Genomic DNA, 51,305 nt, shown 5'->3' with positions numbered 1-51,305 from the left:
GGGAAAACTCACGCCCATCGAATATGAAACAATCAACCGGACCGCGCTCACAGCGGCCTAAGACCCCGAGTCAACAAAAGCCGGGGCAGTCCCATCCAGCCTTAATGGCCATAGGGGGCGCGAAGCGGTCCGTGCCCATTCCGGCGAATGGCGACAGTGGTGCTACCCTAAGCCTCGATCACGAGCCATCACTATTGCGCCAGAACTCCGCCACAGTGCCATCATTCCGAGCAGAACACCCTCAACCGAATCCCGCACTGCTGGGCGGCGCTCCATGCTGCGGTTAGAAGCGCGTGCACCTGCAGCGCTACGGGTTTGGGATTTTCCTTCGCGAGTTCGTCACTAAGGGCTGACTTAGACAGGCATGCTCCCAACACGAGCCAAACTTCGCGTTCGGCTGCGTGCGACTGGATGATCGCGTCGACTTGGTCCCAGTACGCTTCACCTGTCGTCTGGGCCGCCCCACGGCGCAGACGCTTCGCTGGCCCCAAGGGTGTAGCTTTGGACCCCGACCTTGGCTGGATGCTCCAATCATCCGCCCAATACTTTGTTGCCGGGCGGTCTTGGTTTCCAATGGTCAGGAACCGCAAGCTCTTTGTCGCCTGCGAGACCACGTCGTGCAGCGCCGCACCCGAAATCCTTGAAGGTTTCATCTCCTTCTTGCTTTTGGCATGGGCAAAAACTACCTTCGCTTCATTGAATCCTACGAAGTCAGCTATTTCGGATCCCAAGTCGGTACACAAGACGGTTGATTCCGTGCCCAAAGCCTGTGGCAGGAGCACGTCATCAATTTGTCCGAACACAGTGTCAGATGGCCAAGGCCCTGCGCCGTCCGCATGTCCCTTCTCCCCCACCACATTCGAAAGCTCCTCTCTCGTCTCCAGGATCGACAACAAACCGTCAGGTGAACTCGAGTTACGACGCTTCATGGACCAGAAGTTTCGGTTCGAGTAGACAAGCCCCCCCAGCCGTTGCCACCTTCACCAACTGTTCACGAGTTACAAACTGCCAGAACGTCGAGCGTGGATCGATAGTGGATCTGTACGGCACGCTACGAGCGGAAAAGAGTTCAAACCTATTGAGAGCGCTGTCCCAGCGGATTGAGACATCGATCGGGCTTCCGTTGATTTCCACCTCGAACTGCCCGTGCTCTACGACACCACCGGAGCAATCGATCACGAGGGGGTCACCACCCTCTTCTAGCGGTTCGAATGTGTGCTGGGCAAGGTCGAGGAGCACGTGTGCAGCAATCGGAGGATCGGAAATAGTGACAGGGAGTCCATAGCGTGCGATCGCCGACGCGGGGGGATCCTCCCTTTGCAGTGCAACGGACAATTCGTCGAACCATGCTCGTAACTCGGGATAGTGCCCCTTCGAGCTACGGGAGTCACTCACACGCCCATTCTTGACACCTGTGTATCGACCAACTCTGTTGCCCTCAATGACGAGAGTGCCGGATGCCGTCGAGTACCCAAAGGTCGAATCCCCAACCTCAGCTGCCACTAAAGCAACGTCCCGGGCACTCAGTGAGCGTGAACGCACCGACCAATCGCTTAGATCATTGTTGGTGAGCGACATGGAAGTGACTGTGGAATCGCTAGGCAACAGTCCCACTAGCGCGCCGGCACCTACCGAAATTGTGTGGGAGCGGACCGACTCCGGGAGGCCATCCGAGTCGGACACAAAAAGATGTTCTCCGTTCCAGTGAAGCACTGTATATCCGAGTGCCATCTCTACAAAAGCCGCTTCGCGCAGGATGGGCGAGTTGCGTACAGAAAGGTGGAGGAAGACCCGCGTATCCTCATCGGGGCTCCCCGTGCTGAGAATTTGACGATCGTTGCAAGCGAGATCGTCCTCAACTTGTTTTACCAATGAATCCAGCCCGAAGGCTCCGATGGGTCGGCGGATGGACGTGCTGAGTCGAAACTTGATCTCCTTCCATGCTTCGTCCGCGCGCAGATCTGCCTGTTCGCGAAAGAGCCGATCCCAGTAAAAGATCTCTGGTTGCGCATCCAGTAGCTCGGCGACGCCTGCTGGGTCGGTGGCGACTGACTTTGGGTCATCGCCGGCATCAAATTTCCGGTAACGCTCCCAGGCTTCCTGCATCGTTGCGTCCGCGGAGAGAACAAAAGCTGAAGTATCCTCGGCTCGTGTCGGGTTACGAAGGATCCGGCCAACTTGTTGGATGCGCGACCGGTCATTCCCGAAGCCTTCGTAAACCGCGAGAACCTTGACCGACGGATCATCGAATCCTTCGGTCAACTTGTGCTGATGTACTAGAAACTGCGCGTCAGGACGACCGGAGGGAGCAGGAACTGATCGTCTGAGATAGGGAGCCGCTTCATCGTGGACGAACGCTTCATGCACAGCGACCACTGTGCGGCCCTTCGCGCTAAGCGTGCGGGCGACTGCCTCCACACTTGCCCGGTTTCCGCACCGGACAATAACCCGCTCCCCTTCAGTCACCTTTTCGGCAATGTGTCCAAGGAGGTCATCAACATAGTCACTGACAGACGCAGTTTCCCTGGTAATCAAAAAAGTTGGTTCCCTAAGGACTCTGTCTTTCACAGCCTGGAGGTGGCTGTACCGATAATGCGCATCTTCATCGAGCACGAACATGCGGTTATCGTTTCGAAAGGGCGTCGCTGTAAACAGGCAGATGGGAAGCCCCGTGGCGCGCACCGCCCGGGACCATCCAGGGGCTGGTTCGTAGTGGCACTCATCAACCACGACGGTCGCGAAACCTTGAAATAAGGACGCCATCTGAATGCTGTCGTTGCCAACAGTTTTATAGATCTGGAGGACCATTGCCAGAGTGGTGACGTAAACCTTCGGCTCTCTGGAGTTCCTGCGATTGCATCTCGGCGATGAAGGCAGCGGCACTGCGTACGGCTTCCACTTTCGCCAGATTCTCGGGGCGTTTCTGCTCTAGGCGCTGCCAGACGCGATCATCAATGTCCTCCAAAATCTGCCTAGTCAACCCATACCAAGGGGTAACGATCAAAGCACTTTGCTTCTTTCCGCCCACTTCCGTTGCCGCAACAAGTGAAGCGATCACGGCCGATTTGCCGCTGCCCGTCGGCATAGATATCAGTGCAGCACCCGCCGCCGAACCCTCACGAAGGTACCTGCGCAGTGTCGTAAGTGCAGCATCCTGATGATTCCAAAGTGGCACGTGCCAACATCCTTCCGCGCGCCGTCTACACGCTTTCAACTCATGAACGAGCTGACAGCCCTGAACAATCTGGTCTAATTTTGCCTTCTGTGAAGACTCCTGTGGTTATCCGCAGTGTTTGGATGACTTGCCAGGGATCGCGCCAACCTAGCTGGCCCAGCGATTCCATCGGTGAAACTCAAAAACACTAGATCACGCACCAAGATGCTGCACGGAAAAGTAAGTCTGCGCCGTGGGCCTTACCTCTTACTGCGCGTTCGATCTCTACCAGCAGGCTCGCCTGCGTCCATGAGCGTAAGTTCCCTGCTGAGGCGGATGACCAACCGCTCATCTGCTCCAGAGCTTGCAAGATCCGCGCGACGATCCTGCGCTTCTCGCCGCGATCTGGGATCGGCACCTCCTACGCTGCCATGCCTGCCGCCGCGCCGACATGAGGTGGACGACCAGCACGCCGTCTTTGAACTCGCGTACCAGCCGCTCCGACCGGAAACGTACCGGCCACTACTCGTTCAACAGGAAACAGCAAGTGCCCCGCCAGGCCGAGGCCTGGCGGGGCACTTGTGCGAGACTCTAATGCGACCGCCGGCAAAGCGGTCAGCGACCAGTTCCTCTGGTATTCGAGCCGATCAGCTCAGCTACCGCTAATTTGGCGCAAAACGTACTGCAGGATGCCGCCGTTGCGGTAGTAGTCCGCTTCGCCCGGGGTATCGATGCGCAACACGGCATCGAAGGACTTGGTGCTGCCGTCCTCGGCCGTTGCCGTGACCTTGAGCGTCCTCGGCGTCGTGCCGTTGTTCAGCTCGGTGACGCCCTCGACGGAGAACGTTTCCGTACCCACCAGGCCCAGCGACGCAGCGGATTCGCCGGCCGGGTACTGCAGCGGGAGGACGCCCATGCCGATGAGGTTGGAGCGGTGGATCCGCTCGTAGCTTTCGGCGATGACAGCCTTCACGCCCAGAAGCGCGGTTCCCTTGGCAGCCCAGTCGCGGGAAGAGCCGGAGCCGTACTCCTTGCCGGCCAGGACCACCAGCGGCGTGCCGGCTGCCTGGTAGTTCTGCGCAGCGTCGTAGACGTAGGCCTGCGGGCCGTCCGGCTGGGTGAAGTCGCGGGTGAAGCCACCCTCGACGCCCGCGCCGTCGTTGAAGTCAGCGAGCAGCTGGTTCTTGATGCGGATGTTCGCGAAGGTTCCGCGGATCATGACCTCGTGGTTGCCACGGCGTGAACCGTAGGAGTTGAAGTCCTTGCGCTCCACACCGTTGGCCAGAAGGTACTGGCCGGCCGGGGTGTCCGACTTGAAGGAGCCGGCCGGGGAGATGTGGTCAGTGGTGACCGAATCCCCGAGCTTCAGCAGCACGCGGGCGCCGGCGATGTCCGTTACGGGATCCGGCTGGGCCTTCATGCCTTCAAAGTACGGGGGCTTCCGCACGTACGTGGACTTGGCGTCCCAGGCGAAGGTGTCGCCTGCCGGGGTTTCGAGTGCCTTCCAGCGCTCGTCGCCATCGAAGACGCCTTCGTAACCGCGGGCGAACATTTCTTTGTCAATCGAGGAATCGATGACCTTCTGGACCTCGACAGGGTTCGGCCAGATGTCCGTCAAGAAGACATCGTTGCCGTCCTGGTCCTGGCCCAGCGGATCGGCGTCGAAGTCGAAGTCCATGGTTCCGGCCAGGGCGTAGGCGATGACCAGCGGCGGGGAAGCCAGGTAGTTCATCTTGACGTCCGGGTTGATCCGGCCTTCGAAGTTGCGGTTGCCGGAGAGGACAGCGGTGACGGAAAGGTCGTTGGCCTGGATGGCCTCGGAGATTTCGGCGTCGAGCGGTCCGGAGTTGCCGATGCAGGTGGCGCAGCCATATCCCACGATGTAGAAGCCGAGCTTCTCCAGGTAGGGAGTCAGGCCGGACTTCTCGTAGTAGTCGGTGACAACCTTGGAGCCGGGAGCGACCGAAGTCTTGACCCACGGCTTGGACGTGAGGCCCTTGTCAACGGCGTTGCGGGCGAGCAGCGCGGCGGCCAGCATCACGGAGGGGTTGGACGTGTTGGTGCAGGACGTGATGGAAGCGATCGAAACGGCACCGTGGTCCAGTTCGAATTCGCGGCCGTCAGCTGTTGTGACGCTCACCTTGTTCGACGGACGACCGTTGGACTTCGGGCCGTGTGCGTGCGGCGCGATGTCGGCCAGGTGGGTCGCAGTGGCGGTGAACGACGGCGAATCGGAGGCCGGGAAGCTTTCGTCGATCGCTTCGTCCAGGCTTCCGCCTACCAGGTCTTCCTTCACGTAGTTGCGCAGGTCCTCGCGGAACTGGGCCTTGGCCTCCGTGAGGATGATGCGGTCCTGGGGACGCTTCGGGCCCGAGATGGAGGGAACAACCGTGGACAGGTCGAGCTCAAGGTACTCGGAAAACTTGATCTCGTGCGAGGGATCGTGCCAGAGGCCCTGTTCCTTCGCGTAGGCCTCGACCAGGGCGACGTTCTGCTCGGAGCGGCCGGTGAGGCGCAGGTAATCGAGCGTGACGTCGTCGATCGGGAACATCGCTGCCGTGGAGCCGAACTCCGGGCTCATGTTGCCGATGGTGGCGCGGTTGGCCAGCGGCACAGCCGCAACGCCTTCGCCGTAGAACTCCACGAACTTGCCGACCACACCGTGGTTGCGCAGCTGCTCGGTGATGGTCAGGACGACGTCCGTGGCGGTAGCGCCCGCGGGGATGGAGCCCGTGAGCTTGAAGCCGACAACGCGCGGGATCAGCATGGAGACGGGCTGGCCCAGCATGGCAGCCTCGGCTTCGATGCCGCCTACGCCCCAGCCCAGCACGCCCAGGCCGTTGACCATGGTGGTGTGCGAGTCCGTGCCGACGCAGGTGTCGGGGTAGGCGCGGAGGACGCCGTCAACTTCGCGGGTCATGACGGTGCGTGCGAGGTATTCGATGTTGACCTGGTGGACGATGCCTGTTCCAGGGGGAACAACCTTGAAGTCGTCAAAAGCAGTCTGGCCCCAGCGCAGGAACTGGTAACGCTCGCCGTTGCGCTGGTATTCGATCTCCATGTTGCGCTCAAGGGCGCCGGAGTTGCCGAAGGCGTCGATCTGCACGGAGTGGTCGATGACCATCTCAGCCGGAGCCAGCGGGTTGACGCGCTTGGGGTCGCCGCCGAGGTCCTTGATGGCTTCACGCATGGTGGCAAGGTCAACGACGCAGGGGACCCCGGTGAAGTCCTGCATGATGACGCGGGCCGGGGTGAACTGGATCTCGGTGTCTGGCTGGGCATCCGGGTCCCAGCCGGCCAGGGCGCGGACGTGGTCGGCCGTGATATTGGCGCCGTCTTCCGTCCGCAGGAGGTTTTCAAGCAATACCTTAAGGCTGAACGGAAGGCTTTCTGCGCCCTCAACGGAGTTCAACCGGAAAATTTCATAATCGGTGCCGGCTACATTCAGTACGCCTTTGGAACCGAAGCTGTCCACAGTGCTCATGGCAGGACTCCTCTCGCAACAGCTTTCATCTTTGTCGCGTGGTTGACCGCTAGCTAGTTAGGCAAACCTAATCAGGGCGTCGAACGGCCGATGGAGAAATGAAGCGCGACGTAGGACTTCTCCACCATCGTAGTGGCGGCTATGCCGCCGGCACCAGCAACGCAACGGTCTCGAGGTGATGCGTGTGCGGATACAAGTCGAAGGCCCGGAGGGATTCAAGCCGCCATCCGCCGTTTCGGAAGTACCCCAGATCGCGCGCAAAGGAGGCCGGATCACACGACACATAGGCGATTGCCCGCGGCCCGGACTCGATGAGCTGGCTGACCACGGCTTTGCCCGCGCCGGCCCGCGGCGGGTCGATCACCAAGGCATCGAAGCTGCGGGGGCGCTGCCGGAGGACACGTTCCACCCTGCCCTGGACAATTTCAACCTGGGTCTCTCCGTGCAGATTCTTGCGGGCATCCCGGCTTGTCCCGGGCGATCCTTCGACGGAGAGCACCGAACCGGTGATCCCCACAGCATCCGCCAAGGGCGCCGTAAACAATCCGGCTCCCGCGTAAAGGTCGGCGACGGCCGAGCCCGGAAGGAGGTAGCCGCCGTCGTGCAGGAAACCCGTCACCGCCCCCACCAGGGTCCCGGGCGCATCCTTGTGGATCTGCCAGAACCCTTCTCCCGTTACGCGGTATTCGTGGCCGGCAGCCGTTTCCTGGACCCAGGTCCTGCCGCGCAGTTGCAGGACCTCTCCGCCCACGGGGTCGAAGCTGGCCACCGACACTTCATGCGGGAGCTGGCCCAGGATCCGGTTGAGGCGCCGGGCATCGGTGCCTTCTTCCGGGGCGAGAAGGACAAGCGGACGCGATCCGTTGGCAGGCGCGGCCACTTCCACCCGCGAAATTCCCCGCAGGTCGATGTCCCAGAGCCGCAACTCGTTGATGCCCGGCAGTGCCAAGGGCATCTCGTGGACCGGAATCACGACGTCGGAGCGGTGGGCATGCATCCCCAGCCGGCCACCGGTGGTGACAGCAAAGCTCGCACGGGTCCGCCAGCCGAGCCCGGTATCGTCGTCGGAGCCCGCAACGCCGTCGGAGCCCGGGTCACCAGCAGCTGCGCGCTCCACCTCGACATGGAGTTCGACGCCGGCGAGCCGCTTGAGTTGCTCGGCGAGGACTTCGGATTTGAGCAGGCGCTGCCGTTCGAGTGTCACGTGCCCGAGTTCGGCGCCGCCCACGGGCGGACCGCCCTTGCGCCAGGCGGCAAGCGAGTCTGCGAGGGGCCAGAAATGGCGCGTCCGATCCTCTGATGCTTCCAGGACGTCGACGACGTCGGCACGCCAGAAACGGGAAGACTCTCCCGCATCGGTCAGCCGGACCCGGACCTTCTCCCCCGGGATGCCGTGCCGGACAAAAATGACCCGGCCTTCGTGCCGTGCGACAAAGTGGCCGCCGTGGGCGACGGGGCCGACGTCCACCACCAGCTCCGTGGCAGCTCCGTCCTGGGCCGTGGGCGAGCTGGATTCGGTGTTGCTGGGGTGGGTCATCAGGTATCCTGCAATGCCTTTGCTTCTTCGGAGGACTTCAATTGCCATGGAACGCTAGCCACCATGACGCCGGGTTCAAAGTGGAGCCGGGCCTTGATGCGCAAGGCGGTCTGGTTGTGCACGAGCTGTTCCCACCACTTGCCGACGACGTACTCCGGGATGTAGACGACGATCAGGTCGCGCGGGGAATCGCGGCGCATGTTCTTGACGTAGTCCAGGATGGGCGTGACGGTTTCACGGTAAGGGCTCGCCAACACGGTCAACGGGACAGGGATGTCCAGCTTGTCCCAGGCCTCCACGGTGCGCGCCGTTTCCTCGTGGTCGATATCCACGATGATGGCATCCAGCCGGGACGGCCTCGACGCCCGCGCGTAGGCCAGTGCGCGCAGCACCGGTTTGCGGACATGGGAAACAAGCAGCACCGCATGGACCCGGGTGGGCAATGCGCGCGGGGATGAATCCTCGTCAACGGCCAATTCCTTGGCCACATTGTCGTAGTGGGCGCGGATGCTCCACATGATGAGGAACAGCACGAACATCGCCAGAAGGGCGATCCAGGCGCCCTGCTCGAACTTGGTGATCAGCACGATGGTCAGCACCAGCGCAGTCATGGCAAAACCGAGCATGTTGATGGTGCGGGACTTCACGATCCTGCGGCGGACGGCTTTGTCCTGCGCAAGTTTGAGTTCCCTGCCCCAGTGGCGCACCATGCCCAGCTGGCTCATCGTGAAGGAAATGAAGACGCCAACGATGTATAGCTGGATGAGCTTGGTGACATCGGCGTTGAAGGAAATGATGAGGACCAAGGCCCCGGCCGCGAGGGCCAGGACGCCGTTGCTGAAGGCCAGGCGGTCTCCGCGGGTCCGAAGCTGGCGGGGAAGGTAGCCGTCCTGGGCGAGGATGGAGCCCAGGACCGGGAATCCGTTGAAAGCGGTGTTGGAGGCGAAGACGAGGATGACGCCCGTGGCGGCGACAACAACGTAGAACGGGATGGACCCGGCGCCGAAGATCGTCTGTGCAATCTGGCTGATGGCGGGGTTCTGGATGTAGTCGTCCGGGAGCGGTTGGCCATTCAGGAGGAATTCCTTGGCCGGATCCAGCACGATGTGGACCTTGGTGGCGTTGGCAAGGTAGATGATGCCCGCGAGCATGGCAGAGGCGATGACTCCGAGCAGCAAGAGCGTGGTGGCCGCATTCTTGCTCTTGGGCTTCTTGAAGTTCGGCACGCCGTTGCTGATGGCCTCCACACCGGTCAGGGCGGCGGCGCCGGAGGAGAAGGCCCTCAGGAGCAGGAACGCGCCTGCCAGGCCCACGAGTCCCTGGTCGAATCCCTCTTGCGGGACGATGGTGAAGGCCGCCGAGGGAGCCCGGCCGAGTTGTCCTATGGCTGCCTGGAAGATACCGACGGCCGTCATGCCCAGGATGGAGAACATGAAGATATAGGTGGGAATCGCGAAGACGCTGCCGGCTTCCTTGATTCCTCGCAGGTTCACCAGTGCCAGGATGACGACGCCGACTGTGGCGATGAGCGCCTGCTGCCCGTGCATCGAGGGGATCGCCGTGGTCAGGTACGCCGCCGCGGAGGACATCGACACGGCGACGGTGAGGACGTAGTCCACCAACAAGGCAGCGGCGACCGTCAGGCCTGCGAACTTCCCGAGATTGACGTTGGCGATTTCGTAGTCGCCGCCACCTGAGGGGTAGGCGTGGACGTTCTGCCGGTATGAGGCAACAACCGTGAGCAAGACCACCATGACTGCGAGGCCTACGAGCGGCGAAATGGCCACGGCACTCACGCCGGCGAGGGCCAGCGTCAGCAGGATTTCGTCGGGGGCATAGGCCACGGAGGACAGGGCGTCCGAAGCGAAAATCGGCAGCGCAATGCGCTTGGGAAGCAGGGTGTGGGACAGGCGGTCGTTCCGGAACGGCCGCCCCACCAACACCCGCTTCGCGGCGTTGAGAATTGTCAGCACTCCGCAAAGCTACTCTGAATCGAACGCGATGTCATGACGGCGGACTGGCTTCCGCGACTTGCCCCGGTAGAGTCTTACCGAGCGGCATGCATAAGAGTGAAGGAGAAACCGTGGCTCACTTTGTGATCATGGGTTGCGGACGAGTTGGCGCAACGTTGGCGCACACCTTGGAAGACGCCGGCCATTCGGTGGCAATCATCGACCAGGACGACCGTGCCTTCCGCCGCTTGCGCAGCGGATTCACCGGTAGGAAAGTCACGGGCGTGGGATTCGACCGGGACACCCTCAAGCAGGCAGGTTGCGAGGAGGCGTACGCCTTCGCCGCCGTCTCCAGCGGTGACAATTCCAATATCCTCGCCACCCGGGTAGCGCGTGAAACTTTCCATGTTTCGCATGTTGTTGCCCGCATCTACGATCCGGGCCGCGCCGAAATCTACCAGCGCCTGGGCATCCCCACGGTCGCCGCCGTGCGTTGGAGCGCGGACCAGGTCCTGCGCCGGATCCTGCCCGAGCAGCATCTGGCAGGCGATTACCGCGAACCCTCGGGCCGGCTGGTTTTGTCCGAAGTCGACCTTGACCAAGGCTGGATCGGGCACCCGTTGACTGCCATCGAAGCAGCATCCGGCATCCGCATCGCTTTCCTTACCCGCTTTGGCGAAGGCGTCCTGCCGCAGGCCGGAACGGCCTACCAGGAGGGCGACACCGTGCACGCCATGTTGAATCTTGACCGCAGCGCCGAGGTGGCGCGCATCCTTTCCAGCGCACCCGCCAAGGAGTCTGAGTGAAAGTCGTTATTGTCGGCGCAGGCAGCGTCGGTTCATCGATCGCGCGCGAATTGCTCGCCCACAAACACGAGATCATGCTGATCGACCTCAAACCGGAGGTCATCGGGCGCAGCGGGCTCCGCGGGGCCCGCTGGCTCGTGGGCGATGCGTGCGAATTGAGCACCCTGCAGGACGCGAAATTGGAAGGGGCCGACGTTGTCGTGTCCGCGACCGGCGACGACAAAGTCAACCTTGTGGTGTCCTTGCTTGCCAAGACCGAATTCGGTGTGGGCCGCACGGTGGGCCGGGTCAACAATCCTAAGAACGACTGGATGTTCAACGATTCCTGGGGCGTCGACGTCGCAGTCAACACCCCGCAGCTCATGACGGCGCTCGTGGAAGAGGCCGTGGAAATCGGTGACCTCGTCCGTTTGCTGACCTTGCAGACGGGTGTGTCCTCGCTGGTCGAATTCACGGTTCCCCACGACTCGCACATCATCGGGAGCACCGTGGGCGGCATCGAATGGCCCGACGACGCGACCCTGGTGGCGATCCTCCGGGACCACGCGCCGATCACACCAAGCCGCGACGACGTGATCGACGGCGGCGACGAACTGTTCTTCGTCACGACCATCGAGGCCGAAGACGGCCTCAGGGCCCTGCTCTCCCCGTCCGCCGGGGACCACGGTTCAGTCGGCGTCGAGGAGGAGTTTTCGGATCAGTCCGACGACGACGGTTTCGACGGCTGAGGATCGCGCTCCGGCTTCTGGCCCGGCGCAGGCCGGGTCAGGAGCCAGGCAATCCAGAGACCCAGGATGTACAGCGGAGCACCCATGATCAACCTCATGGTGGCGAGCGCAGCCAGGCCGGGTTCGCCCAGGAAATACAGGGGCACCTGGACCACAAGCCGTAGTGCCAGCACGGCAATGACCACCCACGTGCCGATGGCATATGCCCGCAAGCGCTCCGGGTTCTTCCGCCATTCGAAGCCTTCGTTGCGGACGAAGCCGAACAGCAGGCCGGCGATCGGCCACTTGAGCAGGATCGAGAGCACCATTCCCACGATGTAGGCGATATTCGTGTAGAAACCCAGGACGTAGAAGTCCTCGGCCTTGCCCGTGGTGTTTGCGAGCCAAGCGGAGATGGCGACGCCGGCGATCCCGGCAAGCGCCTGGGTCAACGGGCGCCGTTGGACCAGCCGGACCACGGTGAAGACGGCAGCCGCGGCGAGGGAGGCAATCAGGGACGCCGGAAGGTCGCGGGTGACCATGAAGGCGATCAGGAATACGAGGCCGGGCACGATGCTCTCGGCTATCCCCTGGACACCTCCGGCTGATTTGAGGATGTCCACATGCCCGTGGCTGTTGCGTTGGAGTCCGGCTTTTTCGGCGTAGCCGGCGGCGATGTCCGCGATGCCCGGGCCCTGGGTGCCCCGCCTGGATTCCTCCTCCGGACCGGGCTTTTCCCGGGCTGGCTTTTCGTGGGGGCCGGATCCGTTGGCGACTGTCATTGGTGCTCCTGCCGGGAGAGGATTTCATAGCGCGGATTGAACATCGTGGGCATCCCGTCCCGCTGTGTGACCATGCCTTCGAGCCGCAGGACAGTCCCGGGTTCGATCCCGGGCACTTTGCGTCGCCCGAGCCAGATGACGCGCAGCCGGGTCAACGGACCCGTGTCGCCCCTGTGCGCAATCCGGTCAACGACGATCGCAGAGAAGTGTGCTTGCTCGCTGGCGGGCTGGTAGGTCACCGACTCGATGAAACCCGTGCAGTCGACCCGGCCCCGGACCGGGAGCTCAGTGAGGGGCACGGGCGCCGGGCTGCCTTGGGCGGCAGCGGAACGCCCCGCTTCGTCAGCCAATCTGGGTGATCTCCGGGCCGCGTTCGGGTTGCTGAAGCGGCGGCGCTTCATGGGGAGCACCGTGCTGCCCCGGCGCTACGGCGTCCTTGGGCAGCTTCAGCTGAAGCAGCTCACGGGGCGGCATGGGGTTGTCTCCGCGAACGACCACAACCTTCCGGAAGAGGTTCTCCAGTCCTTCGGCCGCTTTCCTGTCCAAAGCCGCGTTGCCGCCGATGACTCCGCGAAGGAACCAGCGGGGCCCATCGACGCCCATGAACCGGGCAGCCCGGAAGCCACGTCCGCCGTCTGCGGATTCCGTAGGAAGTTTGGCGATGAGTTCCGTGCCGAAGGTGCCGATGATCTCCTCGACTTCCCCTCCTTGGCTGGATACGGATTGGCCGATTTGTTCGCGGATCTCGTCCCACAGCCCTTCGGAACGTGGGGCGGCGAACGCCTGGAGCTGGAGGCTCGAGCCATCGAGGTCCATGGTGACCGCCACCACCCGCTGGGTTGCCTCTTCCACTTCGAGGCGCAATTGAAGGCCTTCGGAAGGTTCGATCAGCAGGGCGCCAAGATCCACGTAGCCATCCTGGCTGTCAATTTCGCTGGCATCGAATGGCCCCTTGGACAGGCGGAAGTCGCCCTTGGCGGCTCCACCGGCTACCGGGCCGCCGTCCTGCCGCGTCGTCGCGGCATCGGCCTGCTCAGTGCCGTTGTCTTTCGGCTGCTCAGCCTTGGACTTCTTTCCGCGCCCAAAAAGCATCGGGTTTTCTCCTTAGTAGTGGTCTATCCCCCAGTAAACCGCAGACTGCCCGTCAACTCGCGGGCAGCATGGCAATCAGCTCCGTGCAGCGCCGATTGTCGAGGGTTGTTTCTAGCTCACGGCCGGCGCGAAGCCTCCGGTGGATCCAAAGCCGCCGGTGCCCCGCGAGGTGTCGGACAACTCCTCCACGGAAACGAACTGCGCATACTCGACGCGCTGTATCACCATTTGAGCAATTCTATCGCCGCGCTTGAGTTCGATTGCGTGGTTTTGGTCGGTATTCAAAAGCGTCACGGAAATTTCACCTCGGTAGCCGGCATCAACCGTTCCGGGAGCGTTCACCACGGTGAGTCCGTGCTTGGTTGCCAGCCCAGACCGGGGGTGGATCAGTGCGACAAAGCCGTTCGGCAGGGCGATTGAGACGCCCGTGGGAACGAGCTTCCGCTCTCCCGGCGCGAGGGACACGTCCGCGCGGGCCCGCAAGTCCGCGCCCGCGTCACCGGGGTGGGCGTACGACGGCGCTTCCAAACCGGCGTCGAGCATTTTCAGCTGGACCTGAAGGGTCGGCGCACCGTATTCGGCGGAGGTGTCTGCTGGGTTGGCTACTGCTGTCTCGTGGCTCACAGTCACATATTCTATCGCCCGCGGAACACTCCCCCGGTTGCGGCCGCAGGTCAGTCGCAGTGCAAAGGGGGCGTTAATTCCCGGGGTCACGGTCCCTTAAGCTGGTGGCATGCCTGAATCGACTGCTTCCGTACCCGTGCCGCACCATTCCTCGAGTGGAACGGGCGTCCTGTTTACGGAAAAGCTCTGGCCCTCGCCCTGGATTTGGATCGTGGTGGTCGGACTGTCAGCTGCGGGCATCCTGATGTTCGCGCCTATCAGCATCACCGCGGGCATCATCGCCGCGCTGGTTCTCTTCGCCATCATGACCACCATGCTCGTGGTGTCCACTCCCGCGATTGTGGTGGACCGTGACACCGTCCAGGTGGGACGGGCCACTATCCAGCGCGAATTTATCGGCGCTGTCACGGCATACCGCAAGGACGAAGCCACGGCAGAGCGCGGTACCCGGCTCCACGGACTCGCGTTCCTGTGCCTCCGCGGCTGGATAGACCCCGTGGTCCGCATTGAAATCACCGACCCGGCGGACCGCACCCCGTACTGGCTGACGTCCACGCGCCGCCCCGAAGAACTTGTGGCGGCGCTGGCCAAGCAGGCCTCCCGAGGCTAGCTTTCGCATTCCTTGCAGTACAGGTGCCCGTCTTTCTCCCGCGCAATCTGGGAGCGGTGTTTGACCAGGAAGCAGTTGAAGCAAGTAAATTCGTCCGCCTGCGGAGGCAGGACCCGGACCAGCAGCTCTTCGCCAGACAAGTCCGCCCCGGGGAGCTCATAGGCATCTGCCAGATCAGTCTCATCGATGTCGACCGCCGATGATGACTGTTTCTCGGTGCGATGCGACTTGAGTTCCTCGATCGAGTCCTCGGTGTCTTCTTCGGTCTTCCGAGGGGCATCGTAGTCCGTTGCCATGGTCCCTTCTTCGTTCTCCCTTGTGCTTCACGCAGGGCTTGCGGTCCTGTCGACCAGAGCCTGCTCCGGTCTAAGGGTGTAACGCAGCAGGCCGCTTTTTTGTGCCCGATACCGGGCAGATTGTCCTCCCGGCCGACTCGAATGTCCATACCCATGTTCCGATCGCCCGCGCAGGGAATGCCGGAATTCGCGGAATATCGCGGCGCGCCCTTTGTCCTAGTAGGAAAAGGCCGTACCGGGTGGCAGAGTTTCGAATGTCAGATAGGCCATGGTGGAGGATTTTATGCGGGATCTACGGCTGGTTGGCGTCCACGACGACGGCGGACATCTTCTGTTGAGCAGTACCGGCGGCGAGATGTTCCAGCTTCCGATTGATGAGGCGTTGCGGGCTGCAGCGAGCCGGACGCCTGCCCAGGTGGCTGCACGCGCTTCCATCACGCCCGTCGCCATGTCCCCCCGTGACATCCAGTCACGTATCCGCAGCGGCGCTACGGCCGCGGAAGTGGCGGAACTGTCAGGGCTGCCGCTCGCCAACGTGCAGCGCTATGAGGGTCCTGTTCTTGCCGAGCGCGAGTACATCGCCCAGCAAGCCCGCAAAGTCGAAGTCGCCGCACCGGCCCCCGGCCACGACACCTACCGCGCAGCGTTCGGCGACGAACCCGCGAGCTTGGGCGACATGGTTGCACACCGGCTCACGGCCTACGGGATCGATTCCGCTACGGTGGAATGGGATTCCTGGCGCCGGACTGATGGCACGTGGACCGTCGTCGCACGCTTCGAAACCAAGCCAGGCAGCTTGGAGAGCATCGGCGAAGAGCCGCCTGCCATGTGGACCTTCCATCCCGCCCGCAAATCCATCCAGAATGCCAACCGCTGGGCCCAGCAGCTCAGCGAACTGGAACCCCTTGACGGACCCGTGCCGGCCCGGCGGCTCGCGGCCGTCTCCGACCGGCCCTTTGACTTTGAGGCCGACGCCGGGACCGCCGCCCGTGCGGCCGCCGCCGCTGCGACGAAGGAAGCCGATGGCCTCCTTGACATGTTGCGCTCACGTCGCGGACAGAGGCTGGGACTTGACGAAGACAGCGACGACGCTTTGGCGCTGCTTCTGAGCAGCGGCGTTCCGGCTGCGCATCCGCGGCCCGGCGACGTCGAAGACGCACCCGCGGGCAGCGAAACAGCTGACAAAGAGCCGGCCGACACAGACACGGACGAGCAGGTTGAAGCCGAACCCGCCCCCAGCCGCCGTGACGCGCGCGCATCCATGATGTCGCGGCTGAGCCTGGCCCCGAAGCATGACGACAAGGAAGACGATTCCCTCCATCTTCACGACGGCGTGAGCACGGACACCCGTGAAATCACTCTGATCCCCGCTGCCCTGCGCCCCGTGACCATGCTGCGCGGCCGGAACGAGAACGACGCGCACACCGGCCAGGACGAGGCACGAACCTCGGGAGCGGCAGCACCGCGGGCGGGCCTGGATGAACTTCTCGGCGGCGCTCCCCGGCGGGAACGCGAAGAGCCGAGGCCCACCCGCGCCGGGCAGAAGGATGAAGAAGCTTCCGACACCGGGGCGGCCGAACGCCAGCCGTCACGGCCTAAGCGCTCCAGTATTCCCAGCTGGGACGAGATCGTCTTCGGGACCCGCGGAGACTAGGCAGCTTTCAGTTCGTTGCGGCTTCAGCTGGTGCCGTGCCAAAGGCAGGCGTCGACGTCGAATGGCAGCAACTGATCCCGGCTCGCCATGAGGTTGGCCCCGTGTGCCGTCACCCGGCGCATGTAGTGCCTGCGGCATAGGGTCTCGTATCCGACGACCGGGTGCGACCCTTCGGCTTGCTCCGGTGCAGCGTCCCTGTCGGCGTCCGTGGCAACGTCTCCCACCACGACCTGCTCGCCTTCGACCACCATGATGCCGTCCACGGTCCGCGCATTGTGCGTTGCCCGGCGGCCGCACCAACAGAGGGCCTCGACCTGCAGGACCTGGACCCTGTCCGCGAGTTCCACGAAACGCTGGGATCCGGGGAAAAGCCGGGTGCGGAAGTCGGACGTGATGCCAAAAGCGAACACGTCGACGCCCATCTCATCAACGACGCGCGCCAGCTGTTCCACTTGCTCCGGTGAGTAGAACTGGGCTTCGTCACAGATCAGGTAGTCCACCTTGAGGCCTGTGGTCCGGCGTCGGACAACTTCGTCCCAGAAATCTGTCGTTTCAATGACCTCCACGGCGTCCGTCTGGAGGCCGAGCCGGCTGGAGATGACGGAACCGCCGGCGCGGTCGTTGCAACTGAAGCGGACCCCGCCCCTGCCGCGCGCACGGTGGTTGTAGTCCATCTGCAACGCAAGGGTGGACTTGCCGCAGTCCATGGTTCCGGAGAAGAAAATAAGCTCAGCCACGGCGGCCCTTGGGACCTCCGGCTTGGAAGCAAAGCAGCGGAACTTCGCGCTCCGCTTTGGTCAGCGAACCATGTTGCCCCACCACCTCCAAGGCAGTCGGACGGACGCGGCGGACGTCGTAGAGCGCCAAAGTGTCCCGGGCCGCGATCATGACGTCCCCGATCCGGGGGGAAACCTCTGCCCGAGTGGTCCCGAAGAATCCGGCGTCAAGGGCCTGCTCGCGGGTGAAGGCCCAGATCCTCCCGCCGAAGCGGGCGCGCCAGGCATCCAACAGCGCTTCGCGGTGACGCTCTCGTGCATCGGGCTCCAGGTACAGGTGGACCATGCGCGGCTCCCCTGCCGTGTGCCGGACCCCGGCGATAAGGGCGGGATCGGCGGAGTAGTCGATGCGCTGCGATTCGGGGACGTCGAGCATTCCGTGGTCGCCGGTGAGGAGGATGGTTGTCCCCGCGGGCAGTGAGGCGGAAAGCCTTTTGACCGTTGAGTCGATTTCTTCGAGCTGGTGCTCCCAGCGATCGGACTGGCAGCCGTAGCGGTGCCCGGCTTTGTCCAGCTCGTTGACGTAGAAGTACATGAGCGAGCGGGTTCCCGCGGCCATTTCCTCCCCCGCCGCTGCCGTCCGGGCGTGGAGCGAGCTGCCGCCCACGAACCGGCTTCCCCGGAGCGCCGCGCGGGTCATCGGTGACGCGCCGAACTGGGGCAAGCTCACCGTGACGACGTCGGCGTCGGCAGCCACGCGTTCGAAAATTGTCGGGAACGGCTGCCAGCGCAGGGGGTCGACTCCGCCGTCCCAGTTGCCGAGCAGGTTGACTACCTTGTCCTGGTCAGGATCCAGGACGTCATAGCCCACCATGCCGTGTTCACCGGGCGTCCGGCCGGTTCCAAGGCTGGCCAAGGACGATGCCGTGGTGGAAGGAAAAGCCGAATCAAGCCACACCGGGACGGCGCCTTGTTCCGAATTCGCAATTGACCTCAGAAACGGGGTGTGGGCGGCCTTCTGCTTCAGGAGATTGCGCCCCAGGCCATCGGCGAGAACCACGCACACGCGTTGCGATGCAGGCAATTGCAGTTTGTTTTCGAAACCGGGCAGGCCCATGCTCGCTGCTGCGCTGCTGAAGACCTCGGCGATCGATTTGCTGCCATACAGCGGCGCGCCCGGAAGCTCAGGGACGGCGCTGGAAACGGGGACGGCTTCCTGGGCGACGGGTTCGGACGTCGCCATCAGCGCTGATGCCCGCGGCTCAGCCTGTTGCCGAAGACCCCCGAGCGGAGTCGCGGAGCGGAGATCGTGCCCGTATGGACCGAGGGCCCGGGAGCGCCTGTGTTCACAGCCCGCAGCGCGCGGGCAAAGACCTTCGCGTCCTGGACAGCCCTGGGGCCGTCGGCCTCGGAGCTGATCCGCAGCACGATGTCCTCCTGGGAGATGGTGCCCGTGTATCCGTGGTCGGCTTCGCACTGGGGATCGCCACAGCTGGCAGGTCCCACATCCAGTCGCTGGCCCCCGGACCAGGCAATGGACAGGGTCAGCTCCCTGACAGGGTCGCTCGGAGTGTAGTTCTGCGGCTGCGCATACATGTAGCTGAGGACCACCGAGCGGATTTGCGCCACAGGCACGGACTCCGTGGAAATCTGGGCGACGATCTGCTCGCCGGCTTCGTCGAGCTGCTGGTCGTCGACGTGGGTGATCACCAGCATGTCCTCGGTGAGCACCAGGACCGTGATGTGCCGCCGGACCTCGGCACGGTCGAAATGCGTTTCCAAATGCACCAGATGCGCAAGGCAATCGCGCCCGTCCAAGGCGTCGGCCACAACGTCGGCAACAAGGACAGGATAGAAACCTGCCCGTTGAAGTGCCTGGTCCAGGCTCTGCCCCTGCGAGCTGTGGTTGTGTGCTGCATGGTGCCCGGTGGTAGCCGGACCGGACGGAGGCGTCGGGGACTTCGAGCTCATTTCCCCATTTTCACAGATCGGCTGGGGACTTCATAACCGTCCGGCCCTGCGGCGGTCAACTTTCGGCTCAGCCGAGCATCGCACGGCGGGCACTGTCCGTACGCTGTGCGGCGTTCCCGATCCACACCTCCGCGGCAAGGATGTTCGCGCCCCGGGTCCCGGCCAGTACGGGATTGAACTCCACCAAGGCAATACCGGGGTGTTCATCCTTGAGGCGGGCCAACCGTGCTCCCAGGTCTTCGAGGGCCGCCACGTCCACCGCCGGCAGCCCTTGGTAGCCGAAGAGCTTCAGGGAAGCCCGGGGGGCCCTGATGAAGTCGTGGAGATCGGTGGAGGACAGCGGAGGCACCCGGTGCGCCCAGTCGTCCAGGAGGTTCACGGCATCTCCGGCCAAACCGAAGGACACCACGGGCCCCAGGAGCGGATCCTCGATGGCCCGGAACGTGCAGGCCTGCCCCACGGAAACCATGGCCTGCACTTCTATGGCCGATGAACCGTAGGGTTCGAGGGCGCGACGCATCTGCGCGATGTTGCGCCGCAGCGAGTCCGCGTCTTCTATATCGAGCCGCACACCGCCCAGGTCCAGGCGATGCCGGAGGGCAGGATCAGTGGTCTTGAGCACCACGGGCCAGCCGAGCCGTTCGGCAGCGGCGACCGCTTCGTCGTCGCTCTCGAATACGGCCGAGGGCACCACGGGGATGCCGTAGCGGGACAGCAGCGCGGCCGCTTCGCCGTCGTCGAGCCGTACCAATTGTTCCCCCGGGACAGAGGACAAGAGCCGTTCGATGTGTTCGCGGGTACCTTCGCGGTCGCAACCCGCAGGCTCCACGAACATGCCTTGGTCCCGGTCCAGCCACTTCGCGTAACGGACCACTGCCGCCAAGGCCGCCACCGCGCTGCCCGCGCTGGAGTAGCAAGGAAGGGACGGTCCGGACTCACCGGATTCACGGTTCCGGGCAAGCAATTCATCCAGTTGCACGGAAGTATCGAGGATCCCCGTGAAAGCAGCCACGACGGGCTTGCCTGCCTCCGCCGCGCATTCGGCGAGCACTCCCGCGATCGCGTCCATGGTGAGGCTGCGGGAGGGCACCATCGCCGCCACCACCGCATGCACGGAATCGTCCGCAAGATTCTCACGGAGGCTGCGCCGCAGACCTTCCCGCGCCGCGGACGTCCCCGCGTCCAGGTCCACGTCGGTGACGATCCTGTCGACGATGAGTCCGTGGGGTGCCGCGTTGTCCGCCACGACCTTCCCGAAGGCCGCGGAATTGCTGTAGACAGCGAGCGCCGGGCCCTTGGGCAGGGGCTGGCTGGAAACGATTTGCGCTACGTCCATGAGCTGTTCGATGGTTTCGACGGCGATGACGCCGGCTTGGCGCATCATCGCATCAAGGGCCGCCGCAGGCGCCAGCGTGGTCCGGACGACATGCCCCGGCGGAAGGCGCAGCCCGGTGACATCCGACTTGGCAACGATGACCGGCTTGCTGCGCGACAAGCGCCGGGCCAGGCGGGAGAACTTGCGAGGATTGCCGATCGACTCCAGATAGAGCCCGACGGCGACCGTATCGGGATCGTCTTCCCAGAACTGCATGACGTCGTTCCCGGAGATATCGGCACGGTTGCCGGCGGACAGGAACGAGGAGATGCCCAGTCCCCGGCGGCTCGCCGCGGCGTAGACGGAAACCCCGATAGCTGCGGATTGCGAAAACAGCCCGAGTCCTCCGCGCCGGGGCAGGCTCGGGGCCATCGACGCGTTGAGCGAAACTTCCGGGTTCGTGTTCACGATCCCCAGCGACTCGGGCCCGATCACGCGCATGCCATAAGACCTGGCCTGGCGCACCAGCTCCCGCTGCCTCCGCAGCCCCCGCTCGCCGTCGTCCGCGTACCCTGCTGTGGCGACCACCAGGCCTTTGACACCGGCCGCCCCGCACTCATTCACGACTTTCGTCACTTCCTCGTACGGAACCGCGACGACGGCGAGCTGCACCGGCCCGGGGACGTCGGCGATCCGGGCGAAGGACTTCATGCCGGCCAGTTCGAATGCTTCGGGGTTGACCGCATAGACCGCGCCGGCGAAGCGAGCCTCGAGGATGTGTTCAAGCAACTGGTGCCCGACCGTCCCCCACCGGCGGCTGGCGCCCACTACAGCGATCGACGACGGCGCCAGCAAGTCCCGTACGCTGCGGGCCTCGGCGCGGTGTTCCCGCGATTCCATGACGGCCAGCGATTTTTCGGTGGGGTCGATGTTGAATTCGACGCTGACGACGCCGTCGTCGAATCTGCGCGCGAGCTCGTAGCCGGCGTCGGCGAAGACCCGGAGCATTTTGCGGTTCTCCGGCAGGACCTCGGCCGTGAAGCGGCGGATCCCGTTCTCCCGGGCAGCCGCAGCCAGGTGTTCGAGCAGGATGGAGCCGATGCCGCGGCCTTGCTGGGCGTCGGAAATATTGAAGGCTACTTCGGCCTCGGTGGGGTCATCCAGCCGGTCGTACCGGCCGACGCCCACGATCTCGCCTCCTATGGTGATGACGAAGGCCACCCTGTCCTTGTGGTCCACCTCGGTGAAGCGGCGCAGTTCCTTGCTCGAGAGCCTGGATTTGAACGAGAAGAACCGCATGTAGATGGAAGTCTCGGACTGCGCCGTGTGGAAGGCCTGCAGCGCGTCGGCATCTTCGGGTGAGATAGGTCTCAAGTGGGCCGTTCCGCCGTCGCGAAGCACGACATCGGCCTCCCAATATTCCGGATATACGCCGGTGCCGGGCTGATCCACCATAGGCTTAGCCTAGCTAAGTCTTCCGCAGTACACGTTTAAGGATCCACCGACTCCATGGCACGAAGCCAAAGTCCCTCCCGCTCAAACGCAGCCTCGGCCGCCGTCGACGGGGACTTCACCGAGAACATCATCGATATCGACGTCACTTCCGAAATGGAAGGCTCCTTCCTGGAGTACGCGTATTCGGTGATCTATTCCCGCGCGCTCCCCGATGCGCGCGACGGCCTCAAACCCGTCCAACGGCGCATCTTGTACATGATGAGCGACATGGGCCTGCGCCCGGACCGCGGGCACGTGAAGAGCGCCCGCGTGGTGGGCGAAGTCATGGGAAAGCTGCACCCCCATGGCGATGCGGCCATCTATGACGCCATGGTGCGCATGGCACAGGACTTCTCGCTGCGCCTGCCCCTGATTGACGGGCACGGCAACTTCGGTTCGCTCGACGACGGCCCGGCCGCGCCGCGTTACACGGAAGCCCGGCTCGCCGCGGCAGCGATGACGATGACCGAGCACCTCGACGAAGACGTGGTGGATTTCGTCCCCAACTACGACAACCAGCTCACCCAGCCGGATGTCCTGCCCGCGGCCTTCCCGAACTTGCTGGTCAACGGCACCACGGGCATTGCAGTCGGCATGGCCACCAACATGGCTCCCCACAACCTCGTGGAAGTCATCGCGGCCGCCCGGCACCTCATCGCCAATCCGGACGCCACGCTGGACGACGTCATGCGGTTCGTGCCCGGCCCGGACTTGCCCACAGGCGGCAGGATCGTGGGCCTGGACGGAATCCGTGATGCCTACGCCACGGGGCGTGGTTCATTCAAGACCCGCGCCAAGGTGGAGATCGAGCAGCTGACCGCGCGCCGCACCGGCCTGGTGGTCACCGAACTCCCCTACATGGTGGGTCCGGAGAAGGTCATCGAGAAGATCAAGGATGCCGTCAACGCCAAAAAGCTGACGGGCATCAGCGATGTCATGGACCTCACTGACCGCAAGCACGGACTGCGGCTCGTGATCGAGATCAAGAACGGCTTCAACCCCAACGCCGTGCTGCAGCAGCTCTACCGGTTCACCCCGATGGAAGACTCCTTCGGCATCAACAACGTGACCCTGGTGGACGGGCAGCCGCAGACTTTGGGCTTGCTCCAGCTCCTGCAGGTGTATGTCGGCCACCGCCTGTCCGTCGTACGCCGCCGCACGGCCTTCCGCCTGGGAAAGAAGAAGGACCGCCTCCACCTGGTGGAGGGCCTGTTGATCGCGATCGTGGACATCGACGAGGTCATCCAGATCATCCGCTCCTCGGACGAGGCATCGGCGGCCCGCGAACGGCTGATGTCCATCTACGACCTGTCCGAGATCCAGGCCAACTACATCCTGGAACTCCGCCTGCGCCAACTGACCAAGTACTCGCGCATCGAACTCGAGAAAGAGCAGGAAGAACTGCGCCGGGAGATCGCCGAACTCGAAGCGATCCTGGGGTCCGACGTGCTCCTGCGCGAACTGGTGTCCGGGGAATTGGCCGAAGTGGCTGAGAAGTACGGCACGCCGCGACGCACGGTTCTCCTTGAGTCCGAGGCCGTCTCCCCCACGGTCGCCGCGGCGCTTGCAGCAGCCGTCCCGGCAGGCAAGGGGAAGGCCGCGGCACTTCCGCTCGAGATCCCCGATGACCCCTGCTGGGCACTGCTCAGCACCTCGGGCCAGATCGCACGGACCTCAAACCAGGAACCGCTGGCCGAATCCGGCCCGCGGAGCAAGCATGATGTCTACCGCTCGGTGGTCAAGACAACCGCGCGCGGCGAAATCGGCGCGGTAACCTCGCAGGGCCGCATGCTGCGGGTACAAGTCATGGACATGCCGGTGCTGCCGCCCATGTCCGGCCTGCCCAATCTTGCCGGGGGCGTCGCGGCAAAAGACTTCATCACGCTGCTCAAGGGCGAAACGCTCGTGGCGTTCGTACCGCTGGATGCCGTGTTGGCCATCGGAACGGTCCAGGGCGTGGTCAAGCGCGTCCAGCCCGATTACCCGTTGAACCGGGAAGACTGGGAAATCATCGCCCTCAAGGACAAGGACACTGTGGTGGGGGTGGAGCCGGCCCCCGACGACGACGTCGACCTTGTCTTCGTCACCCGGCTTGCGCAGCTCCTGCGTTTCAGCGCCTCTGCCGTCCGGCCGCAGGGCCGTACCGCGGGCGGCATGGCGGGGATCAAGCTTGCGGACGGCGACGACGTCATCCACTTCGGCACGGTGCGCGCCAACGACCCTGCCGCCGTCGTCGTGACGATCGCGGGCAGCAACGGCGCGCTTCCGGGGACTGCTCCGGGCACGGCGAAGATCACCCCGTTCGAGGAATACCCGGCCAAGGGCCGGGCGACGGGAGGGGTCCGGGCCCACCGTTTCCTCAAGGGCGAAGACACTCTGCTGCTCGGGTGGGCGGGGCACGGCCCCGCGAAGGCATCATCCAGCGCCGGCGTCGCCCGTGCCCTGCCGCAGGAACACGGCCGCCGCGACGGCTCCGGCGTTCCCCTCTCCCAGCCCGTGGATGCCATTGGTGCGAGCATGGCGTGGGACGAAGGGAACGGAAGCGAAGTAGCAGCTGTCGAAGGCTGAAACCCGAATGCGCCCGGCTACATCGTGGCGATACTGAGGATGTTTCCTTCCGAGTCGAGGAACCAGGCTCCCCGTTCGCCGTCCGGCAAGGTGGCTACGCCGTTTTCGGTTTTCAGGCCCGGGAAGTCGTATTCTTCGAAAACGACTCCGCGCGCCCTGAGATCGGCCATGTCCTTGTCCAGGTCCGTGCTCTGGAATCCCAACTGGGTGTTCTTGGCGGTTCCGGCGTTGGGCGTCTCATAGAGCAGGAAGCCGGTGCCGTTGGCGCACTTGTACATCAGGTTGTCTTTGGCCTCCGGGTTGTCCGGTTCGAGACCGAGCTTGTCGCGGTAGAAGTCGCGGGCGCGGGCGATATCGCTGGCAGGGAGCACTCCGGCGACGTTTAGATCCTTAAGCATGGCAATTTCACTTTCCAGGCTTCCCCAGCTCATAACTTTACTCCTGATCGGGCCGATCGGACCGGGGATGGGCCTCGCGCAGGTCGCGTGACCGGATCAGGAATCCGGGCCCTAGACTACTGCCATGCCGATCATTCCCGATGACAAGGACTGGACCTGGGTTCTGTCCACGCCCTGTCCCGAATGCGGCTTCGACGCCGCCACTGTGACCCCGTCCACCGTCCCGGGGACAGTCCTGAACATGCTGCCGCGTTGGCGGGCCGTGCTGCGCCGGGAAGACGCGTCCACCCGTCCTGACGAGCACACGTGGTCGCCGTTGGAGTATGCCTGCCACGTGCGGGATGTCTTCAGCCTTTTCGACCAGCGCCTGAACCTGATGCTGCGGGAGGACGACGCCCACTTCGCCAATTGGGACCAGGACAAGGCCGCGATCGAGGGCGACTACGCCAACGCGGATCCGGCGGAAGTGGCTGCGCAGCTGGCCGCCGAGGGCACTCAAATTGCCAACTCCTTCGCCGCTGTCCACGAAGACGAGTGGCCCCGCACGGGGGTCCGCAGCAACGGATCCACGTTCACGGTGCTGACGTTTGCCCAGTACTTCCTGCACGACGTCGTCCATCACCTGCACGACGTCGACGGCTAGGCGCTCCGATGTCATGGAAAGACACAAGGGCCAGCCGCCTCTTCAAGATTGACCTGCCCATCGTCCTCGGTCCCTTCGGCGGCCTGTCCTCGGTGGAACTGTCGGCCACCGTCAGCGAGGCCGGCGGGCTCGGTTCGTACGGCCTCTACGGATACGATGCGGAGCGGATTGCCGCCACGGCCCGCGAACTCAGGGAGGCCACCGGGAAAGCTTTCGCACTGAATCTTTGGCTCCCCATCGAGGGCGAAGAGCCGCCGTCTCCGGATGCCGAGCAGTTCGCGGCCTACGTGGACGTCCTCCGGCCGTATTTCGAGCTGGTGGGCGTGGAACCACCCGCGCAACCGGACACCTACCTGCCCGATCTGCAGGAACAGATTCAAGCGGCCATCGCTGCCCGCCCGGCTGTGCTGAGTTTCATCTTCGGGGTTCCGTCGGAAGCTGTCATCGAGGAGGCCCACCGGAACGGCATCGTGGTGGTCGGTACTGCCACCACTGTTGACGAAGCCGTGGCCTTGGCTACCGGCGGCGTGGACGCCATCGTGGCCACGGGCATGGAGGCCGGCGGACACCGGGTTTCCTTCCTGCGGGCCCCGGAGGACTCGCTCGTCGGGACCATGGCCCTGGTACCCCAGGTGGTGGATGCCGTCCCGGTTCCAGTCATCGCCGCAGGCGGTATCGCGGACGGGCGCGGGGTCGCTGCCGCCTTGGCGCTCGGCGCGGACGCGGTGCAAATCGGTTCTGCCTTCCTGGCCACGCGCCAGTCCGCCATCAGTCCCGCGCACCTCGCCGCGATGCGCGGGCCCGACGCCGCCCACACCGTCCTGACCCGCGCCCTCAGCGGCCGCTTGGCACGCGGCATCCCCAACCGGATCATCGCCGAGCTCGCCGATCCTGCCACGCATGCCCCGTTCCCGATCCAGAACTGGCTGACGGGCAAGTTCCGGCCCGCCGCGGCGGCACAGGGAATACCGGACGTGATGTCCCTATGGGCAGGTCAGTCGACGCCGCTCATCCGGGAGGACGACGCGCGGAAGCTCGTGGACACCATTGTCGAATCGGTGGACACCATCTTCGGACGGCTTCACGGCTAGTTTCCGCGCACAAGCACCGGGAGCGCCGACGGCGAACCGAGATCCAAACGGGAGTCTCCCGCGGCGATGTCGGCCGGATTGTGCGTCACCAGGACCACCGTGACGTCCTCCAGGCCGGCACGCAGCTCCGCCATCATGAGGCGCCCGGCCTCGGCGTCGAGATGGGCCGTCGGCTCGTCCAGGAGGAGGACAGCTGCGCCGGTGAGGAGGGTGCGGGCCAAGGCGAGCCGTTGGCGTTCGCCGCCGCTCAGGAACGAACCCGAGGGCCCTATGCGGCTGTCAAGGCCCCCGGGAAGCCGGGATACCAATCCTGAAAGCCCGACGGCGCCCAAGGCCTGGTACATGTCCGCTTCGGAAGGCTTCCGGCTGGCCGGGCGGGCGAGCAACAGATTGCCGCGGATAGTGGAGTCGAAGAGGTGGGCCTCCTGGGGACACCACGCAGCATTTCCGCTGACGCAGGCCCTCCCGGATGATGCCGGCAGGAAGCCAAGCAGCACGGAGAGCAACGTCGATTTCCCCGAGCCGGAGGGACCCGTGACCGCAAGCCAGCGCCCGGGGGCCGCTTCGGCGCTGAGCCCGCTGAACACGGGCGCGCCGCCGGGCCAGCAAGCCGCGAGTCCGTCCAGCTGCAGTCCCGCAGCGCCGTCCGGTCGCTTCGGCAGGCTCAACACACCGCCGTCGGATTCTGCGGCGTCAAAGGCTCCTGAGTGGGCGATCCGCCGCAGCACCGCGGCCAAAGCCGGACCCTGCCGCACGGCAGACACCACCGCCCCGTAAGGCTCCGCGAGCGCCAGCTGAACCAGGACGACGACGGCGAGCACAGCCGGCGCGACAGTTCCGGATTGCACCGACGGTGCCGCGAGAAGGCCGGCAGCCAGCGCTCCCAGGGTGCAGGCCAGCACGGTCAACCCCTGGCCGATGCCGTCAGCCCACGTAGAGCGCTGCGCGGCCGCAGTGGCTGCGTTGTCCCTCCGGGTCAGGGAGGACAGAACCGTTCCGGCCACGCCGTTTGCGCTGAGCTCCGCGCGGGCGTCGAGGGCTGCGGCAACGTCGCGCAGCACGAGTGAGCGCAGTTCCTGCTCTGAGCGGGCCGCGTTGCGGTCAGCCACCAGGGCAAGAAGAGGAGCCAGGACAAGGCCGACCACGGCGCTCGCGACAACCACCGGCACAGTGGCGGGAACCAGCAGGGCCGAGGCGACCATGGCCGAGGCCGCGACGGCAAGGGCGGACAGGGGCGGCAGGACGACGCGCGGCAACACGTCCCGCAGGGTATCGACGTCGTCCACCACCGCTCCGAGGACATTGCCGCCCTGCAGGAGCCGGCGGAGTGACAGCGCCCGCGCGCTGAGCGCCGCCCAGAGCGCCCCCCGGAGCCTTGTCATCGCGGCGAAGACGGTGTCGTGCACGACGAGCCGTTCGGAGTACCGCAGCACCGCCCTGCCAATGCCGAAGAATCGAACGCCCACGATGGCTCCGAGCAAGTACAGGATGGGCGGTTGTTCGCTGGCCCGGATGATGAGCCAGCCGGACAGCCCGGATAACGCCACGGCAAACAAGGCAGCGAGCGCCGCGAGCAGCACGGCACCGGCGAACTTGTAGCGGACGGGCGCCAGGATACGGGCCAGGGCCTTGAGCGTGGAGATGGTGGTGGGGGGTTCGATTCCCCTGTCCGGTGTGGTTGCGGGATTCGCGTCGTGCTGGCGCGGAGCCGGCACGGTTGCGGCGGATTCCCGGCCCACGGGCCCGGTTTGCTCCAGCGCCACCCCGCTGTCGACCATCCCGCCGTCGACCTTAACGATGGTGTCCGCCAGTTTCCGGGTCGCGGCGTCGTGGGCCACCATGATGACAGTCGCGGCCCCTCGCAGCCCGGCGATGGCCGAACGGATCGCGTCCGCGGATGCGGCGTCGAGGTGGGCGGTAGGTTCGTCGAGCAGCAGGACGGTGGCTCCCGCGTCGAGCCGCGCCAAGCCGCGGGCCACGGCGACCCGCCGTACCTCGCCGGGGCTCAACTCGGAAGGATGTTTGAACGCGAGGTGCTCCGCGGCAGACTGCTCCAGGCAGCGCGTGGCCCTCGCAATGTCCGCGTCCGGCGTGGACCCGGGGTCCATCGACGCGACGTCCTGGTTGCCGCCGTTCAGGTAGAGGACGACCTCGTCCAGCACCGTTCCGGCCACCATGACCGGATGCTGCGGTACCCAAGCCACGGTGCCGGCGCCCAGTCCGTTAACGGAACCTTCAATAGTTGCCAGCGGACCGTCGCCGATCGTTCCGGCGAGGACGCCCAGGATGGTGCTCTTGCCCGAACCGCTCCGGCCGTCAAGGGCGGTGATCTGTCCCGCCGGCGCCTTGAAGTCGATGGGCCCGACGGCAGCGGCCACCCTTCCCGGATACCTCACCGTCAGTCCGGTGACCACGACGGCGGCGGACTCTTCGGTGCCGGAACCACTGCTCAGCGGACGGCCCGCCGGCGACTCCAGCACCTCGTTGGCTGCGGCCAAGGCCTCGCGCCCGTCGTCGCTGGCGTGGTGGGCTGTGCCCAGCTCACGCAGGGGAAGATAGCAATCGGGGGCGAGGATGAGGGCCAGCAGGCCTGCTTCCAGTCCCATGTCGCCCGCCACCAGCCGCACGCCGATGAAGACGGCCACGACCGCGACGGAAATCGTGGCTATCAGTTCCAGGGCGAGCGCGGACAAGAAGGCAGTCCGCAGTGTTCCCATGGTGCGCGAGCGGTATTCCTCGGAGAGGTCCTCAAGGGCGGCGCGCTGTTCGCCCGCGCGGCCCAGCCCCACCAGCACGGGAAGTCCCTTGGCCAACTCCAGGATGTGCCCCGAAAGCCTCCGCAGCGTGGATTGGGCTTCGTGGACCCGGTCCTCGGTGTGGCGGCCGATCAGCACCATGAACAGCGGGACCAGCGGCAAGGTCAGCACCACAACCACGGCGCTGACCCAATCCGCGAAGAGGATCCGCGCGCCAAGGAGCAGGGGCACCGCTGCACAATTGACCAAGGCGGGCAGGAACTGGGTGTAGTAGTTGTCCAGTGCATCAAGTCCGCGGGTCGCGAGCACGGCGAGGCCGCCGTCGTTCACTTCGCCCACCCGTCCCGCAGCCCCGGCGCCGAGGGCACGCCCCAGCAGCCTGGACCTCAGCTCTTCCTTGACCCCAAGGGCCGCCCGGTGCGCCGCGACGCCCTGTCCCCAGACCGTCAGCGACCGCAGGACCGCACCGGCGGCACCCCAGAGGAGTCCTTCGCGCCACCCCATGCCGCCCGCTGCAAGTCCGGACAGCATTCCCGCGATGGCCTGCGCAATCAGAACCAGGGACAAGGCCTTGAGTGAGGACAGCAGGCCAAGGACGTACAAGGCGGATCGGGTGGCAGGTCCGGCGGGCAGCTGGGGCTTCATCCGTTACTCGCCGGCGTCGTGGGATGCGTTTTTGGCGGCTGGTCCTTCCGGCGCCGCGTGGCCGGCCAGGACCTTGGCCGCGATGGCCGGGAGGAAGCCATGTGCGGCGGGAATATGTGCTGCGCTCACGCGGCGGCGGAACACCCAGTAGGTCCAGGCCTGGTAAGCGATGACAAGGGGTAATCCGACGGCGGCCACGATGCTCATCAGCCCCAGGGTGTAGGCGGAGGACGAGGCGTTGGAAACGGTGAGGTTGAAGGCTGGGTTCAGGGTGGAAGGGATGACCACGGGGAACGCGGCACCGAAAATGGACGCAGTGGCACACACCAGGAACGCACCCAGGGCTCCGAAGGCCTTGCCCTCGGCCCCCTTGCGGGCGAGTATCCGGGCCCCTACAGCTGCGAGGACTCCGAGGATCACCAGGATCCACGTCAACGGTTTGCCGTTGAGGAGCTGGACGGCCACCATCCACGCAAGCAGCGGCAGCAAGGCGAGCGGTGCGAGCCGCACAAACCAGCGGCGCGCGCGGTGGCGCACTTCGCCGTCGGTCTTCAGGGCCAGGAACGCCAGGGCATGTACCAGGGCGAACGCGACGACGGCGAATCCGCCGAGTACGGCGTATCCGCTGAACCAGGCAAAGGGGCCGCCTTGGCGGTCACCGTTCGAGTCGATCGGCAGCCCGGTGGTGGTCAACGCCAGCGCGGCGCCGATGCCGAACGCAGCAACGAACGAGCCCAAGGCAATGGCCCAGTCCCAGGCGGTCCGCCAGCGCGTGCTGTCCACTTTGCCCCGGTACTCGAAAGCCACAGCCCGGAAGATCAAGGCCACCAGGACCATCAGGAGCGGCAGGTAGAGCGCCGAAAACAGCGAGGCGTACCACAGCGGGAAGGCGGCGAAGGTGGCACCGGCCGCAGTCAGGAGCCAGACTTCGTTCCCGTCCCACACCGGTCCGATCGTGTTCAGCAGCACCCGGCGGTCGGTGTTGTTCCGGGCGAAGAGCTTCATGAGCATTCCGACACCGAGGTCGAAGCCCTCCAGGAAGAGGTATCCCGTCCACAGCACGGCGATGGCCACGAACCAGACGGTAGGCAACAGTTCCATTCGAAAGATTCCTCTGCTTCCTAGTAGGCGAATGCCAGGACGTCGTCACTGTCGCCGGGTTGGCCCGGGGCGCCCGGGGTCCCGCCGTCGTCGTCCTTCTTGTTCCCGCCATGCGCTTCGGCGAGCTCCGGCATCGCGGACACCACGCCACCCCGGGCGTATTTGACCAGGAGCCGGACTTCGACCACCAGCAGGACCGCGTAGGTCGAGGCCAACGCGACGAGCGAGGTGATCAGCTCGGCGGCGGAGACACCTGGTGAGACGGCCGCGGCGGTGAACATGAACACTTGGTCGACGCCGCTGGCGTCCGGATTGGGCGCGACGACGAACGGTTGGCGGCCCATTTCGGTGAAGATCCAGCCGGCGGCGTTGGCCCCGAAGGGCGCCAGGATGCCGAACACCGCCAGGCGCATGATCCAGCGGGATTGCGGGACCATGCCCTTGCGTGTGACCCAGAGGGCAAGCAAGGCGGCAAGAGCGGCGATCCCGCCGAAGCCGATCATCATCCGGAAGCCCCAATAGGTCACTTCCATGACGGGTACGTACTGGATTTGCTGGCCTGCCCGGTCGCCGTACAGGGGATTGCTCGGCAGGTGGGTGCCGTACTTGGCCTGGTATTCGTCGAGGAGGCTGTTGACGCCCTTCACTTCCGTGTTGAAATCGCCCTTGGCCAGGAAGGAAAGGATGCCGGGGACCTCGATCACGGCCACGATGTCGTTGCAGTTCTTGGACCCGAGATTGCCGATGCTCAGCACGGAAAAGCCTGTGCCGTCGTGGCAGGCGGCTTCGGCCGCGGCCATCTTCATGGGCTGTTGTTCGAACATCAGCTTGCCCTGCAAATCGCCGGTGATGGCGGTGCCGGCGAAAGAGATCATGGCGACGACGGCGCCGATCCGCAACGAGTTGATCCACACCTTGTAGTCGGCCTTGTCCCGTCCGGGAATGTCGGCTTCGCCCGCGATGGCCCGGCCGTCCGCTCCGACGGTGTCAATGCCGTCGTGGCGGCGGCGCCAGAGGTGGTACCAGGCGATGCCCAGGAGGAACGCACCGGCGACGGCCAGCGCACCGAAGAGCGTGTGGGGCACGGCCACCATGGCGGTGTTGTTGGTGAAGACTGCCCAGGCGTCGGTCATGACGGGACGCCCGTTGACCATCGTGACGCCGACCGGGTGCTGCATCCAGGAGTTGGCCACGATGATGAAGTAGGCCGAGAAGACCGAGCCGATCACGGCGATCCAGAGGCACGCGAGGTGGACGCCACGCTTGAGTTGCTTCCAGCCGAAGATCCATAGCCCCAGGAAGGTCGATTCCACAAAGAACGCCAGAAGCGCTTCCAGGGCCAGGGGCGCACCGAACACGTCGCCGACGAATCGGCTGTATTCGCTCCACGCCATGCCGAACTGGAATTCCTGCACGATACCCGTGGCCACGCCCATGATGAAGTTGATGAGGAAGAGCTTGCCCCAGAACTTGGTCATCCGCAGGTATTCAGCTTTGCCCGTGCGGTACCAGAGGGTCTGGATGACGGCCACGACAAGTCCCAGCCCGATGGTCAGCGGCACCATCATGAAGTGGTAGACCGTGGTGATTCCAAATTGCCAGCGTGCGATTTCCAAGGCGTCCATGGCTGTCCTTTTTATCCGGCATTGTCCCGACGCCCGCTTGCGGCGCCTTTCTTCTACGTTGCGTAGAACTGACTTCTTCTACACAGTGTAGAACAAACCCCTGGGATCTGCTCACCACTCTTCCAGTGGCGTAACAGTGCCGCAAGGACACGCCACGCCGCATGTTCTACCTCACGTAGAATCGCGGGCCAAAAAACGGTAGATTGAGGGTGGAATGTTGGATTATCGTGCTCCTTCAGCCTGGGAAACGGGGCGGGGAAGCGCGGAAAGTAGGGATGCATTGATGGCAAGTCTTGGCGAACTGGAACGGGCGGTCATGGATCTCCTCTGGGCAGGCCAGGAAGCTGCAACAGCCAACAAGCTTCGTGATCTGCTGGCGCAGGATTCTGCCGCCTCGGATGGCATTGCAGGACACCAAGGCAAGGACCTCGCAGTCACCACGGTCCTGACGGTCTTGTCCCGCCTTGAGAAGAAGGGCCTCGTGGAGCGCGAACGCGGCACCCGCCCGCACCGCTACCAGGCCGTTTCGAGCCGCGCGGACCACACGGCGGACCTCATGCACGAGGCACTGGGTTCCGCCCCGGACCGCGAAGCCGTGCTGGCCCGGTTCATCGGTTCCGTGAGCGAGAGTGAAGCTGCCACGCTGCGCAAGCTGCTCGGCGAAAACTAAGCACCCGTGTTCTGGACCTCATATTTTCTGGCGGTCCTTTCTTTGGTGCTGGCATGGCCGGTTCCCGTCCTTTTGTCGCGCGCTGAGTGGCCGGCCCGCGCGCCTTTCATGGCCATGGTCCTTTGGCAAGCCATCGCACTCGCCGGTGGCCTCTCCATGATCGGGGCCATGCTGGTCTACGGGCTTGAGCCCATCGGCGACAACCTTATTGCCGGCCTGCGTTCCTTGGCCGGCATGGTGCTTCACAACGAGCCCACCACGGCGTTGGGCTTCTGGCACCTGTTCGCCCTGTCCGCCGCGGCGCTCCTGAGCGCCCATCTCGTGTTCACCCTGCTACTTACCTACGTCAAGATCGAGCGGCAGCGGCGGAGGCACCGCGAACTCCTCGCGCTTCTGGCCTCGCCGTCCGCCGACGGCCCAGGGACCGTGGTCATCAACCACGATTCCCCAGTGGCGTACTGCCTGCCCGGCGGCGCACGGTCAGTGACCGTCCTGTCCGACGGCCTGATGGCCGCCCTGGAGCCTGCCGAGCTGCGGGCCGTCCTCATCCACGAAAATGCCCATCTCTCGCAACGCCACGACCTTCTCTTGTGGGCCTTCGCGGCGTGGCGCCAAGCACTGCCATGGTTCCCCACCACGCGACTGGCCCAGGTTGCGGTCAACTCCCTGATCGAAATGCTTGCCGACGATGTGGCCCTGCGCACCGAGAGCAAGGGAACACTCATCAAGGCAATCGCGATCGTGGCCAGCGGCTCCGCCCGCCCCGTGGAGCAATTCGCGCTCCCCCGGACAAGCGATCCGGACGCTTCCCCCGAAAGCAGCTCCTTGAGCGGCACCGGCGGCGCCGACTCACCGCGTACGACGGCGTCGCGCGTCAGCCGGCTGCTCTCACCCAAGCCGCCGCTTCCGGCAGCTCAGCGCGCTTTGGTGCTCGCGGCGTCGGCCATGTTGCTCGCAGTGCCGACAGGCTTGCTGATCGTGCCGGGCCTGCTGGGCTGATCCAGGCCACCGGACATGTCCGGCCGCCGGAGAACGCAATGGACATATTCGGACTATGTCCACTCCACGCTGCCGGGACGGGACATGCCCACCCGAAGTCAGGCGTCGATGCGTTCGCGGTCCAGGTCCGCGGCCCCGGCAATAATGAAGTCCTTGCGCGGGGCGACGTCCGATCCCATCAGCAGGTCAAAGGTGTCCTCCGCCATCTTGGCGTTCTCAATCCCCACCTTGCGGAGGGTGCGGTGGCGCGGATCCATGGTGGTCTCGGCGAGCTGCTCGGCGTCCATCTCACCCAGGCCCTTGTAGCGCTGGATCGGCTCCTTGTAGCGCTTGCCTTCCTTGGCGAGCCTGGCCAGCAGGACGTGCAGCTCAGCCTCCGAGTACGTGTAGATCATCTCGTTGGCCTTCTGGCCGGCGTTGATGACTTCCACCCGGTGCAACGGCGGTACCGCAGCGTACACCCGGCCCTCGTCGATCATCGGGCGCATGTACCGGAAGAACAAGGTGAGGAGCAGCGTGCGGATGTGGGCGCCGTCGACGTCCGCATCGGTCATCAGGATCACCTTGCCGTAACGGGCGGCGTCGATGTCGAAGCTCCTGCCCGAGCCGGCACCCACTACCTGGATGAGGGCTGCGCACTCCGCGTTGGAGAGCATGTCCCCCACCGAGGCCTTCTGCACGTTGAGGATCTTGCCGCGGATCGGCAGCAGCGCCTGGAAGTCCGAGGACCGCGCCAGCTTGGCAGTGCCGAGCGCGGAGTCACCTTCCACGATGAACAGCTCGGAGCGGCCGACGTCGTCCGTGCGGCAATCTGCCAGCTTGGTGGGCATCGACGACGTCTCCAGCGCATTCTTCCGGCGTTGCGTTTCCTTGTGGACGCGGGCCGAGATGCGGGACTTCATCTCGCTGACGATCTTCTCGAGCAGGAGGGCGGACTGGGCCTTGTCGTTGCGGTTCGCCGAGTTCAGGCGCGCCGTGATCTCTTCCTCGACCACCTTGGCAACGATCGCCCTGACGGCTGAAGTGCCCAGGATTTCCTTGGTCTGGCCCTCGAATTGCGGCTCTGCCAAGCGGACCGTCAGCACTGCCGTCAGGCCGGCAAGGATGTCGTCCTTCTCAATCTTGTCGTTGCCCGCCTTGAGCTTGCGTGCGTTCGTTTCGACGGCCTTGCGGAAGGTCTTCAGGAGTGCTTGTTCGAAGCCTGCCTGGTGCGTGCCGCCCTTGGGCGTGGCGATGATGTTGACGAAGCTCCGCATGGTGGTTTCGTAGCCGATCCCCCAGCGCAGCGCGATGTCCACTTCACAGTCGCGTTCCACTTCGGCGATCTTGCTGTGCCCGTTTTCGTCAAGGACCGGAACGGTTTCCTTGAACTTGCCCGCACCGTGGAGCCGCCAGACATCAGTGACGCCCGAATCCGCGGCGAGGAACTCGACGAACTCGGAAATGCCGCCGTCGTGATGGAAGACCTCCTGGTGCGGCCCGTTTTCGCCGGGGGTACCCGGGAGCCGGCGCTCGTCGCGGACCGTGAGCTTGAGGCCCGGAACCAGGAAAGACGTTTGGCGGGCGCGGGCCGCAAGTTCCTCGTAGGCGAACTTCGCGTCCGGTGTGAAGATCTGCCGGTCTGCCCAGTAGCGGATCCGGGTACCGGTGACACCCCGCTTGGCCTTGCCCACGACGTCGAGCACCGAGTTCTCGATGAACGGTTCGAAGACCGACGTCGGGCTGGGCTTCGAGCCCGTGTCCTTGAATCGTCCGGGCTCGCCGCGGCGGAAAGACATCTGGTACGTCTTGCCGCCGCGGTCCACCTGCACGTCAAGGCGGGCAGAGAGCGCATTCACGACGGACGCGCCGACGCCATGCAGACCGCCGGACGCGGTGTAGGAGCCGCCACCGAACTTTCCGCCTGCGTGCAGCTTGGTAAAGACGACTTCGACGCCGGTGAGCCCGGTCTTGGGTTCCAGGTCCACGGGGATGCCGCGGCCGTCGTCGTGGATTTCCACCGAATTGTCCGCGTGGAGGATGATCTGGATGTCATGCCCGAAGCCCGCCAGCGCTTCGTCCACGGAGTTGTCAATGATCTCCCACAAGCAGTGCATGAGGCCGCGCGAGTCGGTGGAGCCGATGTACATGCCCGGACGCTTGCGGACCGCCTCCAGGCCTTCCAGGACGGAAAGGTGCCGGGCGTTGTATTCAGAACTCGGTGCCACGGGCGGGGCGCTCCTTCGGGGGTGTAACAGAGGCAAAAAACACTTCTCCTAGGCTAGCCGCCCCGGAGCCAGGACGAGAGCTGCCACTCCCAATCGTGCTGGACGCCACTTCCTGGTGTTACGCACATGTGATACGCGGACAGCGAACGTGACCCATCCTTGCCATGGTTTTGCCTCGAATGCTGGTTATATGGATACACAGAACTACTAAGGAGGCCGAACATGACAACAGCAGTTGCAGACCGCACACTCAATGCACTCGACCGGTGCGACCGTTGCGGGGCCCAGGCATATGTCCGCGTTGTACTCGAGTCCTCCGGCGGTGAGCTGCTCTTCTGCGGCCACCACGCACGTGCAGTAGAGGCCACGCTGCGGCCGATGACCTCGGACTGGCATGACGAGACGGCCCGCCTTCAGGAGAAGGAACCCGTCCTCGCCGACTAGCCATCAGGGGCCGGCCCCAGCGCCAGCCCGGCTGACATAATTTCACAGAGAGACAGCGGCCCCCTCCGGACGGAGGGGGCCGCTGCGTTAACTTCCCCGCTGCGTTAGCTTCCGTGCTGCGTTAGCTTCCCTTCCTGGCCCGGGCTACGTCGGCAGCAATCTCCTTGTGCCCTTGGGCATCAAGGGCGGCCACGACCCCGTCGATGTCCTTGGCGGGCCGGTTCTGGCTCAGTTTGGCCTTCGCTTCGATACGGGTAATGACCAGCTCGATGCCGACGATCGCACGCAACTGGCCGGAGACGTAGCGCTCCGGCGCGTCATCCACGGACCACGGTCGCTCGGAGCGGGCTTCGTTGAGGTTGGTCAGCTGCCTGACATGGTTGCCGAGCCACGCGGCATCGTCATGGACGGCAAGCGTGCCGTAGACGTGGGCTGTGGAATAGTTCCACGTCGGGACGACGCGTCCATGCTCTGCCTTCGACGCGTACCAGGAAGGCGAGATGTAGGCGTCCGCGCCCTGGATGATCGCAAGTGATTCTCCGATCGCCGGCTCGGACCATTGGGAGTTGGTCCGGGCGAGGTGTCCGTGGAGCGCGCCGTGTTCGCCGATCGAGGGATCGTAGATGAGCGGCAGGAGGGTCGCGAGCAGGCCCTGCGACGTCATGGTGACCAGATTCGCCGCACTTGGCCGGGTCAGGAGGTGGTGGACGAGGTCAGGACCGGCCTCGAAATGCGCTGGGATGTACATGGTTCCATTCTTCCTATCTTGGGACGGGTGAACTGTTCTGTTGGTCTTTAGCGATTCTGTTCCGGCCGCGGATTCAGCCTGACCCGGACGGCGACGCCGGCGCAGACGACGACGGCCAGCCCGCCCACAATCGTGATCCAGCCCAGGGATTCGCCCAGCAGCAGAGCTGCCCAGCAGATGCTCAGCACGGGCTGGATGAGTTGCACCTGGCTGACTTTGGCCATAGGTCCAATGGCGAGGCCCCGATACCAGGCGAAGAAGCCGAAGAACATGCTGACGACTCCGAGATATGCAAAAGCAGCCCACTGGCCCGGTGAGGCTGACGGCGGCTGCTGGGCCACGGAGAGGGCGGCCAGGCCGGCCATCAACGGCAATGCCAGGACGAGCGCCCAGGATACGGTCTGCCATGCGCCGAGTTCGCGGGCGAGCAGTCCGCCTTCCGCGTAACCGATGGCCGCTGCGACGACGGCGCCGAGGAGCAGCACATCCGCCCAGTTCAGCTGCCCTAGCCCGCCTGATTGTGCGAAAGCGAACGCAATGGCCGCAACAGCGCCCACGGCCGTCACGAGCCAGAAGGCGACGGGCGGATGCTCGCGTCCGCGGAGTACTGCGGCGGTTGCCGTTGCTGCCGGCAAGAGGGCGATGACGACGGCACCGTGGCTGGCCGGCGCCGTCGTGAGTGCGAACGAGGTGAGCAAGGGGAACCCGACAACAATCCCGGCGGCGACCACGGCAAGGCGCGCCCATTGCCGGCCTCGAGGAAGCCGCTGCCTGGTGAGCGAGAGGGCGGATGCCGCGAGTATCGACGCGACGACGGCACGGCCGGAGCCGATGAACAAGGGCGACAGGCCACCAACCGCCACCCGGGTGAAGGGAACAGTGAACGAGAAGGCCGCTACTCCCAGGAGGCCCCACCAAAGGCCCGTTGCGGGACGGGACAGTATCACTGGGCGAATAATCGTAGTAGCGCTACTATTGTCTCTCATGAACAACGATAGCAGTTCCAGGATTGCGATGCGACTGCGGGAATGGATCGCCGGGGCCGCGCCGGGATCCCGGCTGCCGTCCACCCGGTCACTGGTTGCCGACTACCAGGCCAGCCCCGTGACGGTGCAGAAAGCCCTGCAAGCGCTCACCTCGCAGGGCTTGATCGAGAGCCGGCCCGGCGTCGGCACCTTCGTGCGGGCGGTCCGGACAGCACGCCCCTCGGATTACGGTTGGCAAACTGCGGCACTGCGCGCACCGCAAGCACCCCCGCGCTCAGCCTCCACCACGATGCGGGACACGTCGAACGCAACTATTGCCTTCCACTCCGGATACCCGGACCGGGAACTCCTGCCGGAGCGGCTTGTGCGGGCCGCCCTCGCCCGCGCGGCCCGCGGCGACGCTGCTTTGTCCCGGCCTCCGGCGGCGGGCCTTCCCGAGTTGCAGTCCTGGTTCGCGCACGAACTCGGCAGCGCGACGCCGGCCGGGCTCACCCCGCCAACACCGAGCGACGTCATCGTGCTGCCTGGAAGCCAAGGCGGCCTCAGCTCCATCTTCACTGCATTGGTGGGCCACGGGCAGCCGCTGCTCATGGAATCTCCGAGCTACTGGGGAGCCATCCTTGCCGCGACGCAAGCAGGAGTCCGCATCGTCCCGGTGCCCAGCGGGGCCGATGGGCCGGAGCCCGAAGAATTGGCCAGGGCCTTTGAGGATACTGGCGCACGGTTGTTCTACGCCCAACCGAACTTTGCCAACCCCACTGGAGCGCAATGGTCCAGCCGTCGGGGCGAAGAAGTCCTGGACGTCGTCCGACAGTACGGCGCGTTCCTCGTCGAGGACGACTGGGCCCGCGACTTCGGCATCACGTCGACGGCGGTACCCCTCGCCGCCCGTGACGACTCCGGCCACGTGGTCTATCTTCGTTCCCTCACGAAAAGCGTTTCACCGGCCATCCGCGTTGCAGCCGTTATCGCACGCGGCCCCGCCCGCGAACGCATTCTTTCGGACCGCGCGGCCGAGTCGATGTACGTCAGCGGATTGCTGCAGGCCGCGGCACTCGATGTCGTCACCCAGCCGGCCTGGCAGACGCATCTGCGCAGCCTCCGCCATCAGCTCCAGTCACGCCGCGACCTCCTTGTCTCAAGCCTGCGCGAGCACGCCCCCCGGGCCCATCTCAGCCTTATTCCGAAGGGAGGGCTGAACCTCTGGGCACGCCTGCCCGACGGGACGGACCTCGAAGGTCTGACCGGTGAGTGCGAGAGTGCCGGGGTGATGATCGCGGTCGGTACGGAATGGTTCCCGGCCGAACCGGCGGGACCGTTCATCCGGCTCAACTTCGCAGGACCCAACCCCTCCGCTTTCCCCGAGGGCGCCCGCATCCTCGGCAAAGCACTCGAACGGAACAGCCCCTAGATGCAAAAGTGGACCCGCGGAAGATCCGGGGGTCCACTTTCTAGACGGGCTGTGCCGGTTAAAGCACGGCGTCCGTCGCTTTAGTCAAGGTAGTCGCGCAGAACCTGCGACCGCGAGGGGTGGCGCAGCTTGGACATCGTCTTCGATTCAATCTGACGAATGCGTTCGCGGGTGACTCCATAGACCTTGCCGATTTCGTCTAAAGTCTTCGGCTGGCCGTCCGTAAGGCCGAAACGCATCGCGACGACGCCTGCTTCACGCTCGGACAGGGTATCGAGCACCGAGTGCAACTGCTCCTGGAGAAGGGTGAAGCTCACAGCGTCCGCCGGCACAACGGCTTCGGAGTCCTCGATGAGGTCACCGAATTCTGAATCGCCGTCTTCGCCAAGCGGGGTGTGCAGCGAGATGGGCTCACGGCCGTACTTCTGGACTTCAACGACCTTCTCGGGGGTCATGTCCAGTTCGAGGGCCAGTTCCTCAGGTGTAGGTTCCCGACCAAGGTCCTGCAGCATTTGGCGCTGGACGCGTGCCAGCTTGTTGATGACTTCCACCATGTGCACGGGGATGCGGATGGTCCGGGCCTGGTCGGCCATGGCGCGGGTGATGGCCTGGCGGATCCACCAGGTGGCGTACGTGGAGAACTTGAAGCCCTTGGTGTAGTCGAACTTCTCCACTGCACGGATCAGGCCCAGGTTGCCTTCCTGGATGAGGTCCAGGAACAGCATGCCACGGCCGGTGTAGCGCTTGGCCAAGGAGACCACGAGGCGCAGGTTGGCCTCGAGGAGGTGGTTCTTGGCCCTCTTGCCGTCGTGGATGATGAACTCGAGCTCACGCTTGAGCTTCGGATCCATGGAGCCGTCGTCCGCGTTGATCTTCTCTTCGGCGAAGAGGCCGGCTTCAATACGGAGCGCAAGGTCGACTTCCTGCTCCGCGTTCAGCAGGGCAACCTTGCCGATCTGCTTCAGATAGTCCTTGACGGGGTCGGCCGTGGCACCGGCTGACATGACCTGCTGGACAGGTGCATCGTCATCGTCGGCATCCGAGTAAACAAAGCCGGAACCGGTCGCGGCAGGCTTCTTGCCCTCTTCGCCTTCTTCGAGTTCCTCCGTGAGCTCTGCTTCGTCGGGAACCACGGCGTCAAAATCCTCGGCTTCTTCCTCGGAGTCCTCGTCGGTGCCGGCGGACTTGTTGGCTGCTTCGGCAGCGGCCTTGGCGCCGGGCTTGGGCCCGCGCTTCTTGGGTGCCGGCTTCTCTGCACCTGCAGTCGAAGCACTGGCAGCACGCGTTGCCGCACGCTTCGCAGCTGTAGCCGCCTTCGTTTCTTCGGCGGACAGTTCGGCCAGGGCGGCGGGTTCCTTCTCGGCGGAAGACGGGGTCACAGAAAACCTTTCTAGCGGCGGTCTGTGGAATCACCATGGGGGCAACACCACTATGACCCTGTCAAGTCCGCGATCAACATCAAGTGCCATCACCGACTGCAGAGTCTTTAGGTAAAACTCCCGACGGCGCCTTAATGTTCCCTTGGTTCAGGGGACGTTTACGGCACTTGAAACACGGACCCAACCGGGTCTCGGCAACCATTGTCTCACGGTTTTGGATTCCGGGGGGTCGATACCCGCTACCGTGCAGACAATTACGGGCCGCACGGATTTCCCTCCCCGGCGCACTCCCGGAGTCAGCCCAGTGCCTGGGTCACGCTGTTTCCCCACCGAACTTCCGCCACGCCGATGACTTGCTTTTGGCCCAGCCGCACACCGTGCCGCGCCTCACCACCTCGGCGAGTAGTTCCGCGAGCCGATAACCCCGTTGTTCAGCGTCAGCCTGCGAAAGGAGCTCGTGGGCGAATGAACCGCTCCCCCGGCACCACTGAATCCACCCACGGATCGTGAGCGTTGCGGCCCGCGCCTCCCCGCCGCCGTAGCGGGAGAGGATCGCCAGGACCTGATCCAGGCTCGTCAACCGGTTCCAGTCGGGGTTCACCGGGTACAGGCCCAGGAGCACGTCTCCGTAGCGTAAGACGCTGACATCCGTGGCCTCAGTCGGCCTGCCGGCCGCAGGCGCCGTGCCCCCTGCCGGCGCCGTGCCTGCTGCCGGCGCCGTGGAACAGAGCCCGGGCGGAATAGCCAGGGCATCCCCTTCATCGTCCCCATCGTCAAAGAAGCCGAAGGCCTCCGTACCGCCGCAGGCGACGTCTTTCCCCGCAGCCGCCAGGACCACCACGGCGTCGCGCCACGCCGGAACCCTCAAGCTCGCCCGGAGGAACGCCGCGGCCCCTGCGTCGAATTCCTCTGGACGGCTGGAATCGAGGACCTTCGTCCACACATCCAGCATTTCTTCGAATGACTTCCTGCTCCGCCACCGCCGGAGCAACTCCTCAAGCACGGCGCCTTCCGCACGCATGAACTCCGGATCAAGGGCAGGCTGGTCCCCGGGCCCCGACAACCCGGGCGATTCCCTGACGCTGCTCCCCCTGAACACCATTTCCGCGTTGAGCCGGCTGTCCAGGATCTGGTCCACGGGACGCCCGGGAAGAGGACAGCACTCCGGATCGGTGCAGAAGGCGCTTCGCCAGTAGTCGGAACCGATGAACCAGGCGTCCCGCAGCGCCAAGCCGCGGTGGGCCAGAACGGATTCCAGGGCTTCCAGCAGGTGCTGCCTGAGTGGCACAACGCCGCCATCGTCCCAACCGTCGTCGCTGAAGAATGCCAAAAGCACACCGTCCGCGTCATGGTCCGCTTCCAGGTACTCACCGATCCTCCGTGAGTACGCGGCAAGCACGCGTCCGGATCTCCCGGGCGGAAGGTCCACGCGAAGGGTGGCGCCAAGTGTCTGCCCACGCAGCGTGATGGCGACGAGGCTCTCCTTCGGCCAGAGTCCCAAGGCATGCGGAATGAAGCCGAGGATGTCCTCGGGCCGGGAGATGGTCACACGGTTGTCTGCTGTCATGAATCCAGCATCGGCAAAATAATGGGTGGCGGCAGGCCTCAATTGCCCTATGTGGACAAAGGCGACCGTAAGCGCCTGTGGAGGAACACCACGGCGAAGCAGGCTACGGCGTGGAGCTCCGCTGCTTCGCGAGCCGTTCCCGGCGCAATTCCACGCGGCGCCGGCGCTGGTTTGCCAGCGACACGAGGAGCGGCGGGACGTGCACACCCTGGGCCGCCATCTGACGCCGTACTTTGCGGCGGGTCATGAGGATCAAGACCGTACCCACGAGCAGGAACAGGAACTGCACGCTCAAGGCGATGCGGAAGGACGCCAGGCCGTACAGCTCACCGCCCGAGAAACCGCCGGTGTGGAGAAGGTCGAGGATGAGCCCCACCAAATAGATCGTCAGGAGCGCGGCAACGAAGCCGCCCACGTTGACGATGCCCGTCGCGGTGCCGATCCTGTGGGAAGGATTGAATGTCCGGGCAAAATCAAAGCCGATCATGGACCCGGGGCCGCCGATGGCCAGGGCGACCACCAGCAAGGCAAGCAACCAGAGAGGCGCCCTGCCGGGCAACAGCAGGACCGCAGCCCAGGCAAGTGCGGTAGCCGCCGTGATCAACAGGACCATGGCCGAGCGACGCATGGGGTGCCTCGCCACGAAGGTTCCAAACAAAGGCCCCACGAGGATGCTGGTGACTACGAAGAGGCCCATCAAGGCGGACACGGTGGCCGGGTTCAGGCCCTGCGCCGATACCAGGAACGGGTAGCCCCAAGACATGGCGAAGACGTTGCCGCTGAACTGGACAGTGAAGTGGCACCAAAGCCCCAAACGCGTCCCGGGCTGCCGCCAGGCACGGGCCAAGGTCACACCCGTGGCGCGTAGCCCCTGGGCGTTCTCCCGGGGCGGGTGACCCGGCGGAACGTCCCTGAGCAGGGCGAGGACGAGGACGACGGCGAGCGCAGACAACGAGCTTAACGCCAGGAAGGCCGTATTCCAGCCCGCCGAATGAAGGACCAGCGCGAACGGCACCACGCTAATGAGCTGGCCAAGCTGGCCCGACATTCCCGTCAGCTGGGTGACGAGCGGGACCCTTGCCGGGGCGAACCAGATCGGCACGAGGCGGATGACGGAGACGAAGGTCATCGCGTCGCCGGCGCCGACAAGGACCCGCCCGAGGACGCCCGCCGGAACTGCATCGGCATAAGCCAACTGGAACTGGCCCAGGCCCATGAGCACGGCACCGCTGGCAATCATGGCGCGCGAGCCGAAGCGGTCAACCAGGAGCCCCACCGGTATCTGGAGGCCGGCGTAGACCAGCAGCTGAAGCACCGTGAAGAAGGAAATGGCGGCCGCGCTGGCATGGAACCGTTCGGTGGCCTCCAGTCCGGACACACCGAAGGATGTGCGCTGGGCGACTGCCACAAGGTAGGCAAGCACCCCTATCGTCCAAATGAGCCAGGCGCGGGGTGCGTTCACCCTTCCATTATGCCCGGGGCCGCATTAAAGCTGCTTTATGGGCGCGCATCTTTACGTGCGAGATACGCCTCAACCGCCGCTCCCAGGTCCTCGGCGTTCGGCAGTTCGTCGTTCTCGTCGGCGAGCAAGGAACGGCGTACCGTTCCTTCGGCTTTGTCGTCATAGCGGGACTCCAGCTTTGAAACCACCTGCTGGACGTCCTCGGACGCTTCTACTTGTTCGGCGATCTGCCTGCCTACTTCCCGGCCGGCCTCGCGAAGGCGGTCCGTCGGCAGCATCAAGGACGTTGCTGCCCCCAGGTATTCGAGTCCCGCCACCGCTGCCGGCGGGTACTCGGCGTCCGCGAGGTAGTGCGGAACGTGGATGACGTACCCGGCCACCTTCCGTGCGGCTTCGATCAGCCGCAGTTCCAGGATGTGGCCGATGGCCGAAGGAACCTCCACAGTCGGCTTCCACGTGGAAATCCCCTCGATAAGTTCGGGTCGGTTTCCGTGCACCGTCACGCCAACCGGCCGGGTGTGCGGAACAGGCATGGGAATGGAGTGGATCCAGGTCACCAGGTTGACGTCCAGTTTTTCGACGATCCCGACGACGGCGCGCGCGAAACGCTCCCACTGCAGGTCCGGTTCAAAACCGGCAAGCAGCAGGAACGGCTCGCCCAAGCCGTCATTCAGCTTGTAAAGCGCTAGGCGTGGGGCCTTGTAGTCCTCCAGATGGTCTTCGACAAAGCTGATGTGGGGACGGCGCGTGCGGTAGTCGATGAGCTGGTCAGCGTCGAACACAGCCACGGTTTCGACGTCGAGCGTATCCAGCAGTTCCCGGTTGATCTGCTGGACCACGTGCCCGGCATCGGCGAATCCAGTGAAGCCCATCAGCATATTCAGGCCCCTGATATCCGGGCTGTGGAAGAGCTCGATGTTGCTCGCGTAGAGCGACTCGGGGTCAAGGAGTGAGCCGGAAATCCGTTCAAACACGGCATGTTCCTTTCGCAGTTTCAAGTTCTCGGCAGGAGCAGGCGGCTTCACACCGCAGCAGACGCCTGGGCGGCCGGCCACGCTCCCGTATTGGTACAACGCCCCGGACCGGCCGCGCATTCCTGCCGGACAATGTGCCGCAACTCTCATTTAATTGCTTTCCCGCACAGCAGACAGACTACGATCGAGAGGTGCCGCCGTGTGCGGACCCAAGCAACCACCGACGATGTCCCATGCGGACAACCGACGGGTACCAGGGCCGGGCGCCTAACATGCAGCCCGGCCAAGCCATGCAGAGAGAGATGAGGACAAATCCTCGTGGTGAAGACTACAGACATCACCCTTGGCACGATCGCCAAGGACCTGAAGAAGGCGCCCAGCGACGCACTCGTGATAGCCGTCAGTCAGGGGGAAGACGGACCGGTACTGCTCGGGAACCCGCTGGGGGCGAAGGCAGCGGAAAGCCTCGCGGCTTCGTTGGGCCTCCTCGGCATCACGGGAGCAGCCGATCAGGTACACCGTCTGCCGGGTCTTCCGGAAACCGGTTCGGGCGTCCTCGTCCTGGCAGGTGTCGGCAAGGTCGCCGACGACGCCCTCCTCGCCGGGGAAGCCCTCCGCCGCACCGCGGGATCCGCTGTCCGCCAGCTCGCCGGCTTGTCCTCAGTGACACTGGCCCTCCCGACGGCGTCCCTCGCCGACGTCGCGGCCGTCGCCGAAGGCGCCGTGCTGGGTTCGTATTCCTATACGGAGCACCGCTCCAGCAAGGACGGCCTCAAGGATCCGGTCGGCAAGGTCCTGATCCACACGGCGTTTGACGGCAAGGATGTCCAGCCAGCGCTCGATCGGGCATTGCTCGTGGGACGCGCGGTCAACGCCACCCGCACCCTGGTCAACCAGCCTCCGAGCCACCTTTACCCGGAGTCCTTCGCCGAGGCTGCCAAGGAACTCGCCAAGGGTCTGCCCGTCAAAGTCACCGTGTGGGACGAAAAGCGCCTCGAAAAGGACGGTTTCGGCGGAATCCTGGGAGTTGGAAAGGGCTCGACCCGCCAGCCGCGCCTCGTCAAGGTGGAGTACGCTCCGGCAAAGGCCACCAGGAAGATCGCGCTCGTGGGCAAAGGCATCACCTTTGACACAGGCGGCATTTCGATCAAGCCGGCCCTCGGTATGGGCGACATGAAGAGCGACATGGCGGGCGCCGCCGTCGTACTTAATACCGTCCTGGCCGTCGCGGGGCTCGGGTTGCCCGTCAAGGTGACCGCGTGGCTCTGCATCGCCGAGAACATGCCCTCCGGCGCTGCACAGCGCCCCGCCGACGTTCTTACCATGTACGGCGGCAAGACGGTCGAGGTCCTCAACACCGACGCCGAGGGCCGCCTGGTCATGGCCGACGGAATCGTTGCGGCCAGCCTCGAGCAGCCGGACGTCATCATCGACGTCGCGACACTGACGGGTGCCCAGCTGATCGCCCTGGGCGACCGTACTGCCGGAGTCATGGGTTCGGACGCCGTCACGGGCGCCCTCAAGTCCGCGGCGGACCGCGCAGGCGAACTCGTCTGGCCGATGCCGCTGCCGGAGGAACTGCGGGCCAGCCTCGACTCGCAGGTGGCGGACATCGCCAACATCGGCGAACGCCACGGCGGAATGATGACCGCGGCCGTGTTCCTGCGCGAGTTCGTCGGCAAGGACGCCGAGGGCAAGCAGATCCCCTGGGCGCATGTCGACATCGCAGGCCCGTCGTTCAACAACGGCAGCCCCTACGGCTACACGCCCAAGCAAGGCACCGGCTGCACCGTCAGGACGCTGCTCGCCTACGTCGAAGACGTGCTGGCCACGGCCTAGACCGGTACCCAAGTGGGGCCGGTTCATGACCGGCCCCACGGCCCGACGTGAGTCTGGCCACAAGCGCCCCACAAAAGCCTCGGCAGGGTGGAGCATGGATAAGTGGTTCGCTAAGGTGAACCACGGTAGTCACAAATGCAAGAGAACTTCGGTGCTGGCATAATCGCGGCAGTACAAGTTCCAAGACCAGATGACGCGTAGTCGCGTGTCATCGCTCACGCGAGGGAGCGTCCTAGTGGCCGATCAGGCAACTGCGCAAGAATTCGACATCCTGGTACTCGGTGGCGGCAGCGGCGGCTACGCCACGGCTCTGCGTGCCGTTCAGCTTGGTTTCACCGTTGGTCTCGTCGAGAAGGGAAAGCTCGGCGGCACCTGCCTGCACAACGGGTGTATCCCCACCAAGGCCCTGCTGCACTCGGCCGAACTGGCCGACCACGCACGCGATTCCGCCAAGTACGGCGTCAACGTCACTTTGGACAGCATCGACATCGCGGCCGTGAACGCCTACAAGGACGGAATCGTCGCGGGTAAGTACAAGGGCCTGCAGGGACTCATCAAGTCCAAGGGCATCACGGTCATCGAAGGCGAAGGCAAGCTGCAGGGCACCGACACCGTCGTCGTGAACGGCACAGCCTACAAGGGCAAGAACATCGTCCTAGCCACGGGTTCCTACTCCCGGTCCCTGCCCGGCCTGGAAATCGGCGGCCGCGTCATCACGTCCGATGAAGCACTGACCATGGACTACATTCCCAAGAGCGTCATCGTCCTCGGCGGCGGCGTCATCGGCGTCGAGTTCGCTTCCGTGTGGAAGTCCTTCGGCGTCGACGTCACGATCGTTGAAGGCCTCCCCTCCCTCGTTCCCAACGAAGACACCGCCATCGTCAAGAACCTTGAGCGCGCCTTCAAGAAGCGCGGCATCAAGTTCAGCACCGGCGTCTTCTTCCAGGGCGTCGAGCAGGACGACAACGGCGTGAAGGTCACGCTGGTTGACGGCCAGACCTTCGAAGCCGACCTCCTCCTCGTTGCAGTGGGCCGTGGCCCCGTCACCGCCAACCTCGGTTACGAGGAAGCAGGCGTGACCATCGATCGCGGCTTCGTCATCACCAACGAACGCCTGCACACCGGCGTCGGCAACGTCTACGCCGTCGGCGACATCGTCCCCGGCGTCCAGCTGGCCCACCGCGGGTACCAGCAGGGCATCTTCGTCGCCGAAGAGATCGCCGGCCTGAACCCGGTGGTCGTCGAAGACGTGAACATCCCCAAGGTCACCTTCTGCGAACCTGAAATCGCCACCGTCGGCTACACCGAAAAGGGCGCCAAGGAGAAGTTCGGCGAGGACCAGGTCCAGACCCAGGAATACAACCTCGCCGGCAACGGCAAGAGCTCCATCCTGGGCACCGGCGGCATCGTGAAGGTCGTCCGCCAGAAGGACGGCCCGGTCGTCGGTATCCACATGATCGGTTCCCGCATGGGCGAGCAGATCGGCGAAGCACAGCTGATTGTCAACTGGGAAGCCCACCCGGAGGACGTGGCGCAGTTCATCCACGCACACCCGACGCAGAACGAGACCCTGGGCGAAGTCCACCTCGCACTGGCAGGCAAGCCGCTCCACGGCTAAGTCTTTACGCAAGACACCCGGTCCTGCGCCCGCACGAACTGCGGGCGCAGGACCCCAGCAGGCAACACTCATCCGCACTAAAGATCAATAAGGAGAACGGGGACGACATGTCTGAATCCGTTAACTTGCCCGCCCTTGGTGAAAGCGTCACCGAAGGCACCGTCACTCGCTGGCTCAAGCAGGTTGGTGACCGAGTGGAAGTCGACGAGCCCCTGCTCGAAGTTTCCACCGACAAAGTAGACACCGAAATCCCGTCTCCTATTGCCGGCATCATCGAAGAAATCCTCGTAGCTGAAGACGAGACCGCCGAAGTCGGCGCTCCCCTGGTTCGGATCGGCAGCGGCAGCAACGGTGCTGCAGCGCCCGCAGCCGCACCTGCGGAAGAAGCACCGGCGGCCCCCGCCCCGGCTCCCGAAGCTGCACCGGCTCCCGAAGCTGCACCGGCTCCCGCAGCCGAAGAAGCCGCAGCCCCCGCAGCCGCTTCCGGCGAGGCCTCGGGTCACGACGTGACGCTCCCCGCTTTGGGCGAAAGCGTCACCGAAGGCACCGTCACCCGCTGGCTCAAGGCCGTTGGCGACACCGTCGAAGTGGACGAACCGCTCCTCGAGGTCTCCACCGACAAGGTAGACACCGAGATCCCCTCCCCCGTGGCCGGCACTTTGCTTGAGATCCGCGTCAACGAAGACGACACAGCCGAAGTCGGTTCCGTTCTTGCCGTCATCGGCTCCGGCGCCCCGGCCGCAGCAGCGTCGGCACCCGCTGAAGCACCGGCACCCGCCGCCGCACCGGCACCCGTAGCAACAGCCCCCGCACCGGCAGCAGCACCGGCAGCCCCTGCACCGGCAGCCCCAGCACCGGCAGCCCCTGCACCGGCAGCCCCAGCACCGGCAGCCCCGGCAGCCCCCGCACCGGCAGCCGCACCCGCAGCCGCACCCGCAGCGTCCTCGAACGAGTCCGGCTACGTCACCCCCCTCGTCCGCAAGCTGGCCAACCAGAGCGGTGTCGACATCACCACCGTGGCGGGCACCGGCGTCGGCGGCCGTATCCGGAAGCAGGACGTGCTTGCCGCGGCCGACGCAAAGAAGGCCGCGGCCGCCGCTCCGGCGTCCGCAGCTCCAGCAGCTCCCACGACGCCCGCCAAGCCTGCTGCCGCCCCCGTGGCGGCCTCTTCGCTCCGCGGGACCGTGGAGAAGGCCCCGCGCATCCGCCAGGTCATCGCCCGCCGCATGCGCGAGTCCCTCGAAACCTCAACGCAGCTCACCCAGGTGCACGAGGTCGACATGACCAAGATCGCCAAGCTCCGCCTCAAGGCCAAGGGCTCCTTCGAGGCCCAGAACGGCGTCAAGCTGACCTTTCTGCCGTTCATCGCCAAGGCCGTGGCCGAAGCCTTGAAGCAGCACCCCAAGTTGAACGCGGCGTACGACGAAGAGAAGCAGGAAATCACCTACCACAACGCGGAACACCTCGCGATTGCCGTAGACACCGACAAGGGCCTGCTGGTCCCGGTCATTTCCGACGCCGGCAACCTGAACCTTGCCGGCCTGGCCAGCAAGATCGCCGATGTCGCCGGCCGTACCCGCCAGGGGAAGATCGGTCCGGACGAGCTCTCCGGCGGCACCTTCAGCATCACCAACATCGGCTCCGTCGGCGCCCTGTTCGACACGCCGATCATCAACCAGCCCCAGGTGGGCATCCTGGGCACCGGCGCGATCGTCAAGCGACCGGTCGTGGTTGCCGATGAGAACGGCGATGACTCGATTGCCATCCGCTCCATGATGTACCTGTCGCTGACGTACGACCACCGCCTGGTTGACGGTGCCGACGCCGGCCGCTTCCTGCAGACCCTCAGGGCACGCCTTGAGGAAGGTTCCTTCGAAGCGGACCTGGGCCTCTGAATCCAGCGATGGCGTGACGGGAAGGTCCCGGCGGGAAACCGCAAGGACCTTCCCGTTTTTCATGCCCGGATATTGCTCCGTGGCT

General features: G+C 64.8%; 40 protein-coding genes. 14 read left to right on the top strand and 26 right to left on the bottom strand.

The annotated features are described in order from the left end of the window. Positions 1–221: 221 nt before the first annotated feature. From AB0O52_RS13515 to AB0O52_RS13490, 6 genes are all read right to left on the bottom strand, one after another. Positions 222–929, bottom strand: a complete 708-nt coding sequence (locus AB0O52_RS13515) for a hypothetical protein (protein ID WP_364538313.1) — start codon at positions 927–929, stop codon at positions 222–224. Further along, complete coding sequence (locus tag AB0O52_RS13510; RefSeq protein WP_364538311.1) at positions 916–2,808, bottom strand: hypothetical protein; 1,893 nt, start codon at positions 2,806–2,808, stop codon at positions 916–918. The genes AB0O52_RS13515 and AB0O52_RS13510 overlap by 14 nt, the downstream gene beginning before the upstream one ends. Continuing rightward, positions 2,789–3,175, bottom strand: a complete 387-nt coding sequence (locus tag AB0O52_RS13505; protein ID WP_364538309.1) for a DEAD/DEAH box helicase family protein — start codon at positions 3,173–3,175, stop codon at positions 2,789–2,791. Before AB0O52_RS13505 ends, AB0O52_RS13510 begins: the two co-directional genes overlap by 20 nt. 631 nt (positions 3,176–3,806) lie before the next feature. Continuing rightward, positions 3,807–6,638: an aconitate hydratase gene (locus AB0O52_RS13500; protein WP_364538307.1), complete on the bottom strand. Its 2,832-nt coding sequence runs from the start codon at positions 6,636–6,638 to the stop codon at positions 3,807–3,809. A gap of 139 nt (positions 6,639–6,777) precedes the next feature. Further along, positions 6,778–8,175 (bottom strand): TRAM domain-containing protein, encoded by a 1,398-nt coding sequence (locus tag AB0O52_RS13495; RefSeq protein WP_364538305.1) that lies wholly within the window; start codon positions 8,173–8,175, stop codon positions 6,778–6,780. Further along, positions 8,175–10,148, bottom strand: a complete 1,974-nt coding sequence (locus AB0O52_RS13490; RefSeq protein ID WP_364538303.1) for an APC family permease — start codon at positions 10,146–10,148, stop codon at positions 8,175–8,177. The genes AB0O52_RS13495 and AB0O52_RS13490 overlap by 1 nt, the downstream gene beginning before the upstream one ends. A gap of 110 nt (positions 10,149–10,258) precedes the next feature. Here AB0O52_RS13490 and AB0O52_RS13485 point away from each other — a divergent pair, with 110 nt between their 5' ends. Together AB0O52_RS13485 and AB0O52_RS13480 are read left to right on the top strand one after the other, a co-directional pair. Beyond that, positions 10,259–10,933, top strand: coding sequence for an NAD-binding protein (locus AB0O52_RS13485; RefSeq protein WP_284752024.1), 675 nt, complete (start codon positions 10,259–10,261; stop codon positions 10,931–10,933). Next, on the top strand, positions 10,930–11,661 hold the full coding sequence (locus AB0O52_RS13480) for an NAD-binding protein (protein ID WP_364538301.1): 732 nt from the start codon (positions 10,930–10,932) through the stop codon (positions 11,659–11,661). The genes AB0O52_RS13485 and AB0O52_RS13480 overlap by 4 nt, the downstream gene beginning before the upstream one ends. On the opposite strand, the gene AB0O52_RS13475 is transcribed toward AB0O52_RS13480, so the two are convergent. The 4 genes from AB0O52_RS13475 to dut form a co-directional block, all read right to left on the bottom strand. Further along, positions 11,631–12,422 carry a DUF3159 domain-containing protein gene (locus AB0O52_RS13475; protein ID WP_364538299.1) on the bottom strand — a complete coding sequence of 264 codons (792 nt, stop codon included), beginning with the start codon at positions 12,420–12,422 and terminating at the stop codon, positions 11,631–11,633. The genes AB0O52_RS13480 and AB0O52_RS13475 overlap by 31 nt on opposite strands. Next, complete coding sequence (locus AB0O52_RS13470; RefSeq protein WP_364538297.1) at positions 12,419–12,772, bottom strand: hypothetical protein; 354 nt, start codon at positions 12,770–12,772, stop codon at positions 12,419–12,421. Before AB0O52_RS13470 ends, AB0O52_RS13475 begins: the two co-directional genes overlap by 4 nt. Next, positions 12,765–13,514, bottom strand: a complete 750-nt coding sequence (locus tag AB0O52_RS13465; RefSeq protein ID WP_364538295.1) for a DUF3710 domain-containing protein — start codon at positions 13,512–13,514, stop codon at positions 12,765–12,767. Before AB0O52_RS13465 ends, AB0O52_RS13470 begins: the two co-directional genes overlap by 8 nt. A gap of 111 nt (positions 13,515–13,625) precedes the next feature. Continuing rightward, positions 13,626–14,138: a dUTP diphosphatase gene (dut, locus tag AB0O52_RS13460; RefSeq protein WP_364538293.1), complete on the bottom strand. Its 513-nt coding sequence runs from the start codon at positions 14,136–14,138 to the stop codon at positions 13,626–13,628. 109 nt (positions 14,139–14,247) lie between these two features. On the opposite strand from dut, the gene AB0O52_RS13455 reads away from it, so the two are divergent. Then, the gene (locus AB0O52_RS13455) at positions 14,248–14,748 is read left to right on the top strand and encodes a DUF3093 domain-containing protein (protein WP_364538291.1); all 501 of its coding nucleotides are present in this window, start codon (positions 14,248–14,250) and stop codon (positions 14,746–14,748) included. On the opposite strand, the gene AB0O52_RS13450 is transcribed toward AB0O52_RS13455, so the two are convergent. Beyond that, positions 14,745–15,044, bottom strand: a complete 300-nt coding sequence (locus tag AB0O52_RS13450) for a DUF4193 domain-containing protein (protein WP_078105507.1) — start codon at positions 15,042–15,044, stop codon at positions 14,745–14,747. The genes AB0O52_RS13455 and AB0O52_RS13450 overlap by 4 nt on opposite strands. A 283-nt stretch (positions 15,045–15,327) precedes the next feature. On the opposite strand from AB0O52_RS13450, the gene sepH reads away from it, so the two are divergent. Continuing rightward, positions 15,328–16,698, top strand: coding sequence for a septation protein SepH (gene sepH, locus AB0O52_RS13445; protein WP_364538289.1), 1,371 nt, complete (start codon positions 15,328–15,330; stop codon positions 16,696–16,698). Positions 16,699–16,721: 23 nt separating this feature from the next. Here sepH and AB0O52_RS13440 read toward each other — a convergent pair whose 3' ends face one another. The 4 genes from AB0O52_RS13440 to AB0O52_RS13425 form a co-directional block, all read right to left on the bottom strand. Next, positions 16,722–17,435 (bottom strand): thymidine kinase, encoded by a 714-nt coding sequence (locus AB0O52_RS13440; protein WP_364538287.1) that lies wholly within the window; start codon positions 17,433–17,435, stop codon positions 16,722–16,724. Continuing rightward, the gene (locus AB0O52_RS13435; RefSeq protein WP_364538285.1) at positions 17,428–18,657 is read right to left on the bottom strand and encodes a nucleotide pyrophosphatase/phosphodiesterase family protein; all 1,230 of its coding nucleotides are present in this window, start codon (positions 18,655–18,657) and stop codon (positions 17,428–17,430) included. The genes AB0O52_RS13440 and AB0O52_RS13435 overlap by 8 nt, the downstream gene beginning before the upstream one ends. Then, a complete protein-coding gene (locus tag AB0O52_RS13430) occupies positions 18,657–19,385 on the bottom strand; it encodes a DUF5998 family protein (protein ID WP_364538283.1) in 729 nt (242 codons plus the stop codon). The genes AB0O52_RS13435 and AB0O52_RS13430 overlap by 1 nt, the downstream gene beginning before the upstream one ends. A gap of 67 nt (positions 19,386–19,452) precedes the next feature. Next, entirely contained in the window at positions 19,453–22,155 is a 2,703-nt protein-coding gene (locus tag AB0O52_RS13425; protein ID WP_364538282.1) for a GNAT family N-acetyltransferase, read from the bottom strand. A 54-nt stretch (positions 22,156–22,209) separates the two neighbouring features. Between AB0O52_RS13425 and AB0O52_RS13420 the strand changes: the two genes are divergently transcribed. Next, on the top strand, positions 22,210–24,762 hold the full coding sequence (locus AB0O52_RS13420) for a DNA topoisomerase IV subunit A (RefSeq protein WP_364538280.1): 2,553 nt from the start codon (positions 22,210–22,212) through the stop codon (positions 24,760–24,762). Between the two features lie 17 nt (positions 24,763–24,779). On the opposite strand, the gene AB0O52_RS13415 is transcribed toward AB0O52_RS13420, so the two are convergent. Further along, positions 24,780–25,160, bottom strand: coding sequence for a VOC family protein (locus AB0O52_RS13415; RefSeq protein ID WP_364538322.1), 381 nt, complete (start codon positions 25,158–25,160; stop codon positions 24,780–24,782). Between the two features lie 124 nt (positions 25,161–25,284). Here AB0O52_RS13415 and AB0O52_RS13410 point away from each other — a divergent pair, with 124 nt between their 5' ends. Together AB0O52_RS13410 and AB0O52_RS13405 are read left to right on the top strand one after the other, a co-directional pair. Beyond that, complete coding sequence (locus AB0O52_RS13410) at positions 25,285–25,803, top strand: DinB family protein (RefSeq protein ID WP_364538278.1); 519 nt, start codon at positions 25,285–25,287, stop codon at positions 25,801–25,803. Positions 25,804–25,811: 8 nt separating this feature from the next. Next, entirely contained in the window at positions 25,812–26,894 is a 1,083-nt protein-coding gene (locus AB0O52_RS13405) for a nitronate monooxygenase (protein WP_364538276.1), read from the top strand. On the opposite strand, the gene cydD is transcribed toward AB0O52_RS13405, so the two are convergent. Genes cydD through AB0O52_RS13390 form a run of 3 tightly spaced genes read right to left on the bottom strand, consistent with a single transcriptional unit; the run spans position 26,891 to position 33,021 of the window. Next, a complete protein-coding gene (gene cydD / locus AB0O52_RS13400; RefSeq protein ID WP_364538274.1) occupies positions 26,891–30,295 on the bottom strand; it encodes a thiol reductant ABC exporter subunit CydD in 3,405 nt (1,134 codons plus the stop codon). The genes AB0O52_RS13405 and cydD overlap by 4 nt on opposite strands. Positions 30,296–30,298: 3 nt before the next feature. Further along, positions 30,299–31,396 carry a cytochrome d ubiquinol oxidase subunit II gene (gene cydB / locus AB0O52_RS13395; protein WP_364538272.1) on the bottom strand — a complete coding sequence of 366 codons (1,098 nt, stop codon included), beginning with the start codon at positions 31,394–31,396 and terminating at the stop codon, positions 30,299–30,301. A gap of 20 nt (positions 31,397–31,416) precedes the next feature. Continuing rightward, positions 31,417–33,021 (bottom strand): cytochrome ubiquinol oxidase subunit I, encoded by a 1,605-nt coding sequence (locus tag AB0O52_RS13390; protein ID WP_364538270.1) that lies wholly within the window; start codon positions 33,019–33,021, stop codon positions 31,417–31,419. Positions 33,022–33,304: 283 nt separating this feature from the next. On the opposite strand from AB0O52_RS13390, the gene AB0O52_RS13385 reads away from it, so the two are divergent. Then, a complete protein-coding gene (locus tag AB0O52_RS13385; RefSeq protein ID WP_364538268.1) occupies positions 33,305–33,691 on the top strand; it encodes a BlaI/MecI/CopY family transcriptional regulator in 387 nt (128 codons plus the stop codon). 6 nt (positions 33,692–33,697) lie between these two features. After that, positions 33,698–34,690: a M56 family metallopeptidase gene (locus tag AB0O52_RS13380; protein ID WP_364538266.1), complete on the top strand. Its 993-nt coding sequence runs from the start codon at positions 33,698–33,700 to the stop codon at positions 34,688–34,690. A gap of 98 nt (positions 34,691–34,788) precedes the next feature. On the opposite strand, the gene AB0O52_RS13375 is transcribed toward AB0O52_RS13380, so the two are convergent. Continuing rightward, a complete protein-coding gene (locus tag AB0O52_RS13375; protein ID WP_364538264.1) occupies positions 34,789–36,897 on the bottom strand; it encodes a DNA topoisomerase IV subunit B in 2,109 nt (702 codons plus the stop codon). Between the two features lie 222 nt (positions 36,898–37,119). On the opposite strand from AB0O52_RS13375, the gene AB0O52_RS13370 reads away from it, so the two are divergent. Further along, entirely contained in the window at positions 37,120–37,341 is a 222-nt protein-coding gene (locus tag AB0O52_RS13370; RefSeq protein WP_059389114.1) for a hypothetical protein, read from the top strand. Positions 37,342–37,462: 121 nt separating this feature from the next. On the opposite strand, the gene AB0O52_RS13365 is transcribed toward AB0O52_RS13370, so the two are convergent. Together AB0O52_RS13365 and AB0O52_RS13360 are read right to left on the bottom strand one after the other, a co-directional pair. Continuing rightward, entirely contained in the window at positions 37,463–38,089 is a 627-nt protein-coding gene (locus AB0O52_RS13365; RefSeq protein ID WP_364538262.1) for an FMN-binding negative transcriptional regulator, read from the bottom strand. A gap of 47 nt (positions 38,090–38,136) precedes the next feature. Then, complete coding sequence (locus AB0O52_RS13360) at positions 38,137–39,075, bottom strand: DMT family transporter (RefSeq protein WP_364538260.1); 939 nt, start codon at positions 39,073–39,075, stop codon at positions 38,137–38,139. Between AB0O52_RS13360 and AB0O52_RS13355 the strand changes: the two genes are divergently transcribed. After that, positions 39,074–40,486 (top strand): PLP-dependent aminotransferase family protein, encoded by a 1,413-nt coding sequence (locus AB0O52_RS13355; protein WP_364538259.1) that lies wholly within the window; start codon positions 39,074–39,076, stop codon positions 40,484–40,486. The two genes, AB0O52_RS13360 and AB0O52_RS13355, sit on opposite strands and share 2 nt — an antisense overlap. 80 nt (positions 40,487–40,566) lie before the next feature. Here the strand turns inward: AB0O52_RS13355 and AB0O52_RS13350 are convergent, their stop codons facing one another. The 4 genes from AB0O52_RS13350 to AB0O52_RS13335 form a co-directional block, all read right to left on the bottom strand. Beyond that, the gene (locus AB0O52_RS13350) at positions 40,567–41,865 is read right to left on the bottom strand and encodes an RNA polymerase sigma factor (protein ID WP_364538257.1); all 1,299 of its coding nucleotides are present in this window, start codon (positions 41,863–41,865) and stop codon (positions 40,567–40,569) included. Between the two features lie 313 nt (positions 41,866–42,178). After that, the gene (locus AB0O52_RS13345; RefSeq protein ID WP_364538255.1) at positions 42,179–43,432 is read right to left on the bottom strand and encodes a DUF4192 domain-containing protein; all 1,254 of its coding nucleotides are present in this window, start codon (positions 43,430–43,432) and stop codon (positions 42,179–42,181) included. A 103-nt stretch (positions 43,433–43,535) separates the two neighbouring features. Beyond that, the gene (locus AB0O52_RS13340; RefSeq protein ID WP_364538253.1) at positions 43,536–44,894 is read right to left on the bottom strand and encodes an MFS transporter; all 1,359 of its coding nucleotides are present in this window, start codon (positions 44,892–44,894) and stop codon (positions 43,536–43,538) included. A 35-nt stretch (positions 44,895–44,929) separates the two neighbouring features. Beyond that, positions 44,930–45,868: a PAC2 family protein gene (locus tag AB0O52_RS13335; protein ID WP_364538251.1), complete on the bottom strand. Its 939-nt coding sequence runs from the start codon at positions 45,866–45,868 to the stop codon at positions 44,930–44,932. 318 nt (positions 45,869–46,186) lie between these two features. Here AB0O52_RS13335 and AB0O52_RS13330 point away from each other — a divergent pair, with 318 nt between their 5' ends. The 3 genes from AB0O52_RS13330 (at position 46,187) to sucB (ending at position 51,220) form a co-directional block, all read left to right on the top strand. Beyond that, complete coding sequence (locus tag AB0O52_RS13330; RefSeq protein ID WP_364538249.1) at positions 46,187–47,707, top strand: leucyl aminopeptidase; 1,521 nt, start codon at positions 46,187–46,189, stop codon at positions 47,705–47,707. A gap of 235 nt (positions 47,708–47,942) precedes the next feature. Continuing rightward, positions 47,943–49,325 carry a dihydrolipoyl dehydrogenase gene (gene lpdA / locus AB0O52_RS13325; protein ID WP_364538247.1) on the top strand — a complete coding sequence of 461 codons (1,383 nt, stop codon included), beginning with the start codon at positions 47,943–47,945 and terminating at the stop codon, positions 49,323–49,325. A 107-nt stretch (positions 49,326–49,432) separates the two neighbouring features. Next, positions 49,433–51,220: a 2-oxoglutarate dehydrogenase, E2 component, dihydrolipoamide succinyltransferase gene (sucB, locus tag AB0O52_RS13320; RefSeq protein ID WP_364538245.1), complete on the top strand. Its 1,788-nt coding sequence runs from the start codon at positions 49,433–49,435 to the stop codon at positions 51,218–51,220. The last annotated feature ends 85 nt before the right edge of the window (positions 51,221–51,305 follow it).

The sequence above is a fragment of the Arthrobacter sp. NPDC080073 genome (assembly GCF_040686575.1).
Lineage (GTDB): Bacteria > Actinomycetota > Actinomycetes > Actinomycetales > Micrococcaceae > Arthrobacter.
This window is presented reverse-complemented; position numbering and strand designations above follow the sequence as displayed.

Bases quoted from the DNA above. Each gene is read 5' to 3' on its own strand.
- AB0O52_RS13515 (WP_364538313.1), bottom strand. From the start codon at position 929: ATGAAGCGTCGTAACTCGAGTTCACCTGACGGTTTGTTGTCGATCCTG.
- AB0O52_RS13510 (WP_364538311.1), bottom strand. From the start codon at position 2,808: ATGGTCCTCCAGATCTATAAAACTGTTGGCAACGACAGCATTCAGATG.
- AB0O52_RS13500 (WP_364538307.1), bottom strand. From the start codon at position 6,638: ATGAGCACTGTGGACAGCTTCGGTTCCAAAGGCGTACTGAATGTAGCC.
- AB0O52_RS13495 (WP_364538305.1), bottom strand. From the start codon at position 8,175: ATGACCCACCCCAGCAACACCGAATCCAGCTCGCCCACGGCCCAGGAC.
- AB0O52_RS13475 (WP_364538299.1), bottom strand. From the start codon at position 12,422: ATGACAGTCGCCAACGGATCCGGCCCCCACGAAAAGCCAGCCCGGGAA.
- AB0O52_RS13465 (WP_364538295.1), bottom strand. From the start codon at position 13,514: ATGCTTTTTGGGCGCGGAAAGAAGTCCAAGGCTGAGCAGCCGAAAGAC.
- AB0O52_RS13455 (WP_364538291.1), top strand. From the start codon at position 14,248: ATGCCTGAATCGACTGCTTCCGTACCCGTGCCGCACCATTCCTCGAGT.
- AB0O52_RS13450 (WP_078105507.1), bottom strand. From the start codon at position 15,044: ATGGCAACGGACTACGATGCCCCTCGGAAGACCGAAGAAGACACCGAG.
- sepH (WP_364538289.1), top strand. From the start codon at position 15,328: ATGCGGGATCTACGGCTGGTTGGCGTCCACGACGACGGCGGACATCTT.
- AB0O52_RS13435 (WP_364538285.1), bottom strand. From the start codon at position 18,657: ATGGCGACGTCCGAACCCGTCGCCCAGGAAGCCGTCCCCGTTTCCAGC.
- AB0O52_RS13430 (WP_364538283.1), bottom strand. From the start codon at position 19,385: ATGAGCTCGAAGTCCCCGACGCCTCCGTCCGGTCCGGCTACCACCGGG.
- AB0O52_RS13425 (WP_364538282.1), bottom strand. From the start codon at position 22,155: ATGGTGGATCAGCCCGGCACCGGCGTATATCCGGAATATTGGGAGGCC.
- AB0O52_RS13420 (WP_364538280.1), top strand. From the start codon at position 22,210: ATGGCACGAAGCCAAAGTCCCTCCCGCTCAAACGCAGCCTCGGCCGCC.
- AB0O52_RS13415 (WP_364538322.1), bottom strand. From the start codon at position 25,160: ATGCTTAAGGATCTAAACGTCGCCGGAGTGCTCCCTGCCAGCGATATC.
- AB0O52_RS13410 (WP_364538278.1), top strand. From the start codon at position 25,285: ATGCCGATCATTCCCGATGACAAGGACTGGACCTGGGTTCTGTCCACG.
- AB0O52_RS13405 (WP_364538276.1), top strand. From the start codon at position 25,812: ATGTCATGGAAAGACACAAGGGCCAGCCGCCTCTTCAAGATTGACCTG.
- cydD (WP_364538274.1), bottom strand. From the start codon at position 30,295: ATGAAGCCCCAGCTGCCCGCCGGACCTGCCACCCGATCCGCCTTGTAC.
- cydB (WP_364538272.1), bottom strand. From the start codon at position 31,396: ATGGAACTGTTGCCTACCGTCTGGTTCGTGGCCATCGCCGTGCTGTGG.
- AB0O52_RS13390 (WP_364538270.1), bottom strand. From the start codon at position 33,021: ATGGACGCCTTGGAAATCGCACGCTGGCAATTTGGAATCACCACGGTC.
- AB0O52_RS13385 (WP_364538268.1), top strand. From the start codon at position 33,305: ATGGCAAGTCTTGGCGAACTGGAACGGGCGGTCATGGATCTCCTCTGG.
- AB0O52_RS13370 (WP_059389114.1), top strand. From the start codon at position 37,120: ATGACAACAGCAGTTGCAGACCGCACACTCAATGCACTCGACCGGTGC.
- AB0O52_RS13365 (WP_364538262.1), bottom strand. From the start codon at position 38,089: ATGTACATCCCAGCGCATTTCGAGGCCGGTCCTGACCTCGTCCACCAC.
- AB0O52_RS13355 (WP_364538259.1), top strand. From the start codon at position 39,074: ATGAACAACGATAGCAGTTCCAGGATTGCGATGCGACTGCGGGAATGG.
- AB0O52_RS13360 (WP_364538260.1), bottom strand. From the start codon at position 39,075: ATGAGAGACAATAGTAGCGCTACTACGATTATTCGCCCAGTGATACTG.
- AB0O52_RS13345 (WP_364538255.1), bottom strand. From the start codon at position 43,432: ATGACAGCAGACAACCGTGTGACCATCTCCCGGCCCGAGGACATCCTC.
- sucB (WP_364538245.1), top strand. From the start codon at position 49,433: ATGTCTGAATCCGTTAACTTGCCCGCCCTTGGTGAAAGCGTCACCGAA.